Source organism: Oceaniferula marina (genome assembly GCF_013391475.1).
Classification (GTDB): domain Bacteria; phylum Verrucomicrobiota; class Verrucomicrobiia; order Verrucomicrobiales; family Akkermansiaceae; genus Oceaniferula; species Oceaniferula marina.
This window is the reverse complement of sequence record NZ_JACBAZ010000008.1, coordinates 57,672-115,342: the sequence shown is the minus strand read 5'-3', so window position 1 is coordinate 115,342 and position 57,671 is coordinate 57,672. Positions and strand designations below refer to the sequence as shown.

The following is a 57,671-nucleotide window of genomic DNA, read 5'->3' as shown; positions in this document are numbered from 1 at the left end:
GGCACTGTAATAGAAAATACTGAATGGCAGCGCTTCATATCGGGCCAGAAGGCTGCTTGGAAGCCCTGCACTGGCCACGGCCCCGGTGAGCATGATGACCGCCGTGTCCTCGGCTGCACGTCCGAAGGAAAGCATGATGCCGCTGAGTATGCCTTTGGTTGATCGGGGTAAAAGAACGTACCAGATACGTTGCCAGTGGTTCATGCCGAGGGCGTGGGTGCTGATCCGTAAGGAGAGTGGCACACTTTGCATCGCGGTGCGCGTGGTGCTGGCAAGATAGGGGAGGATGAGAATCGCCAGACAGCTGGCAGAAAGTAAGAGGCTGTGATTGGCTGCCGGAGCAATGTGCTCCCTTAGAAAGAGAATCATCGTAAACCCGAACAGGCCCATGAGCACGGAGGGGGTTCCGGCCAGAACATCAATCGCTAGACCGAGGCCCGTACTGAAGCGCGAGCGGGGGAACTCGGCAAGCCAAATACCGGTCGCGATGCCGGGGAGCAGGGCGATCAACAGCGCGATGATGGTCACCGAAAAGGTTCCGACACAGGCCGGCCAGAGAGCCCCCCAAACCCGCGTCTTTCCAGAGATGGCATCCCATACGGGCGTATCTCCGAAGAACAAAGCCCCATTCAGATACGGTAAGGATTGAGAGACCAGATAGAAAACGATCCCTCCCAGGGTGAGGATCAGACAGCAGGTGCATACCAGGCACCAGAGATGGAATAGCCGGGCTCTCATGGTTGGGCGCTTGAGGATGCTTGCGGGTGTCGACGCTGGTAGGACCGCTCCAGTTTTCGCGTGATTACGGTTAGCGACACACTGATGGCCAGGAGCATAAACCCCGAAGCAAAAAGAGAGTTGTAGGTTGCGCTTCCGTGCTCAGTGGATAGAACCAGCCCGATGTGGGCCGTGAGGGTTCGGATGGAATCAAATAGTGATTCCGGGTTTTGTGGGGCGTTTCCAGCCAACATCAAGGGCAGCATGGTATCTCCAACAGCCCTTCCAAATCCTAAGACGATGGCGGACGCAAATGCCTGTGGCGCACAGGGGATAATAATGTGGGTGAGTATTTCACTCCGACTCATACCAAGGGAGGTCCCCGTCAGCTGATGTTGGTTCAGCGATTCGCGTAATTGGTTTTCGAGAATCATGATCATCACTGGAAGTGTGAGCAGGCTCAGGGCGAGTAAACAGGCGAGTAATCCGAAGCCGGAACTTTGGGTGAACCATGTGCGGAGCAGGGGCACCAGCAGCATGAGTGCTGCGAGTCCGTAGACAACCGTCGGGATGCCTGTCATAAAGCGAACCATACCGTGAACCAGGCTCGTGATGCGGTGTTTTGGGTGCAGCAAGCAGAACCCGCTGATACCCACGGCGGCGGGGAAGCTCAGGCACAGCGTCAGGACCGCCAGCAGCATTGAGCCTTTGATCATCGGAATGATACCAAAGTGCCCTTGTTCCGGTTGCCATTCTCCGCTGAAGATCGAGTTGCCGCCTGAATAGAAAACAGGTAGCGAAAACCAGAATAAAAAGCCGAAGAGTAGGGCAATCAGAACAAAGACCGGGATCACCAGCCCGAGAAGGCATAGGTGTGGAATGCGTGAGGCCGCAGGCAGGATGGAATCAGTTTCCTGCATGGAGAGGAATGTAGCCCGAAGCTTCAATATAGGTGGAGGCCTCTTTGCTGCAGATGAAGTCGATGAAGGTTTTGGCCAGTCCTTCCGGATTACCTTTGGTGTTCATGTAGAGTTTACGCATCACCGGATACTCGCCCGAGACACAATTGGCGTTGCTCGGTTCAATGCCATCGAGTTTGGGAGCTTTCACCATCTCGTTGATATAGCCGATGCTACAGTAGCCGATTGCCCCGGGGTCGCCGGCGATGGCCGTTTTCATCGCTCCATTGGAGGCCGTGACATTGGCATGTTGGGCAACGGTTCCTTGCTTGAGAAGCTTTTTCACAAAGACCGAACGCGTTCCGCTGGCCTCGTCCCGAGTGAATAAGTGGATGGCTTGGTCAGCCCCGCCCAGATCTTTCCAGTTGGTGGTTGTTCCCGCGTAGATGCTGGCTACTTGCTGACTACTAAGTTCGCCCACGGGGTTGTCAGGGTGGATAATGATGGCTACACCATCGATGGCAAAGGGGTGGGAAACCAGTCCGAGTGCGAGTTCCTTTTCCTTGAGTGGGCGACCGGTATTACCAATATCGACAAGGCCTTTGCCTGCCTGCTGGGCTCCAACACCGGATCCACCTCCGGCAATGGTGATTTGAATATCCGGGTGGGAGGCCATGATGGCTTTGGCCGCTTTTTGCATGACCGGAATATGTGCGGTTCCTCCGGCAATATTGATCGACCCGGATTGTCCTTCAAACGTGCCGAGTTCTGCTTTTCCCTCGGAACTGGATGTTGTCGATTGCTGTTGCTGGCAGGAAGTGATGAAGGTGCTGCACAAACTCAGGCAGAGACCTAACGAGATGATGTGTGAGGATCGTAATATCATGGTACATGCATCATGTTGCCTTGACCTGAAGCCAACCACCCGTATTATCCTAATTCCTTCGCATATTGTGCATATTTTATCATGGAAGTTACCCTCACTACTTTTTCAAAGCTATGTTTGTTAGCCGGTATTTCCTCGTTGTTCTGCTCCTGTGGCGGAGTGAAATATTATCAGCACGACCGGACTCTGGTCAAAATGGGAAAGCCGCTGCCACCACTCCGCTTGCTAGTGGGGGAACGGATTCCGGTTGTAAAGCATACCACCGGTGTGACGTCCATCGGTGGGGGATACTTCACAGGTTTGTTTGTAGAGACCCCTGGGCTTGTTGAGATCAAATACGGACCTGATGGTAGGGGGGATCGTTTTGCCCCATTGCTGAGCATCGAGGGACTTCGGCCAGGGGTCACCCAGGCGAGTTATGGCAACCGTCTAGGAGAGGTTCCTGATTTTTCTTCCCCTGGTAGTACTAGCAATGTGTTAGGTCAGAGCTTTACCATTGAGGTTGAATGATCGGTTCAACTGCAGATAGCGAGTAATCCATTGATTGGCTGGAGGATTTGTAGAAGAATCTTTGGAATGCTCAATGTGTATTCAAATTCATCCGATCGTTTTCAATCATTTCGCTAACACTTGGATCTCAGCGGCTCCGGCGTAGGGTTTTCCCTGAGCTCCGGTTTTGGTGTTGAATCGGAGGTAGCGAGCACGCCCCGATTTTTTGAAGAGGACGCTGCGCAGGCTTGGATCGTTCAGTAAGTTTCCGAAGGTGAAGTCGCCGGCGGAGTGCCAGGTTTTCTTGTTCAGGCTGAGTTCGACCGAGCCTGTTTCAATCATGCTGTCGGGAACCCTTTTGTCTTGGCGAGGGAGATAGGTGATACCTGCAATATCGACTACTTTACCAAGATCGATAGTGAGATGATGCGGATGTGTCTGATTGCTTGACCACGATGTGTGCCAAAAGGTTTTGGGGTTTCCATCAATGGCTTTGGCTGCTGCATACTGGTTATCATGTTCGCTCGAAACGGAGAGGATCTTCCAGCCTTGCTGGGAGATGCCGAGGCGGGTGGAGGCGGTCGGGCCGAATGCTTCACCGTCATGGCTACGCGCTTTGACTATTCCTCCGTTAGGTAGCTGGAAGGGGGAGGTGTAAACTGAGGAGTGCTCCGAGGGTTCGCTGCCGTCGAGTGTGTAGTGGAGCGTGAGTCCCGAGTCTTGTTGATGGTGTTTACTGTTATTGATACTGATGGTGACTTGCCCTTTGGCGTTTCGGGTAATGCTAACCGGTAGCGGTGGACTTTGATAATAATGAGCCGAGAAATTGGCAATGGTTGGCTGGAATCTGGATTCGAGGATTCGGACACGGATCCGGTCTGTCATGACCGGAGGGAAACGAAGAATTCGTTTGTAGCCGATAGTGGTCGCTGCGGAGATTTCTTTCCACTGACCATTGATCCAGGCATCAACGGCATGTTGCTTCACTCGTTGGCCGACGGTTTTGATGTTTTCCTGGAGTAGGATGCGGTTGATTTTTTGTGGCTTTGGCAGGGTGACGGTGAATTCTCCGGATTCTTGTTGCGGTTGCCAGTAGGTGGTTAATTTACCATCGAAAATACCCTGAACCTCTGAGGTGGCTCCTTCGGCAAGATTGGTTCCGTAAGTGTTCTTGATCCGTTTGCCGACTTCCATCAGTGATGCTTCGTCACGAGCCGAAAATTTGCCTTTGTTGTTGGGTGGGACATTAAGAAGGAACACCGCATTTCCCCCGACCGATCGCTCATACATGTCAAAGATGTCATCGGCATCGCGGACGTGCTGCTCGGTGTCGTTGCGCCAGAACCAGCCGTGTCGGATAGATACATCCACTTCAGAGATCAGGTAGTAGAGGTAGTTGGATTTAAATTTTTTGCCATAGACTTCGTATCCTTTGGCGAGGATTTCCTGATCGGTCCCGATGTTCTGGGCCGGGCGGTCGTAGCCAGAGACGGCGAGATGATCCACCGTAATGGCATTCCACTCGGATTTCCGGGTGCCACCGTGTTCATTGCCGCACCATCGGACGTCAGGGCCGCCAAAGATGGCGGCTTCCGGGGCGAGCTTCCGGATCATCTTAAACCATTCTTCACGGATGTAGGTTTGGCCACCTTTTCGTTTTGGGTGAGCTCCGTCGAACCAAACTTCGTGGATCGGGCCGTACTCGGTGAGCACTTCGTAGAGCTGGTTCATGAAGTAGCGGTTGTAGTCGTCTGCGCTGACCTTGAACGTGGGGAGGTCCTTGGCGACCTTGCGCTGCTTCATCGGGTTGCTTTTGAAGCTGGCCGGATCGGTGGGGATCATGCTGTCCTGATACTTACTTAGATTGCCGTAAAGTCCGGAGGCGTTTTCGATCTGATAGAGGTCGGCGGGGGAGAGGTAGACTCCGAGTTTAAGGCCGTGTTTTTTGCAGGAGTCGGAGAGTTTTTTTAGCACATCACCTTTGCCGTTTTTCCATGGGGACTGGTGAATGGAGAAGTCTTTGTTATAGCGGGTTTGCCAGGTGCAGTAGCCGTCGTGGTGTTTGGCGGTGATGACGACTTTACGCATTCCCGCAGCTTTCATGATCCGGCACCACTGGTCGGTATCAACTTCAGGTGGGTTAAAAGCCTTGGTATCTTCTTTTCCATTTCCCCATTCGACTCCGGTGAAGGTGTTGGGGCCAAAGTGGATGAAGCCATTGAACTCGTCTTGATGGTGTAAAAGCTGAGCTCGGCTCGGAGTGAGTGAGGCTGCCTTGGCTATGATGTCACGATCGCTGTCGCTGGTTTCGAGTTGAACGTGATGTTCGGCCGCCATCGCTGAAGTGAGGCTCAGGGTAGCGATGGCCAGTTTTAAAAAAGATGTTCGGATCATGACTTGTGGTTTCTGGTTACAAACAGCGGAATAAGAGAAAAAGTGACTTCTCAAAGTGCTGAAAGTTTCTACGAAGATCGTGATCGTCATATTACAGGCATGGGTTTCTTGGAAGCAATAATTTTTGCATTTTGTGCTGGGCATAACAATGTCATAAAAAATGGGCTTCTCCGATATCTTCGAAGATGCCCATCATTTGGCCAGGTCAGACGGGCCTAGATAGGTGCCCTAATGGCTTTAAAAAAAATGAGGGGAGCAACCTCAGTGGCAGCCCCCCTCATCATTGATCAAAGGATAAATCGTTTACCTTACTTTCGGCGACGCATGATCAATGCCAATCCCCCAAGACCGAGAAGAGCTGCCGAGGATGGTTCTGGCACCGCTTGGATATCTCCATGAATAGTCAGGTTTTGATAAGAGTTATGCAAACCGCCGGAGGAGCTTGAGGTCCACTGTTGAATTCTTATTTCGATATTTCCGCCGTCACCGGTTGTCGCCAACCCGGCGAGATCGAGATTGGCTGACGTTTGCCCCAGCCAGGTTTTAGTAACAACGTCTGTGGTCACTTCACTTGTACCGACTGAAGTGAAGGCTCCGCCATCGACACTGGCAAAGGCACGCCAACCTAGAATCGCCCCTGTAACGGTCCCATCATTATTGCCAATCCCCCAATCAAAGGTAAGAGCTGTGGCATTGATGGCAGAACCGGCATCGACGGTGACCATAAAACCAAAATAATCAGATGCAACCGCAGACGCAGCTCCAGGATCAGAGCTTAAATCCTGGTTGGCGTTTATAATATACCAAAAAGAACTATCTCCGGCACCTCCTACTGGGACATCTCCAAATGTGTCACGCACAGGTCCTCCGAACCCTCCGCTCAGGCTCTCAAAGCTCATCACCGACGCCGTAATACTCGCATCAGATGAGGCTGCCGGCGTGTTGGTGTCTGCATAGTCTGCGCCGTCAATATACGTTGCCAGTGTAGTGGTAGCTGATACGCCCGACGCCCCAGCAGCGAACAGTAGGGTTTTAAGTAATATTTTTTTCATTTGTGTCTTTTGTATATGGTTTGCAGCTTCGGTCCTGCGCAGCACTTGCAGCCACCCAATCTCGGATCCTCATCAATCCTACCTATTATCAAGACGAAAGATAGGATCATCGCGACAAAAAAAAGATGATGATCGGCTTTAAATTGTAATATGACTACAAAACCCTTCTGAAGATTGTCCGCGACCATCAAGCGCAAGCACGCAGACGAAGGAAAAAAAATACAACGACGCCTCAAACGCTACCTCCGCATATCAAGGCTCTACGAAAAACACACCTCGCATTTAAAGCGATGGTCTCGCTAACCTCAACCATGCTTTACATCAGGGGGTATTTTTTTAAGGTTGGAAAACTTTGTTGTAGCTCGTTACAAAAAGTGAAGCCCTCACGCACCTCGTTTGGTATCCAGCAGATCAACCTTACGATATTGATCAGGCATGATGCGGCCGCGGATCATTTTCAAGCCTCGAAACGATTCCTCGGACGAACAAGGAAATGCCAGTATCAACATCTGCTCATTCCGTCGGTTGGGGACAGTCAGCTGTTGTGGTGCATGCAGTTTATTTGTTTTGGTCAGAACTCCCATCTTGAACGACAACACCTCTTTGTCACTACTTAACGAAGTTTTAGCAAATGGCTTGAGGCGCTTTGCTTGACCGCCCATCGTTAATCCAACCACACGCTCTTGCCCTGCATTCACCACGAGCAAAGGTTTCCCTTTGACCAGTTCAGGAGAAAGATCATAGATTTTGATTTGTGGTTTCGTCCAATACTTGCTGGCCAAAGGTTTGGTAATCGTCACTAACAACCGTTTCTGCTCAGGGTTCCATCGGTGACTGTGATATTTTTTATAGACATGCTTGCCTTCGGAGTTTACCTGCCGTTCATAGAATTCCAGATTACTGCTCTTGAGAGGAACCCGAACAGGTGTACCGATGCTATTCTGAGCACAGGGTAGCACAGCAAATTTATCACCCTGTTTTAAATACAACGCTCGTGGCGGATACTCACTGGCGTCCCTCTGCAAGACGACAAACCCTTTGGGTCCACTTGGTAAAGCCTTTTCATTTTCCTTGGGCGATGCCCCCTCTGAACTTCCCTGATCTCCAGCCTGTTTGCCATTTTGAGGTTTCGGAGGAGACTTCACCTTGCCGAATCGGGCCAAGGGAACAGGGCCAACGGGTATCACAAAAACATCAACATAAGGAAGCTCCTTGCGCTTTTCCGAACGTTCCTCGTCATCTTCTCCGTCCTGACCAAAGGAAAAGCCTCCCCCTAAAAGCAGAGCAAACCCGACGATGCCTGCTGCACAAAACTTCATCATAGAAAGCTGATTCAATTTCAATTGTTTATTTGCCATCATCACATCTCCTGACTCTCATTAGACTTCATCGGACGTCAACCACCTGAAAGAAATCACCTTGAAGCGTCGACCCAAATCTCGGCTATCTCCTTTGACTGGATTCAAACCTGCCGAATCCTGATCCGGGTGGATCGGTTCAACGGTCCTCTGAACCACAGCTTCGCACCAGGCTCGAGCTAAGACCTGCCCCCGTGCATCCACTGAGTCTCCGTATGCCCTAACCACAAAAGTATCCGAGCGAGCAGACAGTGCGGCCCCTACTTTTTGCAAAATATCCCCCTGCATCAAATACCCTGATGCTCCCGCAGCCTCCGATATCGTGAGCTTACTTCCACTTTTAGGCTGATACTCAAAAGTATCATACTGCTGGGGTTTAGGCGTACGAATCGGGCCACCCCAATACTCCGCACCATATTGATAGGTTTTTGCCTTATCCGGGTCAGGCATAGTAAACTCTGAGGCAGGATCCCCTTGCAGGGCATCATTGAGCCCAGCGCGATTGATGGCGGATTGGAGAGCCCCGGCATAAGCAATTTCTGGATGGCGAAATGATGTTTCGGTCTGCAGCAATCGACGATTTACAAAATCCGCCATGCTGATAAACGGGCCGCGCTTCTTGACGTCGATAACGATCTCCTCAGCTAAGCGGCGAATATCATCATCAGATAATCGCCGATATCCCCCCCACAAACCGGATTCACTAATATCGGCTGGTATCACATCTCTCGATTCAGGAAGCATAAACCTAGAAAAAGAATGACCATCTGATGATCCCTCAGGTCCAGAGCGAACAGGAGCTCCAATCCCGTTAAATGCACGTAAAAACGACTCCCAAGCAAGCACACTGGTAGAGTTTACATTCAAGGCTCCATCCACAATCAAGCCCTTGGCCGATTTATGATAATCGGTTAGTTCATCATAACTTCCAGCATCCGAATAAGATGAAACCACATGATACCTTGAATTTGGAATCGGCACATCCTCACTCCACTCATTGCCTCCTCCCCATCCATGGTGGGATTTATTCCGAGGTATTGACGACAAAAAGAATTTGTCCCAGATTGAATGATTCACCTCATAAGATAGGTCATACACTTGGGTGTTATCGTTGGAGCTGTTCAGTTGATGCACGAAATCATTCACTCCGGGCTGCAACTGCCTCAATTTATCCCCCCACTCGTCACGCTCCTCATTCCAGCTTTGAGCTGTTACACCCAAATCGTTATACGGGGGAGCAAAGGAGTTACCAATCGCGTAGCTCGGATGCCAAAGGTATGGGGTTAGCTGCACATGTTGCAGTGACGCCAGAGAAAAAAGTGGAACATCTTTATGTGGCAAATCAAACAAGGGGTAAACATGGGAGCTTCCCCCGAAAGAAGAATCTGTAAAAACCGCAGACCTGTAGCGCCCATCGTTAAAGTGAGGAGCTACTTCCGAATCATTCCATTCCGGCCACTGCCTACATTGGGCAAGTGGACCGTAGCTATACAAATGAGCTGCAGGGCCACTGTAATTGGCATCCACCGCACCACCAGCATAACGCTGTCCAAAAAAATTGTCGCGGCTCCAGCGATGAACCCGGCCAGCCCTGATATTATTATGGATAATGGGAGCTGAGTACCATGGTTCATCCAGCAGCACACCATTGGCCCTGTTGGAATGGCTCTCGTAAATATGACGGAACCTCAGCCCGAATGCATTCAAGGTATCCGGTGAAACACCCCCACTCAATAACTCATCCAGATCATAAGTGGAGTAAGGGTAATACGTCGGTAGCCATCGACCATTATTTTCCCGGGAGTAATTATCCAAATGTATTTGCTGCAACGTTGGGAATGCAGAAGTCCCCAGATTATTTACTGTTGGGGTTCCTCCCTCATTCGCTCCGAACAAATATACACTTTGAGTCGGCTTGGTCCCATTCCAAAAAATTCCACCATATCGCAAACTAACCGAAGACATGTCTGTCCCAACGGGCAAGGTGCCTTTTTCGTTGTAAAAGCAATGCAATTCAGACGGCGCATGAGATGCACTCAATCGATTGCCGCGCAGATTGGAACGAGGGTCACTAAAGGGCACGGCCTTTCCCTTCAACATCGACCCAGTCGGCATGGCCGTAAACACAAGAGCCTCTCCAGGTTTAAAACTAGTGGCTGGAATTGTAAACGCTCTGGTATTGGCATTGAGCCCCCCAAAAGCCAACCAGGTATCAAACGACTTCTCAATCCACGCCCCCGAGCTGTCACGAAACCTGTATTTCACATATAAGGTCAAACGCATATCCATCAAGACATACATTTCGTCAGCATTCAAAGTTACGTTGTATGGGTTCCAGAGCACTACACGCGGGTAGATAAACTCATACACTTTCCTTGATGTCGGGTTGGAATCATACGCGTGGCTCACGTAATAAACAGCCTCCTTCAAAACCGGGTGGATCGGTTGCTTCGTAAATTTGGTAGGGTCGACCCCTCCGGAATGATATATGGCCGGACCACCAGGCATGACATTGGGCGTGGTCATACTCACACTCCGACTCCCTAATCCCCCAGACACATCCTCCTTCAAAGCATACCACGAACGCAATGCACCATACTTTGGGCCAATCGTCTCCCGCTTGTCCACATGTCCAATCAAACCAAGCTCATCACTTACACCTGGCATGGTGCCAAGCGTCGGAACCGTTCCTGAACTCTCCAAATATGCGGTTAGATCTTTTTTCAGTCCTCCTTCAGCTACATTAACCAAAAGCGAGGACGAATAGGTGGTAATGTCGTGACGTAACACATCCATCGCACTCGAGGCATCGCTATACCCCTCGGGCACTCCCATATCCAACAAACTGGCTTGAGAGCCAGTCATCATCTTAAAAATTTCATCAGGGGCCACTTGATCATAGTCCGCAAAAATTTGTGTAAAATCGTTTCTTTGGGCAGTCAAATACTTGAAATAACCACCATCCGAAGGATCATTTTTATCCGGGTTTTTCCCAGCATACACATCCCCAATATTCATCTTGGCCTTGGTTCCCTCATCACTGACCCAATACGCATAATGCCCCTTCAGTGCCGCCCCGCCAACAGATGAATCTCCCATCACTCTCACCCTCTCCGCGTAAACATCAACTGCATCCGGACTCACACCAACAGGTAGATTATCCACAGCGTATAGACGAACCATCTCATTATTACCGGCAGATTGCTTTGGATCCGAGTCCTCACCACTGACCAGCCACGACAAGACCTCACTTTCACGGTCATATCCGGCATCCTCTCGTCGGTCAATCAAGGCCTGATGGTCACGGTCCGGGTCTGCCACAATAATAGCGGTATCCTGATCTTCTTTCTTTAAGCCATCTGTTCGCCAAACCCCCACCCAGTTGGGGTGACGTATTCCATCGACTTCAGCGGATTGCGGGTCGGTATCCAGAATCCCTGCTGTCGCCGTCACCCTCTGGTCAGGCCCAGCATATTTCTGTAAATCACCTATCGCTATCATTAAGGCCATACGCGCGTTTGCCCGAGCCTCATGCTTGGCGGCATTTCTTTGCGTTTGCCTAATTTCAATCGTAGACATCGAAAGCATTGCCAAGGCAATCATTACCAGCAATACCATCACAGAAATGGTAGCCACCAGAGCAAATCCCCGATGGGGAGATCTCCAACTTATAAGTATTGTTTTATTGTTTTTCATCTGTGTTAACGCCTATATGCTATGTTCTCATCAGAGCCTAAATACAAAGTAAATACATTTATTCTCGGTCGTCAATTTACACCAAGCCACTTCTTTCTTTTGTGTCTTTTGTATTAGGTCTGCAACTTCGGCTCTGTAACAGCACTTGAAGTCGCCTAATCGCAGAGTCACATCAATGATACCTGCGACCAAAACGAAAGATAGGATCAACGCGTCAAAAAAAGATGGTAACCCGTATTTAAATTGTAATATGACGACAAAACCCTTCTGAAAATTCTCCGCGACCATCAAGCGTAAGCACGCAGATGAAGGAGAAAAATACAACGACTCCTCTTCCTATCGGGAGTAATACCATTCTCCCAGTTAAATTGGCAGAATGGTTTGAGTTTAAGATGATGAGTCAGTCAGCAAGCTGAATGGCAAGGGGGCACTGAACCTTTTAGATTTTACCGTTGTTGCGCGTCGGTTGCATAGCCCGCTATGCGCCTTCCTTGCGCCTAGTTAAAATCGAAAACCTTCAGTGCCATTCAGCCAATTTAACTGATCAAATGGTATAAGGAGAAGGGTGCGTTTGGCAAAATGATGCGTGAATACGGGTCATTCTGCTCAGACCAGTCTCGACTCTCTGATCTTTTGCAGTTCAGCCTGCAGGCCGGAGAGGGTGGGGATGTGGGTTGCCTGGATATCGGTGAGCGAGCGTTCGTAGTTGGCCACCTGGCTTCCTCCGACTAGAATCGGAGTTTGTTCAGGGAGTTGTTTTCTCAGGCGGATGAGTTGACTGTCCATTTTGGGGTCGTCAATGGGATAGACGATGCTAAGCAGCAGTGCGTCGGCCTTGGCCTCGATGACCGCACCCGCAATTTCATCGGCTGGGAGGGAGGGACCCAGATAGACAATTTTCCAACCGTTTTTCCGGGCGAGGCAAGATCCAATGAAAGCTCCGAGCTCGTGCATTTGTCCGGCCGGTGTGGTGGCAACCAGCACGGGAGCGTGTTCCTCGATGGCAAAGGATCTGACACTGTGCGCGAGGTATTCTTTGACAAAGCTGGTGGCCGCGTGTTCTCCGGCACTTGTCAGGCGGCCGTTGGCCCAATCGTCACCGACATGTTGCATAACGGGGATGATAACCAGTTCGAGCAAGCCCGAGTAGCCAAGTCGTAAAGAAGCCTCGTCAAAAATGGATTCGAGGCGCTTTTGATCATACTGCCGGATGGCTGAAACGGCCTGTTGAATGAATTGCTTGCTTTGGTCCGTGTTGCGTTCCAGTTCTCGGCGTTCATTGCTGGACGCTACAGAACCGAGCAAGTCATGCAGGTCGGCGTCCTTGAGTTTGGCGATTTGGCTGATGGCATATCCCTTTTCGACCAGAGTTGCGAGGGTTTGCAGTCGCGCGATGTCTGCATCCGAGTAGAGCCGGCGGTTGGTTTCGGTTCGTTTGGGGGTGACGGCTCCGTAGCGTTTTTCCCAGACGCGCAGAACGTGATCACTCAGTCCGGTGACCATGACCGCTACTTTAATTCCGTGAGTATGCATGATGATGATGGGTTTTTTCTAGACAGAAAATAAACACAGGAAGTTGAATTTGCACTATAAAAGTGACTAATATAGAAAAAAAATAGACAAAAGAAGTTGACGGGTTGTTAAAAGTATACAAAATATAGACATCAACCCCACAATAACAATGAACCAAACACCACTCTTTGTAAGTATCCTCATGATGTTCAACGCAGGCATCCTTGCCTCCGCCAGTGAAAGTAAGGCCCTTGTGCTTGCTGATTTTGAAAATAATCAACGTTCCTTGAGCTGGCGAACCGTCAATGATGGTGTGATGGGGGGCATATCCAGAGGAAGCTATAGTATTGGAGACAAACAAACCTTATTCTTCAAAGGCGATATTTCTCTGGAGAATAATGGAGGATTTTCGTCGATCCGCACCTACGGCAAGCGTCATGACCTGTCCGATTACAATGGATTTGAAATCAAGGTGAAGGGTGACGGTAGGAAATATTATCTTACTTCACGTGCCAATAATCGGAACATGTTGGCATTCTGGCATCCGGTGCAGACGGTCAAGGACCAGTGGGTGACCGTGCGAGTTCCCTTCAACAAGTTTTATGCGACATCCTTTGGTAAGAGAATCCCAGGGCTCCGTTTACAGCCGAAGAACATTACCAGTGTCGGTTTTATGCTCTATGATAAAAAATCTGGGACATTCTCACTCGAGGTCGATCATATCTCTGCTTATAAAAATGGTTGATATTGGGAGATAGGATCGAAGGTTCCCCTCGGGTGACCTGCCGGGAAAAAAGCGGAGTGCATGCAGCACTCCGCTTTTGATGTTGATCGGGCCTGTTTAATGGGCGTGCGCACAGGTGCAGGCATACTCGAGATGATCACAGGTGCTGCACGGGTTCATGTTTAAACTGAATTTTGCCCGGGCAGGTTTGGCCTCGGCTGTCATCTTGAAGGTGACATGAGTATCATATTGGTTTCCCTTGGGTAAGGTTTCGTTTGAGAGCAGAGACATACCGTCAGCTTCTTTGCTGAAGCTGATGTTGCTTGGATGATTTCGGTCTCCACAGACCATTCTCACACTTTGCTCACCCAGAGCGACCGCTTTGTTTTCCTCGTTTAGGAATGTGATTCTCACTTTGCGTTCGGGGGTCACTAAAAACTCAGCGTGGGGCTCGATCACCGTGATGACGCGGCCTCCGTTAGGACCGGCAACTTTTTTGTCGTGACTGTGGCCGTGATCATCATGATCATGAGCGCTGGAGCCGGCGTGTTCTTTATGGTTTTCGCCATCGCCATCGTGGTCGTGGCTGCCGCCTGTCGTGGCTTTTGGATCGTGGTCACAGTTACTGTGGTCGTGTTCTTTCTCCGCTTTTTTAGTCTCCGTTGTCTTTTTTTCACCGCAGGAGCTGAGGGTGACTGTCAGGGCTGTGAGGCTTGCTGTTAGGATATGGCTTGTTTTCATGGTTCTTTGTTGTTGGTTGTTGGTTCTGAATAAACGGTTCTTTGTTGTTGGTCGTTATTGGGTGGCGGGGCTTTGTTGTTTGACTGCTTTCAGGGCCGCCTTACGGCCGAAGAGCCAGAAGACTGCGGGGGTGACGGCAAGGCCAAGCAGGGTGGAGGTTACCAGTCCTCCAACAATGACGATGGCGACTGGGTTGAGAATTTCCTTACCGGGGGCCTCGGCCGGGTTGGAGTCTGGCAGTCCAGGGAGGAAGCCGAGGTTGGCAACCAGCGGTAAGAGGGCAATGCCGGCGGACAGGGCGGTCATCAAGACCGGGACGAGACGTTCGAGGGTTCCACGTTCGATCATTTGTCGGGTAAAGCCTTCTCCCTCGTGGCGCATCAGGTGAAGGTAGTGGGAAATCATCATGATGCTGTTTCGCGCGGCAATCCCGGCGATGGCAATAAACCCAACCAGGGTGGCGATGCTGATATTGTTGAGCGTGAGATAGGTGAGCACGATGCCTCCTACCAAGGCGATTGGAATATCGGCCAGCACCTGAAAGGTGAAAACCGGGGTGCCGAAGTAGCTGTAGAGTAAAAAGGCAACGACAAGTAATACCAGAACCGACATGATGGCGATGCGCCGTGATGCATCTTGCTGGGCGACATATTCACCTTCGTAGCTGACAAAATACCCGTCGGGGAGAGAAACTTCATCTCCGATGCGTTGTTTGAGTTCTTCCACCAGAGGGACCAGATCGCCGGCTGTTGGGTTGATACTCACGACGAAACGGCGTTGGGTATTTTCTCGTTTGATGGTGTTGGGACCCTTCGCTTGGCGGATGTCTGCGAGGTTTTTCAGGGGGACGCGTTGTCCACTTGAGGTGTCGATATACATGTTGGCCAGGCGCTCGGGGGACTCCCTCCATTCGAGTGGCAAGCGAACGACAACATCGTAGATCCGTTGTCCTTCGTAGATTTCTGCAACGGCTTCTCCTCCCAGCAGTGTGGCCAGTCGTTCGTTCAATGCTCCAGGTGTGATTCCGTATGCCTGGGCACGTTCCCGGTCGACTTCAATGCGTAATTGCGGGATCGGTGCTTGTTGCTCCACCCGGGCTTCTTCCAGCCCGGGGATGGTCCGGGCAACGGCTTGGATTTCATTGCCAATTTTTCGTAATTGTTCGAGGTCATTTCCTTTGATTTTGATGGCGATTTTTGCCGAGACGCCGCTGAGCATGTGGCCGATGCGGTCGGCCAGTGGGCTGCTGATCGCGGAGAAGGTGCCGGGCATTTGAACCGGGCTCATGGCCTCGCGGATATCATCGAGGATTTCGTTCCGGGTGCGCGAGCTTTCAGGGTCGATATCCACTTCAAATTCAACAGTGGATACGGGAACAACATGGTCACCCCGTTCGGCCCGTCCGGCTCGGTAGCCAACGGTTTTGACTCCTTCAATTTGCATGATGACCTTGCTTGCGGTGTCCGCCAACTCGGTTGTTTGTTTGAGGGAGGTTCCCGGAGCGGTGGTTGTGGCAATGACGTAGGTGGGTTCACGGAACGCTGGCAGGAAGTTATTTCCCATTTGAGGATAGAGGAGCCCGGCACCGACAAGCAGAGTGAGGGCGATGGCGATCACGGCCAATGGTTGGTTCAAGGCGAGCCTGAGCCATGTGTGTTTCAGGATCCATTTCATCAGCCTTACCAGTGAGCTGTCCTTATGCTTTTTCTTGCCCTTCGGGTTGAGTAAGAGGGAGGAAAGCACGGGGATGACTGTCAGGGATACCAGAAAGGAGGCAGCCATACTGACAATGGTGGCGATGGCAATCGGTGTAAAAAGTCGTCCTTCGACACCGCTGAGTGCCAGCAGGGGAACAAACACGAGAATGATCAGAACGGTCGCGTAAAGAATCGAGCTTCGGACCTCGGATGAAGCGGAGGCAATCACCTCAAGCTTGGGTTTTGGCGATTCCTTGCGGGCGTTTTCCTTCAACCTGCGGAAGACGTTTTCCACATCGACGATGGCATCGTCCACGACCATGCCGATCGCTACAGCGAGTCCACCCAGAGTCATCGAGTTGACGCTGAGCTTGAAGAGGTCGAAAACGATCACGGCGATCCCGAGAGATAGAGGGATGGAGGTGAGGGTGATCAGAGTGACCCGCACATTCATGAGAAAAAGAAACAGGATGATACAGACCATGAAGCCACCTAACCAGAGCGCTTCAATGAGGTTTTCGTAGGAGAGGTTGATGAACTCGGACTGCTTGTAAATCGGTGTCAGTGTGACGTTGCCGGGTAGGTTGGGTTCGATGTCCCTCAATGCCTTTTCTACTTCCTTGGTTAGGTTGAGCGTGTCAAAGCCGGGTGATTTGGTGATGCTGAGGACCACTCCTCGGTGGCCATTGGCAGAAGCATCACCGCGCATGGGTTCGGTGTCCCATGCTACGGTGGCGACATCCTTGATGCGGATGGACCGGTTGTTGACCCTGCGGACTTCGGTGCTGCCAATGGTATCGAGGTCAGTGGTCATACCAAGGTTGCGGACCATGATTTCCTGTGAACTTTCCGTGAGGAATCCACCGGTGGTGTTGCTGACGACTTCGGATGCGGCCTGACGGAGTTCGTCGAAACTGACACCGTGGGAGAGCATGCGGTCGGGGTCAGGTTGGATTTGTAGTTGTTTGATCCCACCTCCCATCGCCAGCACCTCGGCAATCCCCCGAATCCCTTGAATGCGGCGGGCAATGGTCCAGTCCGCCAGGGTTCGAAGGTCCCGAGGTTCGATCTCGCCACTGGGGTCCGTGATGCCCAGTAGCATGATGTTGCCCATCAGGGAGGCGACCGGTGTCATGTAAGGTGTGACTCCGTTGGGTAAGGATTCGGTGGTTCCCAGTAAACGTTCCTGAACAAATTGGCGTGCTTGATAGATGTCCGTTCCCCAATCGAATTCGACAAAGATGAGGGAGAGCCCGACGTCGTTGGTTGCGCGTAAGCGGGTGACTCCGGTAACGCCCATCAGGCTGTTTTCGAGTGGCACGGTGACCAGCGTCTCAACCTCTTCGGGCGCGAGGCCCGGGGCTTCGGTAAGGATGGTTACTGTTGGCTTTGTTAGGTCGGGGAGGACTTCGATCGGCAGTTGGGTGGCGCGGTAGTAACCGGTTCCTAACAGAGTGATGGCGACGGCGAGGATCAGTCCTCGGTGCGCCAGGGAAAATCGGATGAGCTTGTTGAGCATAGTGGGTGAAGTGAATGATTCAACAGGTGGGCTGGTTAGGTTACATCAGGCTTGGGATGGTTTTGCCTGGCGGATGCCACTGATGATGAGCAAAGCCAGCAAGATGGCGGAGCTAGCCATGAACAACAAGGTGAGCGGTTGGGTCCAGGCGGACGGTTGCTCCGCTTCTGTTCCTTTTTTTGCTGCGAGCTGTTCCTCGGTCATTTTTGATCCGTCCTCATTGTGCTCGTGGCCGTGGGCGGCATCGAGCGCTTCTTTTAAGGATAGGCCGGAGCCCGAGGCAAAACTCAGAGCGTAGGAGCCGGTGGTGACTACTTCATCGCCTTCAAACAGGCCGCTGATGATTTCGACATAGCGGTCATTTTTTTCCCCGGTTTGTACGGGGAGTCGTTTGAAGGCATTCGGGATTTCGATGTGTTTGACATAGACGACGCGGTTGGATGCATCCCCTTGAAGGGCTTCCCTTGGGACGGCCATGACATTTTTCCGACTGGAGGTCACGATTGAGAATTCGGCACGCATACCTGGGCGGAGGCGGTTGTCTTTGTTCGGGACGCGGAAAATCGCCCCGATGGTGCCGCCTTTGCTGTCGGCTTTGGTATCGAAGCGGAACAATTCACCATCGATATTGACCCCTCCGAGTGCCGGAATTCGGATATGGGCTTTGGTGCCGGGTTTGAGCTGGCTGACGGCATCTTCGGGGACCTGGGCCGTGGCCCAGACTTCGCGGAGGTCCATGATATCGAGGAGTTCGTTTGCCGGTTCGACGGGTTCTCCGAGTTTGATATGGCTGGTGAAGATCAGTCCGTCGCGAGGCGCTTTGAGTTCGATCACTGGTGGTGGACTACCGGGTTGGCGGCTTTCCACCTTGACCAGAACATCACCTTTTTTGACCTGGTCGCCTTCGAAGGCCTTGACGTCGATGATTCGGCCTGCGATTCGGGAGCTGAGAACCGAGTGGTTACTGGGGATTTCACGGATGGTTCCGATAGCGAAGATGGTTCGTTCGAAATCCTTGACTTCGACTTCACGGTATTCGATGCCAAGGTTGCGCACACCTTCCGGGCGCAGGGAGATAAAGTTGGATGGGTCTTCGGAGGATTCGGCACCGAATGAGGTGCAGAGACCGAGCCCGATGATTGTGAGAATGTGACAAAGAGATGCGTTCATGGTAAAAAAGTGGATGAATGGTAATGAGGCGTTTTAGCGTCCGAGTGCTGATTCGTAGCGTGTTTTTGCCAGATGAAAATCGCGCAATGCGTCCAGTCGCGAGGATGCGAGTTCGAGCAGTTGTTCGCGGGTTCTCAGGCTTGCCTGAAGGTCTCCCTGGCCCTCTCGGTATGCTTGGTCGGCGAGTTTGGCTTGTTGTTCTGCCAGTGGGAGCAGGGTGGTGGTGATCTCGGATGCCAGCTTGGCCCACTCTCTCATTTCGGCATAAGCGGTGGCGGCTTCGTGACGGATGGATGAGTCGAGGGCTTTGGCCTCATGGGATTTTCTCATGGCCCTGGCCTCAGCTTCCTGGATGGCCCCTTCATTTTTATTCCAGAAAGGAAGGGGGATGCTAACACCAAAGCTGAAAATGGCCTCCGTGTCGTAACCTTCCGGAGCATCCTCACTGCGTTCTAATCCTCCGGAAAAGGATAGCTCGATATCTTCCTGGCATTTGCTGCGTTCCAGAGCGGCTGACTCGCTGGCTTCACGGACAGCAAGGCGAGCCGCCTGCAGGTCCGGGCGGCGGGTGGTGTCGGATGAACGTTTGGGGAGTGGGATTTCCGGCAGGCTGCCGCTGACCACGAGGGGAGCGGTGCTTGGCATGCCGAGTAGCGGTTTGAGGGTTCCGGCGAGGCTTGCCGCTTCGGCGTCGAGTTGACGAATGCGGTTGATGAACTGGGCAGCTTCGAGTTTGGCTTGTCCGGCATCGAGGCTGGAGCCTTCTCCTTTTTTGGCGGCTTCGCCGATGAAGGAGGCGAGTTGTTCGGCGACCTTGGCCTGTTGTTGGAGTAGCGCTTTCTGGCGGCGGATGGCGAGGGTTTTGATCAGGATTTGTTTGCTTTCGGCGATCAACCTTCGTTCTACGTCACGGACCTCGGCCTGGGCGCCTTCGAGGGCGGTGGTCGAGACCGATTTTTCAAGTGCCAGGCGGTTGGTGAGTGGGAATTTTTGTGAAATCCCGACGGTCAGGCTTCGTTCGCGGAAATCGGCATTGTGACCGAAGTCGATATCGAGTTCCGGGTTGCTTTTCCTGCCAGACTGGTGCAGTCGCCCGCGGGCTTCGGCGATGCGGTATCGGGCCGCATTCAGTTCCGGGTTTTGTTTGCGGATCCGGTCGGGTATGGAATGAAGGGAGATGATGAGCGCCTCGGATGCGAGGCTGGTGCTTGAGGTCAGAGTGAGTAAAGCAAGGCTCAGGAAGCTTGGTCGGCGAAGGGGGACTTTGATGAAACGGTGGGTAAAACAGGTAAAAAAAGACATGGAGAAATTGGGTTTGATCTCTGAAGAAGAGGTCTCGGAACAGGAAGGCCGCAGCTTAAAGGCAAAGCGGAACCATGGTTCGGCTTCGTTGACGTGAATCAGGCACTGGTCAACTCAATCGAGAGTGACGGCCTTGGGATCAAACGAGGGAGGGGCCTCGGACGGGAGTGTTTTTCCGATGTTGCTGTTTGAGCTGGGAGTCTTGCTCATCGGTGTCATCGGGGAAATTGGTCGGGGGGCGGTTCTGCGATTCTGCCGGAGGTCCACCATTGGGTAAAATTCCGTCGAAGGGTGAGATCCATTGAAGGCCGCAGAGATCGGTCAGGGAAGGGCTGGGGACCTTGAGGTCCTGGCTGGGCAGCATGCTGTCGCTATCGAGGATGAAGCACAATTGGCATGGGTTTTCCTCAGGTTTGGGCTCATTGTCTTCCGTGGGGGAACACGGGGCGTCACCTGGCGCGTGGCTGTGATCATGAGTGTGGTCGTGATCGTGGTGGGCGAGGCTCCCTTGTTGAGGTGTTGCAGCATCTTGTTCTTCAGCCTGTTCTTCATGGCAGGTCAACTGGCAGCAGACGGATTGGCTTGGGCCAAAGATCCCGAACTGATCCGTGACACAGCGCCCGTAGGCGGTGACGAGAAGAATCATGATCAGGGCGGAACCAAAGATACGCATTGCAGGGACCCTCTTGTATTTTCTAGGGAAGTCAAGTTGAAAGGATCCGCTTGTCTGCGATCTTGTTTGTGACGTCATTGTAGATGCACAAAAAAATCTAAATGAATTGTGGGAAGTGAGCTTGCCAAGGCGTCTCATTTGGACATGATGCAACGCGTTCAATGAGACTGGAATCATCCAGCGAAAAGAATTCAACGAGTGACTGACTATGAGTGAAGAATCGAATCCACCTACCGAATTAACTGAAGCCCAACTTTCCTCTGATATCAAGGCCTTGTGGTTGAAGGCTCAGAGTGCTTTTGAGCAGCGCAATTTCACCTATGCAATCAAGCTATGTTTGGTTGTGTTAAAAGATACACCCGGTTTTTTGGATGCTCGGCGCTTGGCTCGGAACAGTGCGGCTGCCGATACGGCTGGTAGCAAAAAGAAAAAGGGTTTGTTCGGAATGGGCGGGGGGGGCGTTTCCTCCGTGACCTTGATGAAAATCCAGAACCAGGGGAAAAAAGATCCCATGGCTGCTTTGGGTGCGTTGGAGGAGGAGTTGGCAAAGGCCCCCTTTGATGGAGGGGCGAATGATTTGTTGTTCGATAACGCCATGCGTCTGAACATGCTTGATACTGCAGCGTTCGCACTTGAAACGGTCCGTAGTGGTGCCCCTGAGAATACCAAGTTGCTGCACAAACTGGCGGAGCATTATCTGGCCCGTGATGAACCCGACAAGGCCGCGGATGTTTACAACGACATTGTGAAACAGGACGTCACCGATATGGATGCGGTGAAGGGGTCCAAGGATGCCACGGCCCGGGCTTCGATGAAGAAGCAGAAGTGGGAGGAGGCTGAAAGTTTTCGTGATGTGATGCGAAGTGGCGATGATGCCGCGGAGCTCGAGTCTGCGAACCGTGCGGCGATGACCCGGGATCAGATGATGGAAAAGCTGGCCCGACTGTCTGAAGACTATGCCGGAGATAATCAGAACCTGGCACTGGTCAAAGAAATTGCCGATCTATACGAGCAGTTGGAAGACTGGCCCAATGCCTATTCGTTTTTCCAGTATGCCTTTGAATTGAGTCAAAAGGACGTGGCTTTGCAAAACAAAGCGGCGTATATGAAAGACAAGGCGGCTGAGTATCAGATCACTCAACTCAGGGAGGCTTGTGCTGCCGACCCCGATAACGAGGAACTGCGCCAGCAGTATGAAGCGTTGGTGAGTGATCGCACGAGTGAACAGGTGAGTGAGGCCCAGGAGCGGGTGGATCGCAACCCGACCGATCCGCAGCTTCGTTATGAGCTCGGTCTGGCTCTCTACAATGCCGGTGATTTCAGTGCTGCGATTCCACATTTGCAGCAAGCCACCCGGAACCCGCATATTCGGACCCGCGTGCTGCTTTTGCTTGGGCGAACATTTAAAGCTAAAAACATGTATGATTTGGCGATCAAGCAGCTTTCAGATGCCCTGGAGGATCTGCTCAGCATGGACGGAACCAAAAAAGAAGTGCTGTATGAAAAAGGGCTCATCCATGAGGAGACGGGTGATGCCTCAGCGGCCTTGGACAGCTTTAAGCAAATTTACGAAGTCGATTACGGATACCGTGACGTTGCCCAGCGCGTGGAGCAATCCTACACAGGCTAAGCAAGGTCTATCGGCCTGAACCGATTCCATTCACCCCGGGCGCGTGCTTTGTATGCTTCCGGGGTGGTTTATTTTACGGTGTTTACTGTATTTAGGGAGTTCGTTTTTTCGTCCCCGTTGTTTTTCCCCGCGATTGTTCCCGGGGTGCAGACTTGTGAGTAGGGGGGCAATCTCTCAGCGAGCTACTCAACTGTTGTCAGTTCGAGTTTAGGCTGTTGGCGAATTCGCGCCACATGAAACGGGTGATGTGGGAGTTCAGGCGTAGCTCAGCGGGTGTGTCTGGATCGGCTTCGGGTAAGGGGCTGAAGGCGGTGGTTTCGGCCAAATGAGCCCGCAGCAGATTGTAAACGCCGAGTTTGCATTGTTTGGTGAGTGTTTCGACGTCGTCGGGAGCTGCCATGAATGACAGCGGTGGGGTTTCCCCCTGCCGTTTTCCATCGCTGCGGGTGAACCAGATGGCAATGGGCACGCGTGGGGTATCGGGTGGTGTTCCTTTTCCAATGCTGGTTTGGAATGTCACCTTAAGGATGTAGCCTGATGCCTGGGCGATGGAGTCAGCCGTTTGTTTTAAGGCGGACTCGAGAGCTTGCTTGTTTTTGATGGTGGCTCCGGCGTGCAGGGTGATGGTGATATCTCCCAGTGGATCCGGGTTCCATGCTGGTTGTTTGGGTTTGAGGCGGGTAATGGCTTTATGGGCCATGCTGGCTTCCTCTGGGCTTGCTTTGGTTGTGTCGAGGACCCGTTCCCAGGCGAGCAGCGCGTGTTGCCATGCTTGTTGGCTTTCCAGCTCCTGAGCCAGCTGAACCATCGACGGGGCACCCTCGTTGGCCAGAATGCCGTATTCCGAAAGCTGGGGGGAGACGCCGAGGTCTCCTGTGGGGAGTCGTTTGGGTTTGGGGGGCTTGACGCGTTTGGGTTTGACCAGTTTGGGCGCTTTTGGTGCTTGTTTTTTTACCTGAGTGTCAGTGCTGGTGATCGATGCTGCAGGGGCAGGGGCGTTTTCTTTTTTCCATTGTTCTTTGGCTTCCTGGTTTTCTTCAGCGCTGGGTGGCGTGGTGAAATCGGCGTCCCGGGAGCCGAAATACCACACGCTGCCAGTTGCGATCACACAGGACAGGATAGCAATGGGGACGGGAATGCGCATGGAGTAGGAAGGTGGATAGTGAATCGAAAAAGCGATCTGGGGAATGTCGAACAGTAGACTTACTGAGATACTTAGGAAATGCTTACAACAAAGGTGGCAAATTTCCATGAAAAAAGCCCCCTGTATAAACAGGAGGCTTTATGAAATCAGTGATGAAGTGTTCGTCGGGACTGGATTAGTCCTGATCGGCAGGCTTAACGTAGAGCGCACGCTTGCCGACGCGGTCGCGAAGGTAGTTCAGTTTGGCACGACGCACCTTGCCGCGGCGGGTGACTTCGATTTTGGCAACACGAGGTGTGTGCAGAGGGAAGACACGCTCGACGCCTTCGCCGGAGGAAATCTTACGCACGGTGTAGGAAGTGTTGATGCCGCTTCCTTTTTTTCCGATGCAGAGACCTGCGAAAATCTGGATACGCTCTTTTCCTCCCTCGACGACGCGGGTATGCACTTTCAAACTGTCTCCGACGTTGAAGTCTGCGACGTCTTGGATTTGTTCTTTTTCGATTTTATCGATGATGTTCATGGCTGCGTAAGGTTGGAAAAGGGTTGAAGTTGAGTTACTAAAGCGTTACTTGGATGCGTTGAACCTCTGGTTGGCAACGCGCGGGGCGGAGAACTAGCGCAGTCGTTGCCGTATTGCAACTGTTTTTTCGTTAAGAATACTGAAAAATTGCAAATATTTGCCGTCAGGTGGCGTTATACGGCTGATATGAGAAAATTTGCCTATGTTCTGCTTTGTATGATGGCTTTGGCTCAAGTGGTTTCTGCTGTGAGTCAGGAGGTTCTGGAGATGGAAAAAAAACGGCAATGCCGCTCGGTGCATTTGGGGTATGAGATGAAGGAGGCGACGGCTTTATACAATGAGATTGTGGTCCAACGCTCGGCTCCAGGAACCTATTACTGTGCCATGGGCTTCAATCGGGGGTACTTTGGCATGCAGGAGCTGGCCAATGGTAAGAAGGTGGTTATTTTTTCGGTTTGGGATAAGAGTAACACGGATGATAAACACGCGGTGGATGAATCCAAGCGTGCCAAGGTGCTGGCGAAAGGCGAAGGCGTCAGGACCGGGCGTTTTGGCGGTGAAGGCACCGGAGCTCAGAGTTTTTACGATTACGATTGGAAAATCGGTGAGACCATCCGTTTTTTTGTTCAAGCAAAGGATATCGAGGTGGATGGAAACCAGTTTACGGATTTCAAAGGATGGTTTTATGATAACCAGCGAAAGAAGTGGCAGCTGATGACTGTGTTGCGGACGCCGACGACCGGGATCAAGCTGCGTGGCGGCTATTCCTTTGTGGAAGATTTCCGCAGAAACTATGAGTCTGCGAAAAAGGTGCGTCGCGCCCGTTTTCAAAACACCTGGGCTCTTCTGCCCGATGGGAAGTGGAAACCTCTGAATCGGGCGAAATTTACCGGAGATCGCAATCCCGCCACCAATGTTGATGCCGGTAAGGAAGGGGACGGCTTTTTCCTTCAAACCGGTGGCGATACCGAGATGAAAACCACCAAACTGTGGACGATGATGCAGGGGAGCCCACGCAAAGGGAAACTTCCGACATCACTCAAACCTCTTTTAGAGGAGAAGTAGAGGTGGTGTGATCATTGAGCTGTGCGAAGATAAGGGGGTGGCAGGTGTTCGAATTCCCATCGAAGGATCGAGAACGCTTGCCATAAGCTCGTGATCTTGATACCCCCCCGCGCAGATGCCTCTTAACGAAACAGGAATTCACCTTGGTGTGAAGCAACATGATGAGCCGCTCCAAGTGGCTCACATTGTCGCTTGGTTCGGTGGTATTCTCTGTGCTTTGGTTCCCTTTATTTGGGCCTGGGAAGTCGGGTCCATGCAGATTCCGGTACGTTTTGGATCCGGGAATATGGGGTTCAACCTCTTGATTGTGACCGGGCTTTGCTTGCTTGGCTCGGTAGTCGGCGGCTATTGGTGGCGTTATTGTAAATTCCTGCTGGGTGCCAGAGATTCGATTTTGACCTGGGCCTCCGTTTCCCTGTTGATCCTTGGACTGGCCGGATGTTTTTTTGTGCAGGTTCACGCAATCTTTTTTTACCTTGTGGCAGCTTTGTTGCTGGTCACTCTGGTGCTGAGTTTTCTATACCGTGAACAGCCGCTGGGTGGTCGTCCGAAGCTCGAGTGGGCAGGTTTTTCCGGTTGGCTCAAGAACCGCAGCCCTTGGAATGCGGTCTTTTTCTTTGTCTTGTTTGTCGCGTTGCTCGCCAATAATCTGACCTTGGTTGCATCGCTGGATCTCTCGGTTCTTGGTAAAGTTCAGGTGTTTATTGGTCGCTTTTTTACCCAGGGGGTATTTGTCGGAATCTGTTGCCTATTGGCAGAGCTTGTGGTTCGGGCAACTCCGAGGGGATTGAAGTGGTCTCCGTGGTTGGTCTTTGGTTTGCTGCCCTTATTGGTGATCGCGGATCAATTGCTCGGGATCATGTGGAGCCGACCACTGATTCATACGGTGAATGCGATGACCCAATCGGGAAGTTTCCAGCCCGAGGTGGAGCTTAAGACCAGCGGATTGGAGGTTGGAGCAGCCATGGCTTGGTGTATTGTTATCGGCATTTGGCTGTCCGGCTTGTTGCTTGCCGGTGGATGCTGGTTTGTTTCCAAGCGCTTTCAGACACACATGAGTGTGCGCTCGGTTTTGGCCGGGGTGATGATTTGCTGGGTGGTCGTGCTGGTCGAACAAGGTGTCGGCGCCCTGTGGATGGATGTAACGGATCGTCAGGCCGAGTACAAAGCCTTTGATTTCCACCCCGGATTGTTTTCTCCTCCAGAGGGGGTAGGAGCTTATCAAGTGGCATTTCGGCAACCCCGGGCAGACATGCAGGTGGAGATTCCCTCACTGGACCATAAACCGGATGTGTTTGTGTTTATGCTCGAAAGCACGCGGGGGGATGCCATCCGCCCCGAGGTTGCACCTTTTTTGAGTCGCTTGCGCGAAGAAGAATGCCAAGTGTTGAGCTCAACCTGGGCGGGGTCGAATGCGACCCATTTATCTTGGTATTCGTTTTTCCACAGTCAGGTCCCGGTGTTTTGGCGCGATGACCTGGAGTCGATCCCAGACCGCAGTGCCTATGCCGGGGCCATGCCGTTGCAGTATCTCAAGCGTGCAGGCTATGAGATCGAAGTTCGCGCCGTCTGTGATCTGTCGTATAAGGACTTCGGATTGTCGAACTTCGGGGCGGGAACCAACCTTGCCTCGGTGGTGGTTCAGGCGGATGATGCCAATATTGAGTTTTCCAACCTGGGGATCGCAGAGCGTGAGCGCCAATGTTTTGAGCAACTTCGCTCGTCGGTGTTATCGCGCCCTGACGGCGGAGGCTTTTATTTTACAGCGTTGGATTCTCCGCATTACAACTACTATTGGCATGATGATTTTGATCCTCCCTTTACGGAGTTTGATGAGGACACGCGTTTCCCTCTGAATCCAAGCGAGGATGAAGTCCAGCGGGTTTTAAACCGCTATTGGAATGCCGTGGCCTGGGTGGATTTTCAGATTGCCGATTTTTGTGCCTTCCTCAAAGAGCAGGGGCGCTACGATGAGAGCATTATCATTGTTGTCGGTGATCATGGTGAGGAATTTCAAGAGCAGGGGAGTTGGTTTCATTGTTCATCCTTGCAGCCGGAACAAACCTCCGTGCCGATCTTGATCAAGTGGCCTCAATCGATGGGCCGGGGGCCTGAGCAAAGTACCGCCTGCCATCTGGATGTGATGCCTAGTTTGTTCCATGCGCTTGGATTGCCCGAGCAGAGCCGCCGGGGCATGGTCGGACGAAATCTTTGGACAGGCGCTCAGGAAGCCACAGCCATCAGCACGACGGCATATGCCGGGCAGAGCGGCGAGACCATGCGGTTGCGACGGGGCGCTTACGAGGCGGTCTTTTCCTGGGAAAAGTACTGGGAGGCCCGGGTTCCCGAGGAAATGGTGCTCGAACAATTGCGGGGACCTGATGGTGAGATCAGACTGTCCGATGCCGGTGCTTATGAAGCTGAGCTACGTCGGCTTTTCCCGGATGCCTTTGAGCGTTTCTTCGAGCACCTGGAAGTCCGGGACTAGATGGCTGAATTAGATGGGTGAATAAAACCAAAGCCGGATTCCCGCAATGAAGGCAAACACGATGACCGTGATTTCGAACAGCCGCTGAGGGATGATGGTGATGAGTTTTTTTCCTCCGAACACCCCGAGCGCGATGGCTGGAATCATCGCGAGATTCAGGAGCAGGGTGTCCATCGTGATCAATTCGAGTCCGGCATTGAGTGGTAGTTTGAGTAGATTGATGGCTAGGAAGAGCCGGGCCCCGACACCGATCAGTTCCATTTTTTCCATTCGGCGCGAGAGCATGTAGAGTTGCATGATCGGGCCTGCGGCATTGGCGAGGACCGTTGCGATGCCTCCGGCGGTTCCTGCGATAAGGCCAAAGCCCCGGGTGTGGGCAAGTTTTTCCAAGAGTTCGGGTTTGAGTTTGCTCATCAACTGCAGGGCCACCATGCCGAGGATGATGCCTCCGATGATTTTGCGCATCGTGGTGTTGTCCACCTCCCTGATGACCAGAACGGCGAGTGCCATACCGATGAGAACCGGCCAGGTGAGCTTCCAGACGGATTTCCAGGAGGCGTATTTGCGAAATGCCGGAAAGACGAGCAGGTCGGCGATGATTAACATGGGCAGGGCGACGCCCAAGGACTCCTTGGCCCCGAAGATGTCGGCCAGAAGAAAGACGGAAATGAGGGAGACTCCTGAGAACCCCGCTTTGGCGATACCGATGCAGCAGGCTGCGATGGCGGTCAGGATCCATAGAGTGGTCTCGTCAGGCATGCGAGGATATGGGCAGAGAATGGCAGTATTTTCAAGGATTCGTCATTGGCATTTGTTCATACTGCGCTAAATAAAGCGCGCCATGTCAGATCAAACCGATAAAAAACCTGTCGTTCTTATCATCCGTGACGGCTGGGGTGTGAACCCCGGAGGTCAGGAAACAGCCGAACAAGATGGAAATGCCGTGTTGCTCGCCGATACTCCCTATCATGAGATGCTCTGGTCCACCTACCCCAAGGGCTTTGTCAGCGCTTCGGGAATGGATGTTGGCTTGCCCGATGGTCAGATGGGTAACTCGGAAGTCGGACACCTGAATCTGGGTGCTGGACGGGTCGTGTATCAAGACCTTACCCGGATCAACAAATCCATCCAAGACGGCGACATTCTGGAGAATGAGGTGCTCAAGGAAGCCTTCAGTAAGGCCCAAGACGGAAAGGCCGTGCATTTTATGGGCCTGATTTCAGATGGTGGAGTTCACAGCCACCAAGAGCATCTCATTGCGCTCTGCGATATGGCCAAACAAAATGGCTGCGAAAAAATTTACGTGCATGCGATCACCGATGGACGTGACACGTCTCCGACCGGCGGTGAGGGCTACCTCAGCTATGTCGAGGATGCCATTGCCAAGTCCGGTGCCCGGATTGCAACCGTGATTGGGCGTTACTATGCGATGGACCGCGATAAGCGTTGGGATCGTAACCAGATTGCCTGGGATGCGATTGTTGAAGGCAAGGGGGAAAAGAAAGATATTCTTACCAGTGAGGCGGTAGCCGAGATGTACAAAGACGACAAAACGGATGAGTTTTTGCTGCCGATGACATTCTGTGATCACGACCAGCGCCGCGTGAACGACGGTGATGTCGTGATCTGGTTCAACTTCCGCGCCGACCGTGCCCGCCAGCTTTCCGATGCTTTCCTCAAGCCCGACTTCGATGGCTTTGACACCCATGGGGCACCCAAGGTTCACTATGTAACGCTGACCGAGTATGACGAGACATACGGTGTGCCTGTGGCATACGGTCCCGAGGATTTGAAAAACGTTCTGGGTGAAGTGGTTGCCGAGGCTGGTAAAAATCAGATGCGGATTGCAGAGACGGAGAAATACCCACACGTTACCTATTTCTTTAATGGTGGCAAAGAGAAGCCAAACGAAGGGGAAGACCGCACGATCGTTCCATCTCCCAAGGTCGCGACTTACGACCTTCAGCCCGAGATGAGTGCTCCTGAAGTCATGGACACCCTGGTTCCCAAGCTTAAGGATTACGATATGGTGATTCTGAACTTTGCCAACCCCGACATGGTCGGTCACACCGGGATTGTCGAAGCCGCCGTTAAGGCTTGTGAAACCATTGACGAGGGGGTCAAACGGGTGTCGGAAGAAACCCTGCGCCTTGGTGGTAAGCTTCTGATCACTGCGGATCACGGCAACTGCGAAAAAATGATCAATGCCGACGGATCTCCGCATACCGCTCACACCACCAACTTGGTTCACGCCATCTATGTGGCTGCCGACCACGAGGATTATACCGTGAACGATGGTATCCTTGCCGATGTTGCTCCGACCCTGCTCGACATGATGGGGCTTGAGCCATCCGCTGAGATGACCGGTAAGTCACTTCTTGCAAAGAAGTAAGAAAACGAAACAATTGATTTCTATCAATGGCAGGTGCGCATCGTTGGCACCTGCCATTTTTTTGTTACGTGCTTGATGTGGGTTGCCAAGCCGCAGGCGATCGCTTACAAAGCTTGCCGACAGGTTGTAAACCTGTCCTACGATGCGATGATTGCCAACCTGCGACTGATGAATTTCCGGTGTTTCGACGCCATGTCGGTAGACTTTCCGGCCTCGGGTGCGGTGATCGTTGGCGCCAATGCCCAGGGGAAAACCTCCATTTTGGAGGCCGTGTGCGTATTGGTTCGCCTGCATTCTCCCCGCAGCCTGCGCATGGGGAAAATGATCCAGATCGATTCGCCTGGTTTTGGTATTGCCGGTGAATGTTGGCAATCTGATCGACAAGTTCGTTTTTCCGCACGGCAGGGGGTCGAAATGAAGGTGGACGATGAGGTGGTTGGCAAGCAGGGAGACTATCTTGCCGGTGGCGGCCTGGTGGTGTGGATGGGGAACGACGACCTTGATCTGGTCCGAGGCAGTGGGCGGGTTCGGCGGCGTTATCTCGATTTCCTTGGTTGCCAGTTGGACCCTGTTTATCGCGATCATTTTAATCGATACCAGCGGGTTTTGAAGGCCCGCAACCTCTTACTCAAGGACCGGGTGCTGCGGGAGCCTGAGATCGCGGCTTACACGGACTTGCTCATCCGGCACGGGAGTTTTCTCACAAAGGCCAGACGAGAGCTGGTGGGATTGCTTTTACCCGAAGTGGTTCATTCCCAGTTAGAGGTGAGTGGGAATGATGAACGGGTTGGGCTCGAGTATGTTGCCGGAGCGGGTGACGATATGGTCAAAAGCCTTGAAATGACTCATGAGCGCGAACGTCGCCTCGGGCAAACGGTTGCCGGTCCCCACCGGGACGAGGTTCGGCTGACTGTCAATGGAATGGCCGCAGCTGATTTTGCCAGTGAAGGGCAGCAGCGGACTCTGGCTTTGTCCCTGAAGCTTGCCCAAGGTGCGCTACTGGAAAAACAAGCGGGTCGAATGCCTGTCTATCTGCTCGATGATATCTTTGGTGAACTGGATGCCGACCGGAGAAATGCATTGATGCAGGCACTCCCAGACGGGGCTCAAAAATTGATCACGACCACGAACATCGATTGGATGCAGGATGAGTTAGATGTGATTGAAGTCAGCAGCCTTAAGTGATCAGCTTCTTATGCCAAGGAGTAAAACAGACGGGACGATAGCCGAGAGGAATGAGTTCTTTGGCAAGGCGCGACGAAGGAATGGTGCGGGCACCATGACTAAGGAGAAACAAAGCCAAAGGAGTCATTCATCCGGAACTCTCATGGATCACGCAGTGCTTTTCCAAATACCTCAACAATGATCAATCGTCTCGTCTGCTTTACGGAGTGGTATTATGAGTTGTTATCTGCGGTTCGGTTTGTGCGGATGGCGACTGCGTGTTTCGGACTGAACCTGAAATCACCCGAGGCGTTGATGCACTGGACGTGAACGAGGTCGAAGTGCGTATCAGTGGCTCGAACGAGGGCGAAGGATCCGTAACCGTCTTTGTTGCCTCGATCTAACTCCCACCCCATGTTGTTGCAGCGGATGACGCGTAGTTTTTTTCGGAAATAGTGCCCGGTGGCATGGCTGTGGCCGTGGCAGAGCCCGATGATGTTAGTATAAGGTGCCAGGGCATCGAGCAGCTGGGTTCGATCTTTTTCCGTCCACCAGCGCGACTGGATACCAAAGGGGTCGAAACCATAGTGTTGGCACAGTAGCACGTGCTGGCCGGATTGTTTCGCTTGGGCGAGTTGGCGTTTGAGCCATGGGAGTGCGGGTTTGCGGCCATAGATACGGTCGGTGGCGAACCGATGCAGTTGGAGGATACGCAGCGGCCCCCAGTGCAGGGCATAACTCAGAGAGTCATCATCGAAGCTGCTAACGGGGATGGGGGGATTCTCGCCTGCATGGCGTTGACGGATGTATGCCCACATGCGTTCGCGGTTGCGTTGGCTGTGATCGAGGTCGTGGTTGCCCAGACCGCAGTGGACAGGGTAGGCGACTTTGAGTTTGGATTTGCCTACGCCTTCTCCGTCATGTTCCCAGAAGGGCCGGAACCCCAGGTAGTGTTTTAGCCCGAGAAAACCTTTACCTCCATTGAGCTCGGTTCCTCCTCCGAAGTCTGTGATGTCTCCGAGGTGGATGATGCCACGTGGGGATTGGATGATGGTTCCGGCACAGGAAAAACCGGATCGTTGCCCATTGATTTGAATGGGCCACCGGAAGCTGCCGTCGGCAATGCGGTTGATGGCTTTGACCATGGCGAGGCTTGCCGGATGGTTTTCGTCAACCGATGAATAGTGGGTGTCTGCTACTAGAATGAAGGTGGCTTCTTTTTCTGTCCCGGGTAGCCCGGCTACGGAAGGGAGTGTGAGCGCAGCGCTGGCTCCAATGGAGGTTTGTAAAAATTGGCGGCGGGTCGGCATCAGTCGTTGTTTTGAAAAATGGGGGGGCGTCGGTAGGGCTGATTGGCCTCAAGCAGCCGCCGCTGAAGTAGTGTGATCGAGAGTGACTCGTCGGGGGACTTGATTACGGGGATGGCGTGTGGTTCGGACGTTCCGGCCAGCCGTTTGCCAGGGAGCTCACCATTCTGGGGAACAACACCATATGAAACGGGAGGGTGGAATACCAGTAGAGTCTTCCGAAAAGCCCCTTCGGGCGGAAGGTGGCAGTCTGGTACAGAGCGCCATGTTCGATCTGAAATTCCAGCCAGGCTTCCCCCGGGAGTTTCATCTCCGCATACAGAGTGAGGCGTCCGTTTTCTTTATCCGCGACGATGACCCGCCAGAAATCCAGGGCGTCTCCTGGTTTGAGTTCATTCTGGCTGCGGCGGCCGCGCCGCATCCCTATTCCACCCACGAGTTTGTCCATCCAGCCTCTAAGCCGCCATGCCCAGAGCATGCTCGGCCAGCCGTTGCCTCCGCCCAGTGCCCAGACGGCGTCCACCACCTGATCGTTTTCTGTCGTCAGGGGAGTTGATTTTTTATCTGTCAGAACGCCGAACTCGGGAACCTGGATGTTCGTGATCTGGTGATGGCTGAGTTGGCCGGATGACAGCGCACCATACCAGGTCGAGGGGACCCGGTTCTGGGCGATGATCGAGAGTGCTCGCTGGATGGCTTCCGGGTAGGGAATCAGGTCCAGAGGGATGAGGTCGCGGATCTTGTTTTCCTTGCAGATCGTTTCCATGTGCAGACTGCCGACCAGGGCCTTGGCGACCTGATAGTGAGTGGCGGTGACCAGGCTGAGCCAGTACGATGACAAGCGGGGGCTGAAGAAAGGAACGGGAATGATAAAGCGGGTGAGTTTGCGTGCCCGGGCATATCTCATCAGCATGTCGCGGTAGGTCATGATGTCGGGGCCTCCGATGTCATAGGCCTTGCCGAGGCATTCCGGGATTTGGGGGACGGCCAGCAGGTAGTCGATGACGTTGCGAATGGAGATTGGCTGGCAGCGTGTTTTGGCCCACTTGGGTGTGATCATAAAGGGTAGCTTTTCCACCAGGTCCCGAATGATTTCAAAGGAGGCAGAGCCTGAACCAACGATGATCGATGCCCGTAGCGTCGTTACCGGGGCTTTGGCCGTTTGCAGGCTTGCGTGAACTTGCTGGCGGGAAGCCAGATGGGTGGAAAGCTGGCTGCCATGCTCGTCAGCCGGAGTCAATCCTGAGAGATAAACAATCTGTTTACACCGGCTGGTTTTGACCCATTCGACAAAGTGTTGGGCGCATTGTTTTTCTCTGCGGTGGAATCCTTCCCCAGAGCCCATTGAGTGAATCAGATAGTAGGCGACGTCGATATCGTCCGGGCAGTCAACTTGCCGCTCCGGTTCATTGAGAAAGTCAAATTCGACGATGCTGAGTCGATCTTGGAACAGTCGGCAAAGCTCGGGCGGTAGGCGGTCTTTGTTGCGAACGACCGCAACCACCTCATGCTCTGTTTCGCTCAAAGCCGTGAGCAGACGGATGCCAATGTAGCCATTTGCCCCTGTGATTAGAAATTTCATGGATCCCTACTCTAACGTGGAATCAGGCGTCTGTAAAATGAAGAGCTGGCTGATTTCATTGCTCTTGATCGACATGACGCCCTAGGCAGCCAGGGCAATTTTGGGCGAAGTGGCCGGGGTGGATTTCCTGCAGCTCTGGCGGGGTTTCGGTGAGGCAGTGTTTTGCTTCTCCCAGGGTGTTGCGCTCTCTGAAGGCGCAGCCTGCGGGCGGGTGAGCCAAGTCGGGAGGTGTGCCCGGGATGGTATACAGGGCTTCTCCCTTGGCGTGGGTCGAGGGGATACTTTTCATCAGCGCCCGGGTGTAGGCGTGAAGAGGATTGGAGAAAAGCGTTTGGGTGGCCGCTCGTTCAACGATGCGTCCGGCATACATCACATTCACCTGGTCACAGCATTGGTGGACGACGGCGAGGTCGTGGGTGATGAGGATGACCGCCGTGCCTAGCGTGCGTTGTCGCTCCTGAATCAGGTCGAGGACCTGTTTTTGGACGGTGACATCGAGCGCGGTGGTCGGCTCGTCACAGATCAGGAGTTCGGGGCGGGTGATCAGCGCCATGGCAATCATCACGCGTTGACGCATACCTCCGGAGAATTCGTGGGGGTAGGCGTGGATGCGGGTTTCCGGTTCGGGGATGCCGACCTCGGCCAGGGCATCGATGGCTTTGTGGAGTGCCGCTTTCCCTTTGATGCCTTCGTGGATTTCCAGTGGCTCGGTGAGTTGGGATGAAATTTTCAGGTAGGGGTTGAGCGAAGTCATCGGATCTTGGAAGATCATCGAGATGCGTTTGCCCCGGATGCTGCGTAGTTGTTTTTCACTGGCTTGCAGGAGGTCGCTGCCGTCGAAGATCGCTCTGCCGCTATGGATTTTCCCCGGAGGTCGTGGGATCAACCCGATCAGCGAGTAGCAGGTTACGGATTTTCCTGATCCCGACTCACCTACGATGCCGATGGTTTGCCCGGCTTCGACGGAAAACGAAACGTCTTCCACTGCGTGTACGGTCCCATTGCGGGTATGGAAGCGTGTGGTGAGCCTGGAAACATCGAGCAGAGGCATGGGGGCGAGGCAGGAATGTGGGGTGTAGAGGGAAGCCGCTTATTTTCTGCGTCTGTCATCTTTGGCCTTGTCCTTGGCATTACGCGAGCGGGTAGAGAAAATAATCGGGATGCCGGGGGTCGGATGAGATTCACGCAGGCGGTTGTTCAAATATTGCTCGTAGTTTTCCTGCAACAGGCGTTTGTCGTTCACGAAGAGGATGTAGGTGGGCACCGGGATGGCCGTATAGCGGTCGTTGACGGCGGTGGTGGCGTAGAGAAGTTTGAGTCGCTTACTACCACGTTTTGCTTGAGGTGGTTTTTTTGCAAATGCCTCCTGCAGGAACCGGTTGAGTTTACCGGTTGTGATCGGGTCCTGGGCGAGTTTGCGGATCTCGGTCAGTTTTTGGAAAATCAGTCCTATTGCCTGGGTTTTGAGCGCCGAAACGGCAACAAAGGGCGCGTAGTTGAGGAAGAAGAGCTCTTTGCGGACGTGTTCCGTTGCTTCTTCGATCCTCACACTGCGGGCCGCCCCCGGATGGAAGAGATCGAATTTATTCAACACGATCAGGCATGGTTTTTTTTCATCCTGGATGAGTCGGGCAATTTTGCGGTCCTGAGCGGATACTCCGGCTCCGAGGTCAACGACCAAAAGGCAGATGTCAGCCCGGCGGATCGAGCGTTCGGCGCGGTGCGCTGAAAAGACTTCAACGGATGAGTCCATTTTGGTGCGGCGGCGAATACCGGCGGTATCGATCAGTGTGTGGCGTTCCCCAAGAAACTCGTAGGGGACGTCGACGGAGTCGCGGGTGGTGCCGGCGATGTCTGAGACAATGGTGCGCTCATCCTTGAGGATCGCATTAATGATCGAGGATTTTCCTGCATTGGGTTTGCCGACAATGGCAATTTTGAGTCCTTCGCGTTGCACTACTTCTTCGGCCTCTTCCTGATCAGCAAGCAAGGGGGCGATGGTGGCGTCGATGGCGTCGGCCAGCTTGCCAAGGTTTTTTCCGAGTTCGGCGGAGACTGGGATGCCGGCCCCGTAGCCGAGGGTTGCGAAGTCGCCGGAGAGCAGGTCTTTTTCCGCATTGTCGGCTTTATTGATGACCAGTTCGACCTTGGTTTTTGATTTGCGGAGGCGTTGGGCCAGTGATTGGTCCACGGCGGTGATCCCGTCTTTGGCATCGACGATGAATAGAATCAGATCCGCCGTGTCCATGGCGATATCGGCTTCCGTGGTGACCGCTTCGCCGAAGCCGTCATCCAGAGGCGCTCCGATCCCGCCGGTATCAATCAGGGTGCAGGGGGATTGGGTGATGGCGCAGGGCGCGGAAATGCGGTCGCGGGTCACACCGGGTTGGTCGTGCACGATGGCGATTCGGCGTCCTGCAAGACGATTGAATAGGGCGGATTTGCCGACATTGGGTCGGCCGACGATGGCTACAGTGGGCATGGGAAATGAGTTTTCAGTGATGGGTGAAGAGACGGGGCGCTGCTGGGGCGGCGAGGGTCAGATGGCCTTGCGGGCGTTGGCGTTAATTTGGAAACCGTGTTGGACGTAGAAAATGCCGGACCAGAGGGTGAAAATTGCAGCCAGAATAGTTGGGTAAAGAAGTGGGAGAAGTTCGATTTTGAGCATGACCCAGGCGAGCAGGGTCATCTGGGTGACGGTGCAGGTTTTGCCGATCCAGCTTGGTCGGATGGGCACCCGCCGCTTGAGATAGTAGAGAATGACGATTCCGCCAAGGATAATGATGTCGCGGGCAATGACGAGGGTCGCAAACCAAGGGGCGATTTGCCATTGGTTTTCGCCCCAGGGAGCAAAAGAGAGAGTGATGATGCCGGTCAGCATGAGTAGTTTGTCGGCAATGGGGTCGATGAACGCTCCGAATTCCGAGCATTGGTTGAAATGGCGGGCGATAAAGCCATCCAAGCCGTCGCTTGCCGCAGCGACGATAAATGTGATGATCGCCAGCCAGCGTAGGGTTTCTTCCGGAGCCCCAGTCTGGACACTCTGGCTGTAGAGCACCGCAAAGACCGCAAAGACCGGAACGAGGGCGATGCGTGTCAGGGTGATCAAAGAAGCGAAGGTCATGGGGAAGTTGGAAGTTGCTTTTTTAGGTGGGTGGGGTGAGATGGTGCTTAAGCAAGCTATACGATGAATCAAACGGAAATAAAAGAACGATTGGAGGCAATGGGCGTGACTCCCTCGAAAAAGTTGGGGCAAAACTTTCTCGTGGATGAAAATGTCGCCCGCTGGATTGTTGACCAACTGCAGGTGGAAGCCGGCGATACGGTGGTGGAGGTTGGGCCCGGGACGGGGGCTCTCACCGAGCATGTGGTGGAGCTGGCAGACAAGGTGATCCTGGTCGAATTTGATGCCCGATTGGCTGAGGGGCTTAAAAAACGTTTTGAAGGGAATGATCGGGTTGTCGTTCACCATTGTGACGGGGCCCGGTTTGATGTGAGGTCCTTGTTTAAAGATCAACCGGTTAAATTGCTGGGGAATTTACCCTATTCCGCGGGAGGGGCGATTATGCGCAACTTTATGAAGCGTCCTTCGCCGGTTTGCCGGGCAGTCTTGATGTTGCAGAAGGAGTTTATTGATCGGATTGTGGCAGAACCCAGAACCAAAGCTTACGGGGTGCTTTCTCTGAGAATGCAAAGTGAATGGAACAGTAAACCTGTAAAAACGATTCCTCCGCAGGCGTTTTTTCCCCGACCATTGATTGATTCTACGGTGATGGTCTGTGAGCCGCGTGCCGATGATTTACCCGTCTATGATGCCCGTTTGTTTGATGAATTGATCCGACGTGGTTTTTCCCAGAGGCGGAAGCAGCTGAGGAAACAAATGCCGGAAAGTGCGAGCTGGGAGGAAGCGGCTGCTGCGGTGGGCTGTGCGGAAACGGTCCGCGCCGAGGAGTTGAGTCTCACCCAGTGGGTTGATTTGACACGTATTTATGATGATCATCCATTGAAGGACCAAGCTCAGGAGGGGAGCGAGCTTTTTGATGTGGTGGATGAGCAGGACCAGGTCCTTCGTCAGGAGACTCGGGAGGTGGTTCACCGTGACGGCTTGATGCACCGGGCCGTCCACATGTTTGTTTTTAATAAACGTAAAGAATTGTTTTTGCAGAAGAGGTCACGATTAAAGGATAAGCATCCAGGGGTTTGGGATTCGAGTGCCGCCGGCCATTTAAATGCAGGGGAGGCTTATGAGGCGACCGCGATTCGCGAATTGGAGGAGGAATTGGGGATTGTGACCGATGAGGTGCAGGCGTTTGCTCGCATCGCAGCCTGTGCCCACACCGGCTGGGAGCATGTCCGTCTTTATCTTGCCCGGCATGACGGGGCATTGCGGTACCCATGCAGTGAGGTGGAGTCCGGTCTCTGGATGTCGATTGAAGGGGTCCGCGAATGGGCGAGGGCCAGACCTGAGGATTTTGCCTCCGGCTTTCTCGAATGCTGGAGCGTGTTTGATTCCAAATTGAACGGAATTGAAGACGCTTAGCTGGATCGGGGAGGTCCGATGGGAGCGGGTTTGAAGACAGGAGGCCCCTTTGTTAGCCAGGCCGTCCGGAGAAATCGCTCCGAAGCGATTGCTTGAGAGATGGTAGGTCCACCAGGAGTCGAACCTGGATCTACGGCTTCGGAGGCCGTTATACTATCCATTGTACTATGAACCCAATTTTTGCACTGTTGTAACTGCTTGATTTTGAGGGTTTAGTGAAGCGGTCCTCTGGTTAGTTAGCAGTTGTGAGTAGACCTTAAACACGAAGCTTTGCTCCTCACGGGGGCGATGCCTACTGCTTTCGGGGAGGGGAGTCAAGCAAGGAGTTTTAAAGAATGTAGAATTATTAATTTTTGGAATTTACTCCTTTACTCCAAGAAAAGAATTCGCAGAATCGTTCCAACCGTAGGTCGTCCCAAACGGATGGCTGGTTATTATTCCAATAAATGCTGGGAACTCACAAATGTTTCAAAGGCGTTTAGCGGGATACCCAGAATGACCCCCATTGCCAATACCCCCATCGCCGATACCCCCGATTTCAATACCTCCAACACCGAACACCAACCAACACACCTAACCTAAAGTATGAAATACGAATCCTATCGATCCCTGAAGACCGTAGCCATCGCTGGTTCCACAGCACTTATGTCTACCTCGTCTTTGTTCGCCGCAACTGAGGACAGCCTTTTGCAGAAGTATGTCATCGCCGGTGGCTGGCCAATGATCCTCATTGGTTTGCTTATTCTGGCCCTGATTGCACTCTGTGTCTTTAACTTTATGAACTTGAGCAAAACCAAGTTCTGCCCGGATGATTTAAAAGCGGGTCTGATGGATCACATGATGAACTGTCGTGTGCGTTCCGCGATTGAGCTTGGTGCATCCCACCCGAGCTACCTCGGTCGCATGATGGCTTACGCGCTTCCTAACGTTGACGCTCGTCGTCCTGAGGATCTCGGACGTGATTACGTTGAGGACGCCATCGCAGATTTTACGATCAACGAAAACCGCAAAAGCATGACCTTGATCAACTATATTTCCTTGATCGCTCAAACGGCTCCCATGTTGGGACTGTTTGGAACCGTGCTTGGTATGGTCGGCGCGTTCGGAACCTTGGCCAGTGGAGACGGATCCGCTGACCCCTCCGCTCTGGCCGGTGACATTTCCGTGGCCCTGTTGACCACGCTTTGGGGACTGGTGACCGCCATTCCGTCCCTTACTGCTTATTTCTTCTTCAAGAATAAACTCAATAACCTCGTTGCCGAATGCCACCATTCTGCAGAGGAACTGCTTAATGCTTCCATTCAGACCGTGAATGGCGATGCACATTTGGCTAAGATCCCAGAGGGTGTGGCCGTTTAATCCGCTAATACCGGATCCCACATCCTTCGGTGCACCCAGCACCAGTCATCATACTTTTCTGAACCAGTTCGCGCAGGTTTTGTGATCTGCGCGGACGACAGAAAAGGCCGAAAAGAGGATGTAAATCCAGGTATTCAAGAAACAGCTAACACGAAAGGAATCTTACACAATGGCATCAAACAAATTACGTAAAGTCGTCGGTGCCGATGACGACGAGTTAAAAGTCGACATGTCACCCATGATCGACATGGTATTCCTGCTTTTGATTTTCTTCATTGTTGCCTCTACGGTGATTGTGGTGAAGCAGGATGCTGAGGTGGATCCGCCGGTGGCCGAGAATTCGAAAAAGGCCAAGGACGGAAAAGGACGGATTGTGATCAACGTTCGCTCAGACGGAACCTTCCGCGCGGAAGTCTCCAGTCTCGAATTTCCCGATGCCGAGGCGATTGAGGATTACGTGAAAAAGAAAAAGGACGAGGAAAAAGCCAAAGGCTTGACTCCGATTATTCACCTGCGTGGTGACAAGGGGGTGTCCTTCAAGCATGTTCGCACGGTGATTCGTGCGTCTGCTCGTGCCGGTGTCGATAACGTGATCTTCTCAGTTTACGGATTCGATAAGAAGTAAGTGCCTTTTAACTTAACCCACTTTTTCATTACCCATGGCTCGTAAAAAAGTATCTGACAATCTCGAAGAAGATGAACCAGGATTGGACATTTCGTCATTGATTGACGTTTGTTTCCTCTTGCTCATTTACTTCCTGGTAACCACAACCATTCAACCTCGCGAACAGGATCTCAAGATGACCCTGCCAGCGGCAGCACCATCCAGTGAACCTCCGGAGCTGGCCCCCATGTTCATTAAGGTGGACAAGAGTGGCTCCATCTACATCAACACCGGAGCCGAACAAGAGGCTTTGGATTCGGATGCCAATGTTCGCAAGTTGCCGCAGCTTAAAGGTCGTCTCGACTCCTACGCCAATGCCGCCCGAGCAGGGGGCAAGGAGCCGATCGTCCAGATTTGGGCCGACGGTGAAGCTGCCCAGCAGCGTGTGGTTGACGTGTTGAACTGTCTCGCCAGTGCGAAAGTCAACAGCGTTACCTTCACGGATTTGGTCGACACCCCGTAAGTCAACGACTGAACCTATCTAGACTCTCCACTTGCATGATTGTGATTGGAGAGTTTATTTCCTACTAATGAATAGCCGTGCCTGTGCGTTCTAAAGGACGACGGGCATGGGAAATTATCGCATCACGATTACCGCTGATAATTTTACCATTTTACACTTCTTTTTATTAAACCATTAATCACTCCATACGATGAATATGATGTTACGCCGCACTTCCTTCACCCGGTATCTGGCTATCTGTTCACTGATGTTGTTTGCTCTCTTTGGGGCTGCAAACGCTCAGGACTTGAACACCCAGATGTCCAATGCCAATAAAGCCTGGGAAGCAGGCCAATATGACAAATGCCAAGCTCTGTTTGAGCGTATTGTCAAAAACTACGGAGGTCGCGCTCCCATGTTGTATGGCCCGAAGTTCGGAGTCATCTATTACCGTAAGGGCTTGACCGAACTTAAACTCGCGAACATTGCCAAGCGTGGAAACAATCAGGATGATGCCGCCAAATGGTTTGAGAAGGCTACCGAGTCATTCAAGATGTGTTACGAGAAGTTTCCCAACGGGGCTCCCGGCATGGCGCAAACCACCAATACGGCTCATAAGGCTGCGTTGCAGCGCTGGGCTGAAGCCAGCATGGGAATTGGTGAATACAAAAAAGCCATCGACCTCTACAAAAAGTTCCTTAAGGAGCGTGAGAAGCGCGATAAAATCCTACCGACACCCGGAGGCTTTTACATTAACCTCGCCATTTGTCATTTCCTGATGGATGAGCCAAAGATTGCCGAGGGCATTCGTCATTTTGAGACCGCCTTGAAAAACAAGGAAACCATGAAGACCTCGGACAGTGGTATTGTTGCTGCTTTCCTTGCTCTTTCACAGGCTGTGATCGCGAATGATGACGAGCAGGCCATGGTGGACTTCCTCAATAAGAACCGTGCGGATATCACACTCGAGCCGTACCAGATGCTTGAGTATATTCCAGTGCTCTTGAAACTCGCAGGGAATGCATTGGAGTCCAAGATGTACAAGGCTGCCTTTGGTTTGTATGCCCTGATTCCAGGGTCAGATGATGTGATTCAAGATATTGATGCCCGGGTTGCCCAATTGGGAGGCCGTCGAGGCATTAAGGACGGCTTGAATCTTATCGAACTTGAGCGTCTGAAAAGCGGTAAGGCCAAACTTCAAAAGCGTCAATCCGATGGGATTTCCCATGATGCCCAGACGCTGACGGCCATGGCTTACCTTCAGGACAATGCTGGAAACCAGCGTGGCGTGTATGGCGTGCTTGAGCAGCTTGAGTTTTACTATCCGAAGTGCAAGAAACGTGAGGATAACCTGTTCAATCTGGTTCGTGTTTCCTCTTTGATTGGGGAAATTTTTGATACCGAGGAATACGGTAGCCGTTTCCTCAAGGATTTCCCTGAAAGTGACCATTGCGAGAGTGTTCGCCGGATGATGCTTTCCAGCCTGTTCTTTGGTGGGGAATACAAAAAGAGTCTCGAAGTTTCCTCTTACATGATTGACAAGGTTGAGCCGGGAACCGAGCAGCATGACATTTGTTTGTTTGTTCTTGGGGGCAGCCATTTTTATCTTGGCAATTTCAAAGAAGCCCAGCCTTTCCTTGATCAACACGTCAAAGAATATCCAGAGAGCAAGTTTGTGATGCACTCGGAGTATTTCCAGGGTTCCAACCTTACCCGATTGCAATATTGGGACAAGGCCGCCGAATTGCTGGACGCTTTCTTGGAAAAATACCCAGAGCCGGTAAAAAATATTTATCTTCCCAATGCTCTCTATGATCGTGCCAACTGCCATTTCTCAGAGAGTGAGTATCCTCCGGCTCTTACGATCATCGAACGCCTGGAGAGTGAGTTTGGCCAGAGTGTGGTCATCGATATGGCCTACAACATGAAGGGAAATATCTACGAATCCACTGCCAAGCGCGACGAAGCCGAAAGATATTATCTGATGGCTATTGATGTCGCCGAAAAGCGAAATAACCGTCTGGTTGCGGGTGAGGCTCTGAGTTATCTGGTCGGCATGCTCGGTCAGGAAAAAATCGACAAGAAGCCCAACCCCCGGATCAAGGATGCCGTGCCTCATTATGATAAGTTCATGACGACGTATCCTAGTTCCCCGTATAAACCACAGGTGGTGGTTTACGGCATGCCAGCGATGAAGGCTGTGGGGCGCGAAGACGAAGGTCTCGAAAATCTTCAAGGCGTGATTAGTAATCTGGCCGGACTGCAAAATCAGATGTTCCTCGAAGAGTGCGTAAATGCTTACTCCAAGGCGTTCCTTGAAAAACAGGGAAATACCCCCGAAATGCTCAAGGAGTTCTATTATAACTTCCCAGGCATCGATATCAGTAATAAGCGGGTGCTGGCTCTTCTGCGTATCGCCACCATCGGTGTGTATGAAAGTGAGATCCAGAAAGCGATTGCGGAAAAGGACGACGTCAAGCGCCGCCGCTACGAGCAGGATATTCAGACCTTGTTCAAAGATCTGCGCAGCGAGTTCAATCCCAAGGATCTTACCAACTTTGTCTTGCTCAAAGTCGGTGACAACCTGCGTGAGAAGACATCGACTCCAAAACTTGCGGTTCCATATTATGAGGAGCTCTTGAGCCGTGACGATACCTTTGGTCAGTTTAAAGCCCGTCTCGGAATTGCGGATGTGTTGGGCTACTCCGATAGTATCGAAGACAATAAGAAAGCTATCACGCAGCTCACCGAAGTCTATGAACGGGCCAAGGATGATGAAGCTACCCAGGAAAAAGCACTGTTCCGTTTGGTGGAAATCAATGCCAAGGTGGGTGACTGGAAGGCCTGTGAAGAGCGTGCTCGTCAGTATCTCAAGGAAAAGCACAACAAAAAGGCCGCGATGGTCAGTTACCTGTTTGCCGTTTCCTTTGATAAGCGCAACATGACCGAGGATGCCCTGGCATACTATGGCATGGTTTATAGCCGCTACACCGGTTACCTCACGATCTCGGCTCCATCAGTCAAGCGGGTCATGGAGATCATGTGGAATCGCGACCTCAAGAAGGGTGCCATGGTTGGCAAGGGTGATGAAGCCAAGCCGCTTACCATTGATGACCGCCAGGCTGCTTACTCTGAAATCGGCTGGAAGTATATTGCTTCGACTCGCCGCATCCGCGAAGAAAACAAGAAAGTGACCGACGAGGAAAAAGCACTTTGGGATGAAGTTGCCGCATTGGTGAAGGAGTATGAAAGCTCCGGACTGGTGAAGACGGTCGAAGAACTCAAAGCTGAGAGGACCCGCCGCTAATATTGAAAGAACCGAAACATCCAACCACTTATTAAAATGATGAAAATTTGCACTGTGATTACCTCAGCTCTGCTCTTTGCCATTGCCCCAATGGCACCGGCAGCGGATGCGAATGCGAAAGCCCGGTTGATGCATGCCAACGGCTCCCACGATGACGTGATCATCTTACTGTATAAAAACGAAACGTTTCGCTATAAGATGAATGAGCGTGACCTCAACCGTGTTGATGTCAGAATGAACAAGCTCGATGGCGTGTATTTCTACACTCCGCCGATCTTCAAAGAAGCCATGGAGCTTTATCAAGCCCGTAAATACGCCGAAGCCAAAGTCAAATTCCAGGCCTGCGCCAAAGCCTTCCGGGCGATTGACACAGCTCCCGGAAACTTTGCAACATTGGCTGGTTTCTATTCATTGGAGTGTAGCCGCCGCCAGTTCAAGCTCGACGAGTTGAATAATGAGCAAGGTCAGTTCATGAGTAAGGCCTTGGTCCGGGAAAACCAAATTCAGCAACTCGAAGTGAATGCTTTTTGGGAGGCTGTGCGACTGAAGAGCTGGGAACGCCTTGATCGCCTTGCCCAAGCTTGGAGTAAGCGTAAGGTTTCCGGTTCGCAACGGGCTCAAATTTCCTATTGTCATGGCTTGGCACTTGAGCAGTTGGCGAAAAAGGATCCGAAGCGGATGTCCGAGGCCCTGAATACCTACAACCGTGTGTTGAGTGCTGATTTCACTGCTTCCATGGAGTTGGTGATTGAAGCCGCCAACAATACCTTGCGCATTTATGCAACGGATCCAGAAGTGAAGTTGGCCATGGATTTGTGGCAAACCGAAGACGAGAATAAGTCAAAAGGAGGTTATCAGCGATTGCTCGAAGCCAACGCTCTCGTGAAACTTTATGAGCAAGCCGGATTCGATGCCATGAAGCCTCTGACTCCTGAGTATAAGAAATTCCTCCAGTATGAGTCCAAGCCAGCAGGCAGCTAATACCATTTGAGTGGTTCGTTTGTCGGAATGGCGGTGTTTGTTTGGCTTTGAGTTCAAGGTGTGACAACGATTTGTCCATTCCGATAAAATAACCGAGAGAATGGTATAAACTGGGGCATGATTAAAGATTAATGAAAAAGGGTCACCCGATGGGGTGGCCCTTTTTTGATGATCGCGTATGGTGGGGGGCTGACTTCGTTGGGTCTGCAAAAGCGTGGCCGTCGCGCCTTACCAAAGAACTCATTCATCTCGGCTATCGTCCCGTCTGTTTTTTCTACTTGGTATTAGAGCTCCATGGCCTTGTCAAGTTGGCCAGCTGCCTTGTCTCCTCGCCTCTATGAGAGCATCATGGAGGCCTTTTTGACAGCCTGCACGAGTCGTGTCACTTCCTCTTCCGTATTATACGCGGCGAAGGATGCCCTGACGGTGCCTGGGATACCGAAGCGGGCCATCAGTGGCTGGGTGCAGTGGTGGCCGGTGCGGACAGCCACACCCATTTGATCAATCAAGGCTCCCAGATCATAGGGGTGGATCCCCTCGATCCCGAAGGATATAACAGCGGCTTTGTTTGCCGCCGTTCCGTAGAATTGCATCCCGGGTAGTTCCTGAAGAGCGGCAGTTGCCAGCTCCTGGAGAGATCGTTCATGCGCGGCAATATGATCCATCCCCAGCTTGTTCATGTAATCGATGGCCGCCGCCAGGGCGATGGCACCTTCGATGTCCGGAGTGCCGGCTTCGTATTTGAATGGGAGGTCGTTGTAAGTGGTGTGTTCGAAGGTGACCTCCTTGATCATTTCTCCGCCTCCTCGCCATGGTGGGAGCTCGTTGAGAATGTTCTCTTTGCCGTAAAGGATACCGATGCCCGTGGGCCCGTAGATCTTGTGGCCCGAAAAAGCGTAGAAGTCGCAGTCGAGATCCTGGACGTCAATATTCAGATGAGGGGCGGATTGGGCGCCGTCGATCAAAACCAGAGCTCCGACCTGTTTCGCCTGACGGATCATGGATTGAACCGGGTTGATGGTTCCCAGAGCATTGGAGACGTGGTTGACCGCCAGCAGTTTGACCGAGTCGTCCAGAAGTTGCTGATAGGCTTCGAGGTCGAGGGTTCCGTCGTCGAGCACCGGAATGACTTTGAGTTGGGCTCCGGTTCGTTCGCAGAGCATTTGCCATGGGACAATGTTGGAGTGGTGTTCCAGGCCAGAGATGATGATGCTATCTTGATTGCCGATGCGGCCGGAGAGCGCCAGCGTATTGGAGACCAGGTTGATGGCGTCTGTGGTCCCCGAGGTGAAAATGATCTCGTGGTCGTGGGCTGCGTTCAGGTGAGTGGAAACCGTACGGCGGGCCGCTTCGTGGGCGATGGTTGCTTCGCGGGCCAGCTTGTGGGCAGCACGGTGAATATTGGCATTGATGGATGCGTAGTAGCGAGCTGAGGCTTCGACTACGGCCAGAGGCGTCTGGGTGGTTGCCGCGTTGTCGAGGTAGACGAGTGGTGCTCCATTGATTTCCTGATTCAGAATGGGGAAATCGGCACGTAATGTATCGGGGGAAAAAGCCATGGCTGTAGGGAAGATGCGCAGGTGAGCCTCAAGTTGGGCTGACTTGGATTACTCGAAGAGGTTGACCTTGAGTTTTGCCGCGGTGTCAGGGTTGAGTAAGAAGTAGCTATCTTCGTCGGAAGCATCGGGGCTCTTGGGGTTGGTGTCAACCTTGGCGAAGGTAATGATATTTCCCGGGGTGTTTGCGATTCGAAGTGTTTTCGTGATCGGAGGGAGGTCGTTTCCTTCGTCATCGACGCGTTTGATTTTGATACTGATGCTTATATCCGGCGTTTGCAGTGCTTTTAGTGCTTGCGGATGCATGGGGCCGATCCAGCGTTGTGCTTCCATGGATTCCAGGCTGTTGAGCAGGTTGTTTGCCCGGTGTGGGTTGAGTTCGGCGGTGACATCCGTTTCTTCTCCGGTCTTGCCTCGTGTTGCAGACCATTGCTCTGAGAAGAACGCGTATTTCAAGTTGACGGGTTGGCTGTCATTTTGATGGATGGTAATCTGTTCGATATCCACTTTGGGGATATGCCAGACGTGGGATGTTTTCCATTGCCATGGGTGGACGGCAATTTTGCCGAGTGTTTCCGGGCTGATTTGCCAGATGTTGGGTTTGCCGATCAGGTGGGCGTAGATGTTTTCTCCATTGGGTTCGCGGCCGAATGCGAGAGCCAGTGATTCTCCACCAAAGCTGATGAATGCCAGTTGAAGGAATGGGTAGTCCAAGCCGTAGGGGCTGAGGTCGCTGGCAGCATCGGTTACAAATTTTTCGATTTTATCCCGGGTGACTGCGGTCATAAGCGAGATCACAGCATTTTGGTTGGCCGCTTCGTATCCATTTTTGCGGAGAACCTGCCAGGTGGTTTTGGTGGTACGGGCCAGCAGGGTGGGTAAACTTCCCTGCGGTTTGATGATGATTTTTTCGAGTTGAGGGCCGTTCAGGTGGGTCATGGTTTTTGACCTCAGGTCATTGACCCCCGTTTGGAATTGGCTCAGGGAGATGATTCCCGGGTCATTTGAAGTCATCGGTAAATGAAAGACGGTGTCGGGCCGATTACTTACTGTCGCCAGAGCGACCGTTTCCCCTTCTTTTTCCGGGAGATAGACGCGCAGGACGAAGTCCTCGTCCATTCCGTCTGAGTGGATGGCAATTTCGCGGGAGTGGGCGTCACTTTGTTCGGCCGTGGGTAAGGTGACGTTGGCTCTGTCCTCTACCTTGACGGCCCTGAGTCGCGCGAGGTTGGTGAAAAGGTCGGCGAGGGCAGTGGGATCTACACGAAGGTCCAGAGGCTTGGTGATCCTCCATGGTGAGCGCAAGGTTTCGCGCGAGATTACGACTTCTCCTTCATCATTTTGAATGCGGGTCTTATCGAGAAACTGGTGGCTGAAATAAAACGGGTGGTGGTCCCGGAAGCGTTCGAATTGGTTGTTAAACAGGTTTTGAATGTTATTCACCGGTGATGAGCACAGGTAGATATTGTGCTTGAGATCCTTGTCGGCGAGGCGGATGAAGGAGGTTCCCATGGTGCTTTTACCATCTTCAACTGGAACTTTCCAAGCTGCTTGGCGGCCGATGCGGTAGTCACAAATGTTTTCTCCCTTGGCGTCATACATGCTGACCCGGGTGTTTCCTTTGCGTAAGCCGAAGTCGCGGAGTTCAAGGTCCTTGCGGGGGATGACTTCCTGGACTTCGAGGCTGGCAGTGAATTGGAAGAGCGTGCGGATGAAGAGCATGTCAGCGCGGTCGTTCCAGGGTTCCTGGGCGATCCAGATATTGCCTTCGCTTTGAAATGTCGCTTTTTTGCCCTCGCTGTCGGTGAGTGTGATGCGGCGAACCTGATTCAGGGATTCGACATCGAAGAGTTTTTTTCCGGGTTCAGCTGCTGGAGTTCCAAAGATGGCGTCTCGGTACTTGCCGTCAGTATGCACGAGTGCCAGCGTCAGCAGCGTGACGGAGAGCAAGGCAAGCAAGATGGTGGAAAGGTAACGCATAGGTCAGAGATCTAGCCGGTGGGGGGGGATTAGGCCCGCCGCATGTTCCAGACAACGAGCGAGATGAGGATGGCGAGTGCTGGAAGGAAAATCAGGAGAAGCCTGTTAATAAAGGTGTTATGGGAGTTCAGCAGGGTGATTTTGTGACGGTAGAGTTTGCGAGGTCCGATGCCGATGAGTTCTTCCCGCCCGATCAGCCAGTTGGTGCTCGATTTGACAAAGTCAGCTTGTTCGGGGCGGGTGTTCTTTTTCGCCAGAAAGTCGGTATTGGCGATGACCACCATTTTGGAAACCAGATTGATCGTGGCGTCGGACGTTGCCTGACCGCGGATTACAGCTGCGGAGAGGTAGAGTGGGGCTTCGTTGTCTTCCTCTTTATTGAATTGTGGAGATTCTTCGGTGTATCGCGTTTCTCCCCACCAGCCTTCGGTTGCTTGGATCAGTGAAATGGGGGTGATCCGCCGGTTGGTCAGTTGATCATCGTTCTCTCTGACTTCCAAGCTGCAGGTCGAGCCGTCGAAGACGGTAGATTTACCCCCGAGGTCGATGTTGATTTTCGGACCGCGGGTGAAGATCGCCCTGACATTGGACAGCGTTTGTTTGTTCTTCACCTGAATGATCCGGTCATTTCTCGGTGTAATTCCGTAGTTTCGAAGGAAGATTCTCAGGTTGTTGAGTTTAATGTTCGGATCCAGCGTCACGAGCAGTGACGATTGGGGGCGGTCCCAGTATTCATTCAGGATTTCGAGTTCCCGCTCATCGAGGTCATACTGGGGGGCAATGAGGGCGAAACCTTCTGCGTCGTCCGGGATCCGCTGGATGTCAGCGAGTCGCAGTGGCGTGAGCAGGATGTTTTGTTGCCAGAGCATGTTTGCGAGAATTTGCCAGGCTGGAGCTCCATCTGTGGCTTCCAGATTGCTTTTATCCGTGGCAAAATACATCCGGCGTGGGTTGCCTTCGATGGCGCCGAGGATCGCTGAGGAGACGATGTCTTCGTCTTGCCACGCTGCAATATAGCGTTGCTTGAACTGGTCGACTTCCTCGATATAGAGGTCCTTGACTTTAATTGTCCGGATATGGGCGGCAAAGTTGTCGCTTGGTCCCGCGTTGCTATTTGTTGTTTCCGGTGTTGTTTCCGGCGTCGTTTTTGTTTGGGGACGGCCGTCGATGATGATCATATCATCGATGTATGGTTGCTTGTAGGTGTTGGCGATTTCCAAGGTGCGGTCAGTTTGGCGCGCCGGATCAACAAACTCGAGATCAATGGATTTACCAGCGGTTCCTTTGTAGGCATCCAGCAGGTTGTACATTCGCGAATAGTGAGGCGAACTACGCCGGATCACTGCGATGACCCTGATGGGCGAGGTTCGTTTTTGGATCGCTGATCCGGTGATCAACTTGTCGGTATGGTCGGACAGCGTAAAGGTCTCGTTTTCGGTCAGGTCGATGCGCTTGTGGCGGGCACAGCTAAGATAGTTGGCTGCTCCGACGGCGATCAGGATCAGGACCAGTTGGATGATGACGGTGAGTGACTGTCCGGCACGCCGGATCGGGCGGGTAGGGCGAGATGTTTTGGTCTTCTTTGATGAGCTGGATGAAGACTCCTTGTTGGCTTTAGGCATGGCTGGTGAGCAAAAGGGTTGGACGAATCAGACTTTCCAGCGGCGGAAATCCAGTGTCATGTGAGTGAGGAATAAGAACAAGCCGGCCATACTCAGGTAGTAGACGATCGGTCGGGTATCCACGAGTCCTTTGGCAAAATTGATCAGATGTTCTTGGATGGATACGTATTGGAAGAGGACGTTGGCCTTGAACCCTTCACCAGTGTAATAGGGAATGAATCCGAGAAAAAACAGAATCACCAGAAAAGCAATTGTGATGATGCCGGCAACAATTTGACTAGAGGTCAGGGTGGAGGCAAAGCAGCCAATCGCGAGGAAAAAGGCGCCCATTAGTAGGAGGATGCTGTAGGTTCCCAGAATGTGACCGGTTTCCACTGGTGCCGGTTGGCCTGTGACCAGAGCGAAGATTTTCAAATGCAGTAAGAGCGGGAGCCAGAGCAGGGCGTAGAAACAAAAGGCAGCGAGGTATTTTGAAAAAACAACCTGGGTGGTGGTCACCGGAGCCGTCATGAGTGTTTCGAGGGTTCCGGTTTTTGCTTCGTCTGCGAATAGACGCATGGTCAGGAGAGGGAAAATAAAGAGGAAATAGAACCAGAAGTTGGGGGTTTTCAAGCTGACCAGCAGGAAGTTATCCAGCATGGGAGCATCCTTCATTTGTTCCATGGCGCTGGACATGGAGAGTCCTTGCATGAAGAGCACCAGAGCCAAAACCACCCAACCAAAGGGGGTAAGGAAGTAATTTTTGAATTCCTTGCGGAACAGAATGTAAAAGACGCGCATAGGGATAAGTTTCGCTGCAGGGGAAATAGGCGAAATCTCCTCGGGGTAAAAGGGAATAATCCCCCAAATTAGATCGAATCAATGATTGCGAGGTTCTGGGAGTGATGATGTTTTCAGGTTTTGCGGGCCAAAGGCGTTGGGGAGGAGCTCGTTTAAGCAGAGCCGTTGCCTGATATTCCCATTAGGGCCTCCAATCAGAACCGTGAGCTCCGGGGCGAATTCGTTGAGTGCTTGGCGGCATGCTCCGCAAGGGCTGCCATCGCCTTGCAGGCAAAGTGCGAGAGTTTGGAACTGACGCGATCCATGGGCGATTGCGTTCCCTAAGGCTACCCGTTCCGCGCATTGGCTTAGTCCGTATGAGGCATTTTCAATATTGCATCCGCTGAAAACCTCACCGGTCATGGTGAGCAGTGCGGCTCCAACGAAGAAGCCGGAGTAGGGGGCGTAGGCTCGTTCTCGGGCCTGCCTGGCGCATTCAAAAAGCTGATCATCGGTCATGGTCTTGTTATTTCGAGGTGTCGGCTTCTATGGATTTGCTTGTTTCAAGCGCGAGCTTCATCATTTCTTCGAAGCTGGACTGCCGTTCCTCTGCCGTGGTGGCCTCCCCAGTACGGATGTGGTCGGAAACGGTGCAGATGGCCAGGGCTTTTGCTCCAAACTCGGCCGCCACACCATATAGCCCGGCGGCTTCCATTTCTACGGCAAGCACGCCCATGGACTCCATGGTATCGAACATTCCTGAATTGGGCGTGTAGAAGAGGTCCGCTGAAAATAGGTTGCCATTGCGTACCGGGAGATTCAGTTGCCCCGCCGCATCGTTTGCGGCTTTGAGTAGACTATAATCAGCGATGGCAGAAAAATCATGATCTTGGAAGCGTTGGCGGTTCACTTTCGAGTCGGTGCATGCTCCCACGGCGATCAGGATGTCCCGGATCGCCACCGAGCGATTGACCGCTCCGCAACTGCCGACCCGGATCAGGTTGTTGACTCCGTATTCTGTGATGAGCTCTTTGGCATAAATGGAGATCGAGGGGATTCCCATTCCGCTGCCCATGACGGAGACAGGGGTGCCTTGGTAGCTGCCGGTGAAGGCGAGCATGTTACGGACTGAGCTGACTAGTTTTGGAGAATCCAGAAAGGTTTTGGCGATGTATTCCGCTCGGAGTGGGTCTCCGGGCAGCAGGCATGTCGGGGCAAAATCGTTGGCTTGGGCATTGATGTGAGGTGTCATGATGATCGGGCGCTTGTTGGTGTAAATAGAGCTGTGCCGTATTCGAAAGGCGGGAGGTCAAAGTGTCGGGCCAGGGTTTGAGCGATGTCTGCAAATGTGGATCGGTGACCGAGGTTGCTCCCCTGGCTTTGTGTTTTTTGATAGGTCAGAATCGGGACCTTCTCACGGGTATGGTCGGTTCCTTTCCAGCTTGGATCATTGCCGTGATCTGCGGTGATGATGAGTAGGTCGTCATCTTGCAAGTGCCGCAAGAGTTTGGGAAGTTCCCGGTCGAAGGTTTCGAGTGCCCGACCGTAGCCCATGACATCCCTGCGGTGACCATAGACAGCATCAAAGTCGACAAAGTTGGTCATGATCAGTTGATGGTTGGTCGCCATGGCTGTGGCATCCATGGCGGCCAGAGTGGCTTGCCAGAGGGCCGGATGTCCGGAGGCTCGGACTTCACGGCTGATACCGGTGTGGGCAAAGATGTCGGCTATTTTACCGATGCCGGTGACCTGTCCACCGGCTTCGGTGAGTTTTGTTAATAAGGTGGGGGCGGGTGGTTCAATGGCGTAGTCGTGGCGGTTGCCTGTCCGTTCGAAGTTGGATGCACTGTTACCGATGAATGGGCGGGCGATCACACGGCCAATCTTGAGGGGCATGAGGATTTCCCGGCAAAGCATGCAGAGTCGGTAGAGGTTTTCCAGGCCGAAGCTCTGTTCGTGGCAGGCGATTTGAAAGACACTGTCTGCGGAAGTATAAAAAATGGGTTTTCCTGATTGGATGTGTTTTTCTCCGAGTCGGGCGATGATGTCCGTTCCCGAGGCGTGACAGTTGCCGAGATAGCCGGGAATGCCACTTGTTTCAACGATCTGATCTAGAATTGATTGGGGGAAAGAGTCTGTGAGATAGGGGAAATAGCCCCAGTCCCAAAGTGCCGGCACGCCCATCATTTCCCAGTGTCCGCTCGGCGTGTCTTTTCCGGACGAAATCTCTCTGGCGCAAGCGTAAGATCCGATGGGTTCTACGGCGGGACGAATGCCCGTTGGCAACCGGCCTGTGTGTAATTGATAGGCATGGGCTAACCCGAGTTGGCAAAGGTGGGGGATGTGAAGTGGAGACCCGGATTCAAGGCATCGCTCGGCAATGTGTCCCAGAGTGTCCGCTCCGGCATCACCGAACTCCTCGGCATCAGAGGAGGCTCCAATACCTAGTGAATCGAGAACAAGAAGGATGACACGGGACATGGCGAGTGATGAGTTAGCCTGAAGCGATGGTGTTGAGTATCACTGGCTGGGGAGATGGTGGCTGTTGGCCAATGGTGATGGCCTGTTGGATTTGTTTAGCCGCCTGTTGCCAGTCGTCTTCTGTTTGGGCGTGGATGGTTGCCAGCGGGGAGTCCGTGACTTGTCCTGGTTGGATGATGTCGGAGAGTCCCACGGCGGGGTTGATCTGGTCTTGCGGGCGGGACCTTCCTCCTCCTAGCCCGACGATGCTGAGTCCGAGTTGGCGGGTGTCGATGGAGGTAATCACACCGGGATGTTTGGCGAAAATCGGGCGGATGACTGGAGCTGATGGGAGGTAGCTCGTGTGGCGCTCAAGGAGGTCTCCCGGAGCTCCCAGTTGCTGACACATATTAGCGAAGGTCTCGGCGGCGGCTCCGCATTGCAATGCCTGTTCGAGTTGCTGTTGGGCATTCTCGTTGTTTGGGGCCAGTCCACTAAGTTGAAGCAGTTCCGATCCCAGGGCCATGATGACCTTCTTGAGTCGCGGGTTTTGATGTTGGCCTGTTAGGAAATGGATGGCTTCTCGGATTTCGAGAGCATTGCCTGCGTTGTCGCCGAGGCATTGGTTCATGTCGGTGACCAGAGCCGAGGTTTTGACTCCCGCTGCATTGGCGACGCTGGTGATGTGTTTGGCCAGAGTCTCAGATTGCAGATGGTCTTTCATGAAAGCACCGTTTCCGGATTTAACGTCCATCACCAGGCAGTCGATTCCTTCGGCTAATTTTTTTGACAGAATGGAGGCTGTAATCAGGGGGATGGATTCGACCGTGGCGGTGACATCTCGAACGGCGTATATTCTGCGGTCGGCGGGAGCGAGTTCAGCGGTTTGACCAATGATGGCGACACCGCATTGGGAGACGACCCTGCGGAAGGTTTCCTTGTCGGGGGTGACATGGTAGCCGGGGATTGATTGGAGTTTGTCGAGGGTTCCGCCGGTGTGGCCGAGGCCTCTACCTGAGATCATGGGGACGAAGGCTCCGCAGGCGGCTAACATCGGTCCTAACATGATGGAGGTTCCATCGCCAACGCCTCCGGTTGAATGTTTGTCCACGATGGGACCAGGGAGATCTTGTTGCTTCCAGTCGAGCACCTCTCCGCTGTCTCGCATGGCGAGGGTGAGAGCGGTTGCTTCACGCCGGTTCATGCCGTTGAAGTAGACGGCCATGGCAAAGGCTGCAATCTGACTATCGGTGACCTTTGCGCTGGTGACCCCATCAACAAAGCTTTCAATTTCGGCCGGAGTCAGTGTCTCTTGGTCTCGTTTTTTGCGTATGATTTCCTGTGGGAGCATGATAGCGGGAGGACTCATGGTTACTCAGGAACTGAGGGACTTCCAGATCAGTCCTCCGAGGTAGATACCGACGATTCCGAGCACCCCGGGCAGGGCGGGTGGGGCCGGGATCGGCAGTTTGATTGCCGAAAAAAGAATGCCGACAATGAGGCCGGCGACCAAGGCGAGGAACGGGTCTTTGCAGAGCGACAGGAATTCGTCCATGATGTCCGAAGATAGCGGATAATCATCTTCAGGCGAGAGCGAAATACGGGAAAGTGCCGGGTGGGTGGTTTGTCTATAATTGCAGGCAGGGGATTCCTAGCCTCAATTAAATATAGAACATGGGAGATTGGGTTCCCAAGGTGTCGAGCGTGATGGATTTAAGCTCTTTTGTTAGTGCTTGGGACGCTTGATCCCAAGCAGCCTTGACGGCACTTCCCGATTCGCCTTCCACGGCAATGTTGAGTCGGAGTAACCCGGACTCCACGGCCTGAGTGATTTCGAACAGGGAAATCTCGCGAGGGGCGCGGGCGAGTAGATAGCCACCGGCTTTGCCACGTTTGCTTTCGATCAGACCATCACGTTTCAAGTCGTTGAGGATTTGAACTAAAAAATTGGCTGACACGTCTTCACGTTGCGCTAGTTCGTCTAGTCGTGTAAGAGTGTGGCCGTCATGATGCCGGGCGAGTTGAACCATCGCTCGGCATGCATATTCTAGTTTCTGGGAAATCCTCACAAGACGCAATGCAACACGAAAGCCAATTACAAGCCAGTGACAAGCACGCCAATCTCTGTCATACAGCCCGCACCCTCGAAGAGAACCGGGCAGAGCTGGCCTTGATTTGGGATGGTGTTCGGCAAGCGGCCAGTGAGATCTCTGAAGAGGAGTCCCATTTGCACCATTTGCTCGAGGATGTGATTCTCAGTCGGGAGAGTTTGACCGAAAGTTTAGCCGCACGTTTGGCTCGTAGGTTGTCCCGGGAAGATATGCTACGAGCTGAGCTGGAGCCATTATTGTTTGGGATCCTCGATACCAATGAGCAATTGGTCCAGAGTGCAGCCTGGGACTTGCAGGCGATCTATGAGCGGGATCCTGCATGCCAATCAGCACTCGAACCCTTACTCTTCTATAAAGGTTTTTTGGCCATCACAGCATACCGGGTGTCGCATCAATTGTGGCTTGATGGTCGAAAGGCACTGGCCTTGTATTTCCAGAGCGTGGTGAGTGAGATTTTCGGAGTGGATATCCATCCAGGGGCAACCATCGGATGTGGCATTTTGTTGGACCACGCCACCAGTGTGGTGGTAGGGGAAACGGCGATTATTCATGATAACGTGTCGATTTTACATGAAGTGACGCTGGGAGGAACCGGGAATGAGGTCGGAAACCGCCATCCCATTGTGTGCTCCGGTGTCTTGATTGGAGCGGGGTCGAAAATTCTTGGGCGAGTGACCATCGGAGAGTGTGCGAAGATTGGGGCGGGAAGTGTGGTTCTTGAGGATGTTCCTGCGCATAAGACGGTTGCCGGTGTCCCCGCAATCATCGTGGGTGAAAGTTGTGAGGAAAATCCAGCGATGGATATGAATCAGCGCTTGAGCGATGAATAAAAAGATGAGGCGTGTGATGTCGCGTTCTTTTTAAAATAATTGGCGATGTTGGGCTCGTGGTGTCGATTTTGAGCTGTAAATTGAAAAATATTAAAAATTTAGCTGTTCATTTAGTCTGATGATCCGTATATTACGGCCTCACTAAGTGAACACAACCGTTGCAGTTGTCGACTTCGATCACAGTATCAGCGTGGAGGAGTTGAAAGTCACGGCCCCGGGAGCCTCCAACTCCCGGGGCGTTTTTTTTGTGTGTGCCCGGCAGGGCGCACCGACTTGGAGGGGCAAGTCCCCTGCGGGCTCGGCAGAGAGAAGCGCTAGCGGAAGGCAAGCGGTGCGAAAAGCACAAAGCTGCCAGCATGAAGGCAAACGGCGGGTCCTTGACCTTGATCTCGAAAAGTTTTTCGATGTGGTCAATCATGATATCCTGATGCAGAGCTCTGCGAGCGAGAGTAAACGATACCGTTTTGTTTAAACTCATCGGGCAATACTTGCGGAGCGGAATCATGGATCGGGCCTTCAAGAGGGAATACTTTGACTCCCTCGGATTGGTGGATCTGCAATCAGAAGCAAAGTTCATTGATCAGACAGTCCTAAGATGAACCGCCGTGATACGGAACCGTACGTCCAGTGGTGTGGGATGTGGCGGGAGCAGGGGGAGAGTAGGACCGATTTCTAATCGGTCGGCTGGTAGGGGATGCGCGCTTGGGATGTGTTCTTCCAAAGCTTGCCGACAGGTTGGGAAACCTGTCCTACTGTGGGTGTGCGCAGAGGTGCGCGGCTTTTGGCTTGCTGATGTGTGTAGGGGTGCTCTGTCGTGTGACGTGAGTAGAGGAAGAGAGTAGGACCGATTTCTAATCGGTCGGCTGGTAGGGGATGTGCGCTTGGGATGTGTTCTCCCAAAGCTTGCCGACAGGTTGGGAAACCTGTCCTACTGCG

General features: G+C 52.7%; 46 protein-coding genes and 1 tRNA gene (1 of these 47 only partly in view). 15 read left to right on the top strand and 32 right to left on the bottom strand.

What is annotated here, in order from left to right; translation table 11 throughout:
• The 3 genes in view from HW115_RS16050 to HW115_RS16040 are tightly spaced (each overlapping or abutting the next) and all read right to left on the bottom strand, a layout consistent with a single transcriptional unit that may run on beyond the window.
• Nucleotides 1-738, bottom strand: partial view of a PstC family ABC transporter permease gene (locus HW115_RS16050; RefSeq protein ID WP_178933968.1) — the 5' portion only. The gene continues 129 nt to the left of window position 1, outside the view; the window shows 738 of its 867 coding nt (coding positions 1-738); its start codon is at nucleotides 736-738; its stop codon lies beyond the left edge, outside the window.
• A complete protein-coding gene (locus HW115_RS16045; protein ID WP_178933967.1) occupies nucleotides 735-1,637 on the bottom strand; it encodes a PstC family ABC transporter permease in 903 nt (300 codons plus the stop codon). The genes HW115_RS16050 and HW115_RS16045 overlap by 4 nt, the downstream gene beginning before the upstream one ends.
• Entirely contained in the window at nucleotides 1,624-2,502 is an 879-nt protein-coding gene (locus HW115_RS16040; RefSeq protein ID WP_178933966.1) for a phosphate ABC transporter substrate-binding protein, read from the bottom strand. The genes HW115_RS16045 and HW115_RS16040 overlap by 14 nt, the downstream gene beginning before the upstream one ends.
• Before the next feature lie 81 nt (nucleotides 2,503-2,583).
• On the opposite strand from HW115_RS16040, the gene HW115_RS16035 reads away from it, so the two are divergent.
• Entirely contained in the window at nucleotides 2,584-3,012 is a 429-nt protein-coding gene (locus HW115_RS16035; protein ID WP_178933965.1) for a hypothetical protein, read from the top strand.
• 105 nt (nucleotides 3,013-3,117) lie between these two features.
• Here HW115_RS16035 and HW115_RS16030 read toward each other — a convergent pair whose 3' ends face one another.
• The 5 genes from HW115_RS16030 to HW115_RS16010 form a co-directional block, all read right to left on the bottom strand.
• Entirely contained in the window at nucleotides 3,118-5,385 is a 2,268-nt protein-coding gene (locus HW115_RS16030; protein ID WP_178933964.1) for an alpha-L-fucosidase, read from the bottom strand.
• A 308-nt stretch (nucleotides 5,386-5,693) separates the two neighbouring features.
• The gene (locus HW115_RS16025) at nucleotides 5,694-6,437 is read right to left on the bottom strand and encodes a PEP-CTERM sorting domain-containing protein (protein ID WP_178933963.1); all 744 of its coding nucleotides are present in this window, start codon (nucleotides 6,435-6,437) and stop codon (nucleotides 5,694-5,696) included.
• 383 nt (nucleotides 6,438-6,820) lie between these two features.
• The gene (locus tag HW115_RS16020; RefSeq protein WP_178933962.1) at nucleotides 6,821-7,759 is read right to left on the bottom strand and encodes a hypothetical protein; all 939 of its coding nucleotides are present in this window, start codon (nucleotides 7,757-7,759) and stop codon (nucleotides 6,821-6,823) included.
• 57 nt (nucleotides 7,760-7,816) lie between these two features.
• Nucleotides 7,817-11,305 carry a helix-hairpin-helix domain-containing protein gene (locus HW115_RS16015; RefSeq protein WP_178933961.1) on the bottom strand — a complete coding sequence of 1,163 codons (3,489 nt, stop codon included), beginning with the start codon at nucleotides 11,303-11,305 and terminating at the stop codon, nucleotides 7,817-7,819.
• A gap of 792 nt (nucleotides 11,306-12,097) precedes the next feature.
• Nucleotides 12,098-13,024 carry a MerR family transcriptional regulator gene (locus HW115_RS16010; protein WP_178933960.1) on the bottom strand — a complete coding sequence of 309 codons (927 nt, stop codon included), beginning with the start codon at nucleotides 13,022-13,024 and terminating at the stop codon, nucleotides 12,098-12,100.
• Nucleotides 13,025-13,172: 148 nt separating this feature from the next.
• On the opposite strand from HW115_RS16010, the gene HW115_RS16005 reads away from it, so the two are divergent.
• Nucleotides 13,173-13,748 (top strand): CIA30 family protein, encoded by a 576-nt coding sequence (locus tag HW115_RS16005; protein WP_178933959.1) that lies wholly within the window; start codon nucleotides 13,173-13,175, stop codon nucleotides 13,746-13,748.
• 96 nt (nucleotides 13,749-13,844) lie between these two features.
• Here the strand turns inward: HW115_RS16005 and HW115_RS16000 are convergent, their stop codons facing one another.
• The 5 genes from HW115_RS16000 to HW115_RS15980 form a co-directional block, all read right to left on the bottom strand.
• A complete protein-coding gene (locus HW115_RS16000) occupies nucleotides 13,845-14,468 on the bottom strand; it encodes a hypothetical protein (protein ID WP_178933958.1) in 624 nt (207 codons plus the stop codon).
• Nucleotides 14,469-14,522: 54 nt separating this feature from the next.
• Nucleotides 14,523-17,684, bottom strand: coding sequence for an efflux RND transporter permease subunit (locus HW115_RS15995; protein WP_178933957.1), 3,162 nt, complete (start codon nucleotides 17,682-17,684; stop codon nucleotides 14,523-14,525).
• 45 nt (nucleotides 17,685-17,729) lie between these two features.
• Complete coding sequence (locus HW115_RS15990) at nucleotides 17,730-18,854, bottom strand: efflux RND transporter periplasmic adaptor subunit (RefSeq protein ID WP_178933956.1); 1,125 nt, start codon at nucleotides 18,852-18,854, stop codon at nucleotides 17,730-17,732.
• Between the two features lie 33 nt (nucleotides 18,855-18,887).
• A complete protein-coding gene (locus HW115_RS15985) occupies nucleotides 18,888-20,156 on the bottom strand; it encodes a TolC family protein (RefSeq protein ID WP_178933955.1) in 1,269 nt (422 codons plus the stop codon).
• Nucleotides 20,157-20,295: 139 nt separating this feature from the next.
• On the bottom strand, nucleotides 20,296-20,802 hold the full coding sequence (locus tag HW115_RS15980) for a hypothetical protein (RefSeq protein WP_178933954.1): 507 nt from the start codon (nucleotides 20,800-20,802) through the stop codon (nucleotides 20,296-20,298).
• Between the two features lie 235 nt (nucleotides 20,803-21,037).
• On the opposite strand from HW115_RS15980, the gene HW115_RS15975 reads away from it, so the two are divergent.
• Nucleotides 21,038-22,459, top strand: coding sequence for a tetratricopeptide repeat protein (locus HW115_RS15975; protein WP_178933953.1), 1,422 nt, complete (start codon nucleotides 21,038-21,040; stop codon nucleotides 22,457-22,459).
• 196 nt (nucleotides 22,460-22,655) lie between these two features.
• Here the strand turns inward: HW115_RS15975 and HW115_RS15970 are convergent, their stop codons facing one another.
• A complete protein-coding gene (locus HW115_RS15970; protein ID WP_178933952.1) occupies nucleotides 22,656-23,603 on the bottom strand; it encodes a hypothetical protein in 948 nt (315 codons plus the stop codon).
• 175 nt (nucleotides 23,604-23,778) lie between these two features.
• Nucleotides 23,779-24,126 carry a 50S ribosomal protein L19 gene (gene rplS / locus HW115_RS15965; protein WP_178933951.1) on the bottom strand — a complete coding sequence of 116 codons (348 nt, stop codon included), beginning with the start codon at nucleotides 24,124-24,126 and terminating at the stop codon, nucleotides 23,779-23,781.
• A 186-nt stretch (nucleotides 24,127-24,312) separates the two neighbouring features.
• Here rplS and HW115_RS15960 point away from each other — a divergent pair, with 186 nt between their 5' ends.
• Both HW115_RS15960 and HW115_RS15955 read left to right on the top strand, forming a co-directional pair.
• Nucleotides 24,313-25,191 (top strand): DUF3472 domain-containing protein, encoded by an 879-nt coding sequence (locus HW115_RS15960; RefSeq protein ID WP_178933950.1) that lies wholly within the window; start codon nucleotides 24,313-24,315, stop codon nucleotides 25,189-25,191.
• A gap of 115 nt (nucleotides 25,192-25,306) precedes the next feature.
• Complete coding sequence (locus tag HW115_RS15955; RefSeq protein ID WP_178933949.1) at nucleotides 25,307-27,679, top strand: sulfatase-like hydrolase/transferase; 2,373 nt, start codon at nucleotides 25,307-25,309, stop codon at nucleotides 27,677-27,679.
• 9 nt (nucleotides 27,680-27,688) lie between these two features.
• On the opposite strand, the gene HW115_RS15950 is transcribed toward HW115_RS15955, so the two are convergent.
• Entirely contained in the window at nucleotides 27,689-28,438 is a 750-nt protein-coding gene (locus HW115_RS15950) for a sulfite exporter TauE/SafE family protein (RefSeq protein ID WP_178933948.1), read from the bottom strand.
• An 82-nt stretch (nucleotides 28,439-28,520) separates the two neighbouring features.
• Here HW115_RS15950 and gpmI point away from each other — a divergent pair, with 82 nt between their 5' ends.
• A complete protein-coding gene (gene gpmI, locus HW115_RS15945; RefSeq protein WP_178933947.1) occupies nucleotides 28,521-30,071 on the top strand; it encodes a 2,3-bisphosphoglycerate-independent phosphoglycerate mutase in 1,551 nt (516 codons plus the stop codon).
• Between the two features lie 75 nt (nucleotides 30,072-30,146).
• The gene (recF, locus tag HW115_RS15940) at nucleotides 30,147-31,256 is read left to right on the top strand and encodes a DNA replication/repair protein RecF (RefSeq protein WP_178933946.1); all 1,110 of its coding nucleotides are present in this window, start codon (nucleotides 30,147-30,149) and stop codon (nucleotides 31,254-31,256) included.
• A gap of 212 nt (nucleotides 31,257-31,468) precedes the next feature.
• On the opposite strand, the gene HW115_RS15935 is transcribed toward recF, so the two are convergent.
• The 5 genes from HW115_RS15935 to HW115_RS15915 form a co-directional block, all read right to left on the bottom strand.
• Entirely contained in the window at nucleotides 31,469-32,545 is a 1,077-nt protein-coding gene (locus HW115_RS15935) for a metallophosphoesterase (protein ID WP_178933945.1), read from the bottom strand.
• Between the two features lie 103 nt (nucleotides 32,546-32,648).
• On the bottom strand, nucleotides 32,649-34,124 hold the full coding sequence (locus tag HW115_RS15930; RefSeq protein WP_178933944.1) for an SDR family oxidoreductase: 1,476 nt from the start codon (nucleotides 34,122-34,124) through the stop codon (nucleotides 32,649-32,651).
• A 55-nt stretch (nucleotides 34,125-34,179) separates the two neighbouring features.
• Nucleotides 34,180-35,175, bottom strand: coding sequence for an ABC transporter ATP-binding protein (locus tag HW115_RS15925; protein ID WP_178933943.1), 996 nt, complete (start codon nucleotides 35,173-35,175; stop codon nucleotides 34,180-34,182).
• A 39-nt stretch (nucleotides 35,176-35,214) separates the two neighbouring features.
• Nucleotides 35,215-36,606, bottom strand: a complete 1,392-nt coding sequence (gene der / locus HW115_RS15920) for a ribosome biogenesis GTPase Der (protein ID WP_178933942.1) — start codon at nucleotides 36,604-36,606, stop codon at nucleotides 35,215-35,217.
• Between the two features lie 57 nt (nucleotides 36,607-36,663).
• Nucleotides 36,664-37,248 carry a CDP-alcohol phosphatidyltransferase family protein gene (locus tag HW115_RS15915; RefSeq protein ID WP_178933941.1) on the bottom strand — a complete coding sequence of 195 codons (585 nt, stop codon included), beginning with the start codon at nucleotides 37,246-37,248 and terminating at the stop codon, nucleotides 36,664-36,666.
• A 63-nt stretch (nucleotides 37,249-37,311) separates the two neighbouring features.
• On the opposite strand from HW115_RS15915, the gene rsmA reads away from it, so the two are divergent.
• Nucleotides 37,312-38,664 (top strand): 16S rRNA (adenine(1518)-N(6)/adenine(1519)-N(6))-dimethyltransferase RsmA, encoded by a 1,353-nt coding sequence (gene rsmA / locus HW115_RS15910; RefSeq protein ID WP_178933940.1) that lies wholly within the window; start codon nucleotides 37,312-37,314, stop codon nucleotides 38,662-38,664.
• A 100-nt stretch (nucleotides 38,665-38,764) separates the two neighbouring features.
• Here rsmA and HW115_RS15905 read toward each other — a convergent pair.
• A tRNA-Arg gene (locus HW115_RS15905) sits at nucleotides 38,765-38,839 on the bottom strand.
• A gap of 410 nt (nucleotides 38,840-39,249) precedes the next feature.
• Here HW115_RS15905 and HW115_RS15900 point away from each other — a divergent pair.
• The 5 genes from HW115_RS15900 (at nucleotide 39,250) to HW115_RS15880 (ending at nucleotide 45,417) form a co-directional block, all read left to right on the top strand.
• Entirely contained in the window at nucleotides 39,250-40,023 is a 774-nt protein-coding gene (locus tag HW115_RS15900; protein ID WP_178933939.1) for a MotA/TolQ/ExbB proton channel family protein, read from the top strand.
• A gap of 169 nt (nucleotides 40,024-40,192) precedes the next feature.
• Nucleotides 40,193-40,648, top strand: a complete 456-nt coding sequence (locus HW115_RS15895) for an ExbD/TolR family protein (protein ID WP_178933938.1) — start codon at nucleotides 40,193-40,195, stop codon at nucleotides 40,646-40,648.
• Between the two features lie 34 nt (nucleotides 40,649-40,682).
• Nucleotides 40,683-41,150 carry an ExbD/TolR family protein gene (locus HW115_RS15890; RefSeq protein WP_178933937.1) on the top strand — a complete coding sequence of 156 codons (468 nt, stop codon included), beginning with the start codon at nucleotides 40,683-40,685 and terminating at the stop codon, nucleotides 41,148-41,150.
• A 190-nt stretch (nucleotides 41,151-41,340) separates the two neighbouring features.
• Nucleotides 41,341-44,436 carry a tetratricopeptide repeat protein gene (locus HW115_RS15885; protein WP_178933936.1) on the top strand — a complete coding sequence of 1,032 codons (3,096 nt, stop codon included), beginning with the start codon at nucleotides 41,341-41,343 and terminating at the stop codon, nucleotides 44,434-44,436.
• Between the two features lie 36 nt (nucleotides 44,437-44,472).
• Nucleotides 44,473-45,417: a Mul1B family putative transporter subunit gene (locus HW115_RS15880; RefSeq protein ID WP_178933935.1), complete on the top strand. Its 945-nt coding sequence runs from the start codon at nucleotides 44,473-44,475 to the stop codon at nucleotides 45,415-45,417.
• Nucleotides 45,418-45,752: 335 nt separating this feature from the next.
• Here the strand turns inward: HW115_RS15880 and HW115_RS15875 are convergent, their stop codons facing one another.
• The 10 genes from HW115_RS15875 to HW115_RS15830 all read right to left on the bottom strand — a co-directional run bounded on the left by HW115_RS15875 (nucleotide 45,753) and on the right by HW115_RS15830 (nucleotide 55,824).
• The gene (locus tag HW115_RS15875; RefSeq protein ID WP_178933934.1) at nucleotides 45,753-46,976 is read right to left on the bottom strand and encodes an aminotransferase class V-fold PLP-dependent enzyme; all 1,224 of its coding nucleotides are present in this window, start codon (nucleotides 46,974-46,976) and stop codon (nucleotides 45,753-45,755) included.
• Nucleotides 46,977-47,024: 48 nt separating this feature from the next.
• Entirely contained in the window at nucleotides 47,025-48,953 is a 1,929-nt protein-coding gene (locus HW115_RS15870) for a DUF4340 domain-containing protein (RefSeq protein ID WP_178933933.1), read from the bottom strand.
• Between the two features lie 29 nt (nucleotides 48,954-48,982).
• The gene (locus tag HW115_RS15865; RefSeq protein WP_178933932.1) at nucleotides 48,983-50,575 is read right to left on the bottom strand and encodes a motility-associated ABC transporter substrate-binding family protein; all 1,593 of its coding nucleotides are present in this window, start codon (nucleotides 50,573-50,575) and stop codon (nucleotides 48,983-48,985) included.
• 27 nt (nucleotides 50,576-50,602) lie between these two features.
• Entirely contained in the window at nucleotides 50,603-51,355 is a 753-nt protein-coding gene (locus tag HW115_RS15860) for an ABC transporter permease (RefSeq protein WP_178933931.1), read from the bottom strand.
• Nucleotides 51,356-51,433: 78 nt separating this feature from the next.
• Nucleotides 51,434-51,853, bottom strand: coding sequence for a cytidine deaminase (gene cdd, locus HW115_RS15855; RefSeq protein WP_178933930.1), 420 nt, complete (start codon nucleotides 51,851-51,853; stop codon nucleotides 51,434-51,436).
• Nucleotides 51,854-51,860: 7 nt separating this feature from the next.
• Nucleotides 51,861-52,589, bottom strand: a complete 729-nt coding sequence (gene deoD, locus HW115_RS15850) for a purine-nucleoside phosphorylase (protein ID WP_178934070.1) — start codon at nucleotides 52,587-52,589, stop codon at nucleotides 51,861-51,863.
• Nucleotides 52,583-53,815 carry a phosphopentomutase gene (locus tag HW115_RS15845; protein WP_178933929.1) on the bottom strand — a complete coding sequence of 411 codons (1,233 nt, stop codon included), beginning with the start codon at nucleotides 53,813-53,815 and terminating at the stop codon, nucleotides 52,583-52,585. Before HW115_RS15845 ends, deoD begins: the two co-directional genes overlap by 7 nt.
• Before the next feature lie 13 nt (nucleotides 53,816-53,828).
• Nucleotides 53,829-55,148: a thymidine phosphorylase gene (deoA, locus tag HW115_RS15840; protein WP_178934069.1), complete on the bottom strand. Its 1,320-nt coding sequence runs from the start codon at nucleotides 55,146-55,148 to the stop codon at nucleotides 53,829-53,831.
• Nucleotides 55,149-55,169: 21 nt separating this feature from the next.
• The gene (locus HW115_RS15835; RefSeq protein ID WP_178933928.1) at nucleotides 55,170-55,349 is read right to left on the bottom strand and encodes a XapX domain-containing protein; all 180 of its coding nucleotides are present in this window, start codon (nucleotides 55,347-55,349) and stop codon (nucleotides 55,170-55,172) included.
• A 106-nt stretch (nucleotides 55,350-55,455) separates the two neighbouring features.
• Nucleotides 55,456-55,824 carry an RrF2 family transcriptional regulator gene (locus tag HW115_RS15830; protein WP_178933927.1) on the bottom strand — a complete coding sequence of 123 codons (369 nt, stop codon included), beginning with the start codon at nucleotides 55,822-55,824 and terminating at the stop codon, nucleotides 55,456-55,458.
• Between the two features lie 8 nt (nucleotides 55,825-55,832).
• Between HW115_RS15830 and cysE the strand changes: the two genes are divergently transcribed.
• On the top strand, nucleotides 55,833-56,735 hold the full coding sequence (gene cysE / locus HW115_RS15825; protein ID WP_227021582.1) for a serine O-acetyltransferase: 903 nt from the start codon (nucleotides 55,833-55,835) through the stop codon (nucleotides 56,733-56,735).
• 145 nt (nucleotides 56,736-56,880) lie between these two features.
• Nucleotides 56,881-57,207 carry a hypothetical protein gene (locus tag HW115_RS15820; RefSeq protein ID WP_178933926.1) on the top strand — a complete coding sequence of 109 codons (327 nt, stop codon included), beginning with the start codon at nucleotides 56,881-56,883 and terminating at the stop codon, nucleotides 57,205-57,207.
• Nucleotides 57,208-57,671 lie beyond the last annotated feature (464 nt).

Bases quoted from the DNA above. Each gene is read 5' to 3' on its own strand.
- HW115_RS16045 (WP_178933967.1), bottom strand. From the start codon at position 1,637: ATGCAGGAAACTGATTCCATCCTGCCTGCGGCCTCACGCATTCCACAC.
- HW115_RS16040 (WP_178933966.1), bottom strand. From the start codon at position 2,502: ATGATATTACGATCCTCACACATCATCTCGTTAGGTCTCTGCCTGAGT.
- HW115_RS16035 (WP_178933965.1), top strand. From the start codon at position 2,584: ATGGAAGTTACCCTCACTACTTTTTCAAAGCTATGTTTGTTAGCCGGT.
- HW115_RS16030 (WP_178933964.1), bottom strand. From the start codon at position 5,385: ATGATCCGAACATCTTTTTTAAAACTGGCCATCGCTACCCTGAGCCTC.
- HW115_RS16025 (WP_178933963.1), bottom strand. From the start codon at position 6,437: ATGAAAAAAATATTACTTAAAACCCTACTGTTCGCTGCTGGGGCGTCG.
- HW115_RS16020 (WP_178933962.1), bottom strand. From the start codon at position 7,759: ATGATGAAGTTTTGTGCAGCAGGCATCGTCGGGTTTGCTCTGCTTTTA.
- HW115_RS16015 (WP_178933961.1), bottom strand. From the start codon at position 11,305: ATGGCCTTAATGATAGCGATAGGTGATTTACAGAAATATGCTGGGCCT.
- HW115_RS16010 (WP_178933960.1), bottom strand. From the start codon at position 13,024: ATGCATACTCACGGAATTAAAGTAGCGGTCATGGTCACCGGACTGAGT.
- HW115_RS16005 (WP_178933959.1), top strand. From the start codon at position 13,173: ATGAACCAAACACCACTCTTTGTAAGTATCCTCATGATGTTCAACGCA.
- HW115_RS16000 (WP_178933958.1), bottom strand. From the start codon at position 14,468: ATGAAAACAAGCCATATCCTAACAGCAAGCCTCACAGCCCTGACAGTC.
- HW115_RS15995 (WP_178933957.1), bottom strand. From the start codon at position 17,684: ATGCTCAACAAGCTCATCCGATTTTCCCTGGCGCACCGAGGACTGATC.
- HW115_RS15990 (WP_178933956.1), bottom strand. From the start codon at position 18,854: ATGAACGCATCTCTTTGTCACATTCTCACAATCATCGGGCTCGGTCTC.
- HW115_RS15985 (WP_178933955.1), bottom strand. From the start codon at position 20,156: ATGTCTTTTTTTACCTGTTTTACCCACCGTTTCATCAAAGTCCCCCTT.
- HW115_RS15980 (WP_178933954.1), bottom strand. From the start codon at position 20,802: ATGATTCTTCTCGTCACCGCCTACGGGCGCTGTGTCACGGATCAGTTC.
- HW115_RS15975 (WP_178933953.1), top strand. From the start codon at position 21,038: ATGAGTGAAGAATCGAATCCACCTACCGAATTAACTGAAGCCCAACTT.
- HW115_RS15970 (WP_178933952.1), bottom strand. From the start codon at position 23,603: ATGCGCATTCCCGTCCCCATTGCTATCCTGTCCTGTGTGATCGCAACT.
- rplS (WP_178933951.1), bottom strand. From the start codon at position 24,126: ATGAACATCATCGATAAAATCGAAAAAGAACAAATCCAAGACGTCGCA.
- HW115_RS15960 (WP_178933950.1), top strand. From the start codon at position 24,313: ATGAGAAAATTTGCCTATGTTCTGCTTTGTATGATGGCTTTGGCTCAA.
- HW115_RS15955 (WP_178933949.1), top strand. From the start codon at position 25,307: ATGCCTCTTAACGAAACAGGAATTCACCTTGGTGTGAAGCAACATGAT.
- HW115_RS15950 (WP_178933948.1), bottom strand. From the start codon at position 28,438: ATGCCTGACGAGACCACTCTATGGATCCTGACCGCCATCGCAGCCTGC.
- gpmI (WP_178933947.1), top strand. From the start codon at position 28,521: ATGTCAGATCAAACCGATAAAAAACCTGTCGTTCTTATCATCCGTGAC.
- recF (WP_178933946.1), top strand. From the start codon at position 30,147: ATGTGGGTTGCCAAGCCGCAGGCGATCGCTTACAAAGCTTGCCGACAG.
- HW115_RS15935 (WP_178933945.1), bottom strand. From the start codon at position 32,545: ATGCCGACCCGCCGCCAATTTTTACAAACCTCCATTGGAGCCAGCGCT.
- HW115_RS15930 (WP_178933944.1), bottom strand. From the start codon at position 34,124: ATGAAATTTCTAATCACAGGGGCAAATGGCTACATTGGCATCCGTCTG.
- HW115_RS15925 (WP_178933943.1), bottom strand. From the start codon at position 35,175: ATGCCTCTGCTCGATGTTTCCAGGCTCACCACACGCTTCCATACCCGC.
- der (WP_178933942.1), bottom strand. From the start codon at position 36,606: ATGCCCACTGTAGCCATCGTCGGCCGACCCAATGTCGGCAAATCCGCC.
- HW115_RS15915 (WP_178933941.1), bottom strand. From the start codon at position 37,248: ATGACCTTCGCTTCTTTGATCACCCTGACACGCATCGCCCTCGTTCCG.
- rsmA (WP_178933940.1), top strand. From the start codon at position 37,312: ATGAATCAAACGGAAATAAAAGAACGATTGGAGGCAATGGGCGTGACT.
- HW115_RS15900 (WP_178933939.1), top strand. From the start codon at position 39,250: ATGAAATACGAATCCTATCGATCCCTGAAGACCGTAGCCATCGCTGGT.
- HW115_RS15895 (WP_178933938.1), top strand. From the start codon at position 40,193: ATGGCATCAAACAAATTACGTAAAGTCGTCGGTGCCGATGACGACGAG.
- HW115_RS15890 (WP_178933937.1), top strand. From the start codon at position 40,683: ATGGCTCGTAAAAAAGTATCTGACAATCTCGAAGAAGATGAACCAGGA.
- HW115_RS15885 (WP_178933936.1), top strand. From the start codon at position 41,341: ATGAATATGATGTTACGCCGCACTTCCTTCACCCGGTATCTGGCTATC.
- HW115_RS15880 (WP_178933935.1), top strand. From the start codon at position 44,473: ATGATGAAAATTTGCACTGTGATTACCTCAGCTCTGCTCTTTGCCATT.
- HW115_RS15875 (WP_178933934.1), bottom strand. From the start codon at position 46,976: ATGGCTTTTTCCCCCGATACATTACGTGCCGATTTCCCCATTCTGAAT.
- HW115_RS15870 (WP_178933933.1), bottom strand. From the start codon at position 48,953: ATGCGTTACCTTTCCACCATCTTGCTTGCCTTGCTCTCCGTCACGCTG.
- HW115_RS15865 (WP_178933932.1), bottom strand. From the start codon at position 50,575: ATGCCTAAAGCCAACAAGGAGTCTTCATCCAGCTCATCAAAGAAGACC.
- HW115_RS15860 (WP_178933931.1), bottom strand. From the start codon at position 51,355: ATGCGCGTCTTTTACATTCTGTTCCGCAAGGAATTCAAAAATTACTTC.
- cdd (WP_178933930.1), bottom strand. From the start codon at position 51,853: ATGACCGATGATCAGCTTTTTGAATGCGCCAGGCAGGCCCGAGAACGA.
- HW115_RS15845 (WP_178933929.1), bottom strand. From the start codon at position 53,815: ATGTCCCGTGTCATCCTTCTTGTTCTCGATTCACTAGGTATTGGAGCC.
- HW115_RS15835 (WP_178933928.1), bottom strand. From the start codon at position 55,349: ATGGACGAATTCCTGTCGCTCTGCAAAGACCCGTTCCTCGCCTTGGTC.
- HW115_RS15830 (WP_178933927.1), bottom strand. From the start codon at position 55,824: ATGGTTCAACTCGCCCGGCATCATGACGGCCACACTCTTACACGACTA.
- cysE (WP_227021582.1), top strand. From the start codon at position 55,833: ATGCATATTCTAGTTTCTGGGAAATCCTCACAAGACGCAATGCAACAC.